The following is a 56,723-nucleotide window of genomic DNA, read 5'->3' on the forward strand; positions in this document are numbered from 1 at the left end:
TATGAATACAGAAAAGAAGCGGCTTGATGTGATTTGTATTGGGCGCATCGCCGTTGACCTTTATGGTCAGCAAATTGGTGCGCGGCTGGAGGATATGAGCACGTTTGCTAAATATCTCGGCGGCTCCTCCGGCAACGTCGCCTATGGCACCGCGATTCAGGGGCTGAAATCAGCGATGCTGGCGCGCGTCGGCGATGAGCATAACGGCCGCTTTCTGCGCGAAGAGCTGAATCGCGTAGGGTGTAATACCGACGGACTGATTACCGATAAGCAGCGTCTGACCGGACTGGTGATTCTGGGCATCAAAGATGAAGAGACCTTTCCGCTGATTTTCTACCGCGATAACTGCGCCGATATGGCACTGGTGCCGGACGATATTGATGAAGATTTTATCACCTCGTCGCGCGCAGTCGCCGTAACCGGCACCCATCTTTCGCATCCGCAGACGCGCGCCGCGGTGCTGAAAGCGCTGGATATCGCAAAGCGCAACGGCCTGCGCACCGCGCTGGATATCGACTATCGTCCGGTATTGTGGGGTCTGACCTCACTCGGCGACGGCGAAACGCGTTTCATCGAGTCTGAACAGGTGACGCGACAGCTGCAGGAAGTGATTCACTATTTCGATCTGATTGTCGGTACGGAAGAGGAATTTCATATCGCCGGTGGCAGCACCGATACGCTTACGGCACTGAAAAATGTGCGTCAGGCGACTCAGGCGACGCTGGTTTGTAAGCGCGGTCCGCTGGGCTGCGTGGTATTTGAGGGCGATATTCCCGATTCCTGGGAACAGACGAAGCTGCAAAGCGGCGTGCGGGTTGATGTATTAAACGTGCTGGGCGCCGGCGATGCCTTTATGTCCGGCCTGCTGCGCGGCTGGCTCAACGACGAAGGCTGGGAACAGGCGTGTCGTTACGCCAATGCCTGCGGCGCGCTGGTGGTGTCGCGTCACGGCTGCGCCCCGGCGATGCCGACCAAAGAGGAGCTGGATGATTTCCTCAGCCGCGATAAAGAGGTGAAGCGTCCCGATCTCGACGCGCGCTTAAATCACCTGCATCGCGTAACCACGCGCAAACAGCAGTGGCCGGAGCTGAACGTATTTGCCTTTGACCATCGCAAACAGCTGGCCGATATGGCGCGCGAAGCGGGCGTCGACGAGAGCAAGATCCCGGCGCTGAAAGTGCTGCTGCTGAAGGCGGCTGAAGAGGCGGCGCGCGAGGCCGGACTGGAGAACAAGAGCGGTATTCTTGCCGATACCACTTATGGGCAGAAAGCGCTGAACGCCATTACCGGCAAAGGCTGGTGGATTGGCCGTCCTATCGAAATGCCCAGCTCGCGGCCGCTGCGCCTGGAGCATGGCAATATCGGCTCGCAGCTGATCGACTGGCCGGCGGAGCATGTCGTGAAATGCCTGGTGTTCTACCATCCGCACGACAGCGCCGAAATGCGCAAAGAGCAGGACGATCTGGTGCTTGACGTCTGGAACGGCTGCAACAAGAGCGGGCACGAGCTGCTGCTGGAAGTCATTCTGCCGGAGAGCAATCCCGATCATAACGAGGCCTACTATCTTGAGATCCTCAGCCACTTTTATCAGATGGGCATCCAGCCCGACTGGTGGAAGCTGCCGCCGCTGTCGGCGGAGAGCTGGCAGGCGATTAGCGGCCTGATCGAGCAGCAGGATCCTCATTGCCGCGGCATTTTGCTGCTGGGTCTCGACGCGCCGGAAGAGAAGCTGAAGGCTGGCTTCGCCGCTGCGGCGAAAGCGCCCTGGGTGAAAGGCTTTGCGGTCGGTCGTACTATCTTCGGCCAGCCGTCGCGCCAGTGGCTGCAGGGCGAGCTGGATGATGGGGCGCTGATAGAGAAGGTGAAGGGCAACTATCTGCGGCTGATCGACTACTGGCGCGCCGCGCGCGGTTAACAGCTAAAAAAAACGGCGGGAAAATTCCCGCCGTTTTTATCTGTCAGTTCTTATCTCAGGCGTTCAGCCATCCTTAAAAACATTCTTATTTCAGCGTGATGCTCTGGATAATGCTGTCCGCGTCGCTCTGCGCCTGCTGCTGATTGTCGCCTGGCAGAGTAATCTGCAGCGTCAGCAGTTTACCGTCGACTTTCGCGAGGATCACTGAGGACCAGGAGGTCTGATTATTGGCCGACACTACGCTGTCCAGACGCTGCGCAGGCTGATCTTTCAGGGTAATCGCTTTGTCAGACACCACCTGCAGCTGTGGGTCGCGGTTGCGCTGCTGCTGTTCCAGACGCTGCGCCAGCACGTCCAGCCCTTCGCTGGTGGCGTCGCCTGCGATCACAATAATGGCGCGCGCGCCGGTTTCATCGGCGTATACGTGCATATTGGTGGTCTGGTTGCCCAGCTTGCCGCTCTTGTCCGACATGCCGGCCGGCAGCGAGAAGCTCAGCTTACCGTCCATCAGCGTTACGTTCTGCGACGACTGGCTGGCGCTGGTGCCATTGTTGCCAGCCGCGTCATCTTTCTTCTGATCGCAGGCCGCCAGGCCCAGCACCAGTAAGCCAATACCCGCATATTTCACTAAGTTTCGCATCTGAATCCCTTTATTTGATTCCAGTAAGGCGTTCATACAACTCGAATCAGGCGGCAAAAGCAACCGCCCGATTGTCAGCAGATCTTAGCGGGTCGCAGCGAAACGCTCTATGTCCGTTTAGCCGAAATTAATCTGCGGGCGCTGCGAACGTTCTGTCAGACGTTTCAGCATTGCATTGAGCAGCACGCCATAAGCGGGCAGGAAGAAGACAAGGCAGATCAGCACTTTAAAGCTGTAGTCCACCAGCGCGATCTCTACCCAGTGCGCGGCCATAAAGGGATCGGTGCTTTTATAAAAGGCGATAAAGAAAAAGGCGAGCGTATCGCTGATATTGCCGAGGAACATCGCGCAGCCGGGCGCGATCCACCACTGCGGCAGCTGGCGCAGGCGGTTAAAGACATGGACGTCGAGGATCTGTCCCAGCGCATAGGCCATAAAGCTGGCGCAGGCGATGCGCGCAACGAACAGGTTAACGTGATGCAGCGCGGCGAAGCCCTGCCACTGGCCCTGATAAAACAGACTTGAGACCAGACAGGAGATAAACAGCGCCGGGATCATTACTGCCAGGATAATGCGGCGCGCCAGCGGGGCGCCGAAAATACGCACCGTCAGGTCAGTCGCCAGAAAGATAAACGGGAAGCTGAATGCGCCCCAGGTGGTGTTGAAGCCAAAAACGGAAACCGGCAGCTGCACCAGATAGTTACTGGAGATAATCACCAGCAGATGAAACAGGGATAGCCAGACCAGCGCATGCTGACGCTGACGCGAAGAAAATGCGATCATAATGGACCTTTTTCATATTGGGGTGAGGGAACCCATTGCCGCGCAAAGCGGAGCCTGCGCGACGGTACCGAATGTAAAAACCGCGGCATCTTACCGCGTTGTGCTATTTACGCAATGGTTAATTTTAACGCAATCGTTCTCGTCTTGCGTCTGCGGGCGGGCGCGTTAAAATGAGCGCCCCTGTTTAGAACCGAGTGATTTATGAGCGACAACTTCTCCCATGCCGACCATCAGCTGGATGCCCTGGGCCTGCGTTGCCCGGAGCCGGTAATGATGGTGCGTAAAACGGTCCGCACTATGCAGGACGGGGAAACGCTGTTGATTATCGCCGACGATCCGGCCACTACGCGCGATATTCCCGGCTTCTGCCGCTTTATGGAACACCGCCTGCTGGCGCAGCAAACCGAAACCCTGCCTTATCACTATCTGATCCAGAAGGGTCTCGGCGCCTGATCGTCCTGTCGCGCGTTATTCCCGACGCGTGCGCAGCAGGCGCAGCGCATTAGCGGTCACCAGCGCCGTCGCGCCAGAGTCAGCGACCACCGCCAGCCATAAGCCAGTCAGGCCCAGCAGCGTTGTCACCAGAAACAGCGCCTTCAGCCCCAGCGCAATGGCGATATTCTGCCGTAGCGTGGCGCGCGTGCGCCGCGCCAGCGCCACCAGCGACGGCAATATCGGCAAGGCGTCGCGCGTCAGCGCGGCGTCGGCGGTCTCCAGCGCAATATCGCTGCCGCTGCCCATGGCGATACCGATGGTGGCCGCTTTCATCGCGGGCGCATCGTTGATGCCGTCGCCCACCATCGCCAGCGGCTGCTGCTGGCCCAGCGCGCGAACTGCATCGACCTTATCGGCGGGCAGCAGAGCGGCGCGAAAATCGATGTTGAGTTCGCGAGCGATCGCTGCCGCGGCGCGCGGGTTGTCGCCGGTGAGCATCATGCTTTCAATGCCCATTTTCTTTAATGCCGCCAGCGCGGCCTGCGCATCGTTGCGCAGGTTATCGCGCAGCGCCAGCGCGCCCAAAGGTTCGCCGTCGCGCAGGATCGCCACCAGCGTTTGTCCCTGTTCTTCCTGCTCGACAATCTGCGCGCGCTGCGCGGCGGTCAGGACGTCAACGCGGCCAGGCGACAGCAGTTCCACCTGCGCGCCCTCGACCCGCGCGGCGATGCCGCTGCCCGCCAGCGTCACCTGCTGGCTTGCGGAGGGCAGCGTCAGCTGCCGCTCCCTGGCGGCCGCGACGATCGCCGCCGCCAGCGGATGGGTTGAACCCTGTTCCACCGCCGCCGCCAGCGCCAGCAGCTTATCCTGCGAGAGCGTGGCGAAGCAGAGTACGGCAGCGACCTGCGGCTTGCCCTGCGTCAGGGTGCCGGTTTTGTCGAAGGCGATGGCGCGTATCTGGCTGAGACGCTCCAGTGCCGCGCCGCCTTTAATCAACGCGCCCTGACGCGCGGCGGCGGCGAGGCCGGAGGTAATGGCGGCTGGCGTGGCGATCACCAGCGCGCAGGGGCAGCCGATCAGCAGCAGCGTCAGCCCTTTATAAACCCACGGCAGCCAGGCGCCGAAACCGAGCAGCGGCGGCACCACCATCACCAGCGCGGCCAGCAGCATAATCAGCGGCGTATAGATGCGGCTAAAGCGATCGATAAAGCGTTCCACCGGCGCGCGATGGCTGTCGGCCTCTTCTATCAGCGTCAGAATGCGGTCGATGGCGCTTTCGCCTGGTTTCGAGGTTACCTCAAGCTGAATCAGGCGATCCACGCTGGTGGCACCCGCCAGCAGCGCATCGCCCTTTTCACGCGTCACCGGCAGCGACTCGCCGGTTAGCGCGCTTTCGTCCAGGCTCGCTTCGTCGCTCAGCAGGCGGCCATCGACCGGCAGGCGTCCGCCAGCCGCGACCTCGATCATGTCTCCGGGCCGCAGCGCCGTCAGCGCCACGGTTTCCCGCACCTCGCCTTTTATCCGTACGGCGTTTTCCGGACGCAGCGCCATCAGTTGCGTAACGCCGCTGCGCGCACGCGCGGCGGCAAAGGCTTCCAGTCGTTCGCCCAGCAGAAACAGCAGCAGCACCATCGCCGCTTCGGCATGGGCGCCAATCAGCAGCGCGCCAGCGGCGGCGACGCTCATCAGCATTTCGATAGTAAAGGGCGAGCCGCTGCGCGCGCGTCGCCACGCGTCACGCGCCACCGGCCATAATCCAGTCAGCGTGGTGGCGATAAACAGCGCATCGCCCCAGCGCGGCATGAAGCGGCTCAGCGTAAAGCTGGCGAGCATCATAACGGCGAGTATCAACAGGGTTTGGTTCTCGCGCCAGCGGGAAGCGGGACGGGGCGGCGTCGTCTCGCTGACTAGCGAGAAACCGGCGCGCGCGACGGCCTGTTCAACGGCGGCGGCGATATCATCGCTGGCGTCCACCAGCAGCTTTTCGCTGGCGAAGATGACGCGCGTGTGAACCACCTGGGGCAACTGGCTAACGGCGGTTTCGACGGTGCGGGCGCAGCTGGGACAATCCATGCCGCTGACGCGCCAGCTAAAGTGCCAGGAGCCGCGCCTGTCGCCCTCTTCGTCCCCATCGCCGCCGGGGCTGCTATCAGCCTCGCAGCAGCCACCGCTGCATTCAGGCTGTACGGGCGTGGCGGCCTTGATATTAAGACGAACGGACGAGGCGCCAGGCAGGGCGCACAGGGGTTTGGTTGCGGAATGAGTGGTGCCTGGACGGCCGCAGCCGCAGGCGTGACGATGTTGGTGCATAGAACCTCCAGTAACGGGCGGGCGACGCCGCCCGCTACTGCATCCTACACTCTGGAGTCGACTCCAGAGTCAAGGCCGGTTTTGCACTAGTAGAGCCAGAGCGAGCGAACAATCATAAAGTGCCCGGCGAAGTAACAGGCGGCGACGATGGCGCTGTCGGCGCTGAAGCGGCGGCGATAGTGGCTGACAAACCAGACGATATTCGCCAGCAGCAGCAGGCTTGCGCCAACCACCAGCGTGAAGCTGTCATCCGTAGGGCGAAAAACGTACTGCTCAGCGGCCAGCCATGTCATCACCAGCGTCATGCCGATCAGCGTGCAAACCGGCCAGCGCAGCGTCTCCAGACGGCTCCAGATCACCGCGATGGTGACTACGCCGATAATCAACAGGGTCAATGGAATCGGCCAGTAGAAGGTCATCGTCATGCTGGCGGCGAAGCAGATGGTATAGAGCAGATGAGAGAGGAAGAACGCGCCCAGCGCATAGAGCATCTGCTGACGCGGCAGCAGCAGCAGCGCATCGCCGACCAGCGTCGCGATAAGCCCGGCGATAATCAGGTAATCGGTAGGTTTCAGCACCGGCGCCTGCCAGGCCCAGCCGATCATTAACAGCAGAGTGATAGGTTTGAATAGCCAGCGCTGCCACTGCGGGCCGCGATAGGAGGCATCAACATAGAGCCAACCGGAAAAAAGTACCGCAAGAAATGACCAAAGCATTGCTGCTCCCTTAAGGACAACCTGTCCATCAGATGGTGAAAATTCCCAATAAGTCGATCCCAGTTTAGGTTACGGCTTCGCAATGTGACAATGAGGCAACTCTGGTTGTATGCTTCCCCCGCATTGCTTTTCAGAGCTTAACGAGACGAGAAAAAACCATGAGCAAACCACCGCTACTCTTTTTTATCGTACTGGCCGTTATCGCCGTACTGGCGACTCGTCAGTTTATCAGGCAGCGGCGCGAAGCGGCGGTCAACGACGCCTCACCGGTGCGCACGCTGACGGTGAAGGTGAAAACCAAGCGGGAATATCCGTCGCCTAACCGGCGTTCACGCCAGCGGGAAACGATCGCAGGTGAAGATATGCGTTATGAAGCCTGGTTCCATCCTCTGAACGGTGCCAGCGACATTAAAGCGATTGTGGGCGAGCGTGATTACAACCAGATGGATACCGGCGCGAAAGGAGAGCTGAAAATGCAGGGATCGCGCTTCGTCAGCTTTACGCCGGTACAGTAGGTGCTGACGGGATGCCGCGGCAGCGCGGGCGAGGCGGAACGCTTTGCTTGTCGTTCCGCTCATCCGGCCGCGAGCGTTGTCAGCCGTTTTATCGCCGCGCTTACTTCTTCTTAGGGAAATTGGCCTTCTGCCACGCCAGCAGCTCAAAGACGCCAAAGAGAAAGATTTTCGTCTGCGTCCAGCGATCGATCGGCGGCGCGTCTTTCGGCTGGGTTGCGCGCAGCAGCGTCAGCTGCAGACCGTGCATCAGCACCATAAAGAACAGCGCGACGTGGATAAAATAGCGCAGCGGTTTAGGGTAGGGGTCTACCAGGTTGAACAGTAAAAAAGCCCAGACGCACAGCATCAACAGGCGACCTAAATTAAGCAACATCGGATGTCTCCTGTTGTCGGTGATATAAACGATACGCCACTTGCCCGGCGATCTTTTCGCGATGCAGCGCCCAGCTGGTGGGCACCGGCGGCGCGCCGTGTTCCACTTCGCTCTCTACATAGATCATCGCCTCGTCCGCCAGCCAGCCATTCTGCTCCAGCAGCTGCAGCGTTTGCTCCAGCAGACCTTTGCGGAACGGCGGGTCAACGAATACCACATCATAAGGCTCGCCGGAAGCGGCCAGCCAGTTAAGGGTATTGGCGTTGATCACCTGCGCGTCGCTGGCGCGCAGGGTTTGTACATTCTTCTCCAGCTGTTGCGCCACTGAACGTTCCAGTTCCAGCAGCGTCACCGACGCGGCAAAGCGCGACAGCGCCTCCAGACCGAGCGCGCCGCTGCCGGCGAAGCAGTCGAGACAGCGCGCCTGCTGCAGAACGGGCGCCAGCCAGTTAAACAGGGTTTCGCGAACGCGATCGGTAGTAGGGCGCAGCCCGGCGCTGTCGGGCACCGGCAGTTTGCGTCCGCGCCACTGACCGCCGATGATGCGGATTTGTCCGGCACCGCCTGTGCCACGAGGGGTTTTACTCATCTTGCTCACAACTCGTCATAATTTGTTGCGTAGTTTAACGGGCGAATCGGTGAGAAGAAACGGTAAAAAAGGGTGCTGTGGTGCGCTGGCTGGAAAGTGTTAGACTAGTGAGTTGCTGAAGTCATACATAATTCTGCCGTTTTTCGCCCTTTTGGCGGTGAAAACCAGAGCTAATTTTTATCCCCTGGGAACAGCGAGCGACCGGGATTAAGCCATCGAGGAGTGTGGTCACACAATGGCAAAAGAGAAAAAACGTGGCTTTTTTTCCTGGCTGGGATTTGGCAAAGAAGAAGAGACACAACAGCCTGCTGAAACGCCTGAACAGCAGCCAGAGGATCCTGCGCTAGCGCAGGCGGAAACCGACGCGGCGCATACCGTCGAACTGACCGAGCAGCTCGCCGAGGCGCAGCGCGAAGCGCCAGCGCACGTCGTTGACGAGCACATTGCCGCTGAGCCGGAAGCTGAACCGATCGTCCAGAAAGCGCAGGATGCGGAAATTATCGCGCCGCTGGAGGAGATCATTCCGGAAGAAGAGCCGGAGCTGGCGCCGCAGCCGATAGAAGAAGAGATTGTGCCGGAAGCGCTGCCCGAAGAGGAGCAGCCGCTGGATGACGAAGAGCTAGCGGCGCTGGCACTGGCAGAAGCGCCGCAGGATGAAGCGGCGGAAGAGATCGCCGCCGAAGATGAGATTCAGGATACCGTCAGCGATCTGCCGCTCGCCGCCGCGCCGATCGTTTCTCAGGAGCAGGAGCGCCCCACCAAAGAGGGTTTCTTCGCCCGCCTGAAACGTAGCCTGGTAAAAACCCGCCAGAATCTTGGCTCCGGCTTTATCAGCCTGTTCCGCGGCAAAAAAATCGACGACGATCTGTTTGAAGAGCTGGAAGAGCAGCTGCTGATCGCCGATGTTGGCGTAGAGACGACGCGCCGCATCATTACTAACCTGACGCAGCAGGCGAACCGCAAACAGCTGCGCGATGCGGAAGCGCTCTACGGCCTGCTGAAAGCAGAGATGTCGGGCATTCTGGCGAAGGTCGACGCGCCGCTCGACGTCAGCGGCAAAGCGCCGTTCGTTATCCTGATGGTCGGCGTAAACGGCGTCGGTAAAACCACCACCATCGGCAAGCTGGCGCGTCAGTATCAGGCGCAGGGCAAATCGGTGATGCTGGCGGCGGGTGACACCTTCCGCGCGGCGGCCGTTGAGCAGCTGCAGGTGTGGGGCGAGCGCAACCATATTCCGGTCGTGGCGCAGCATACCGGCGCAGATTCCGCCTCGGTGATTTTCGATGCCATCCAGGCGGCGAAAGCACGCGGCGTTGACGTGCTGATCGCCGATACGGCGGGTCGACTGCAGAATAAATCGCACCTGATGGAAGAGCTGAAGAAAATCACCCGCGTAATGAAAAAGCTGGACGAGGAGGCGCCGCACGAAGTGATGCTCACTCTTGATGCCAGCACCGGTCAGAACGCCATCAGCCAGGCGAAACTCTTCCATGAGGCGGTCGGCCTGACCGGTATTACCCTGACCAAGCTGGACGGAACGGCGAAAGGCGGCGTGATCTTCTCCGTGGCCGATCAGTTCGGCATCCCGATTCGCTATATCGGCGTCGGTGAAGGCATTGAAGATTTACGGCCCTTCAAGGCCGAGGATTTTATTGAGGCACTGTTTGCCCGAGAGGATTGATTGGGATGATTCGCTTTGAAGAGGTCAGTAAGGCATATCTCGGTGGACGTCAGGCGCTGCAGGGCGCGGATTTCCATTTGCGGCAGGGCGAAATGGCGTTCCTCACCGGCCATTCCGGCGCCGGTAAGAGTACCCTGCTGAAGCTGATTTGTGGCATTGAGCGGCCGAGCGCGGGCCATATCTGGTTCAGCGGTCACGATATTTCCCGGCTGCGCAACAGCGAGGTGCCGTTTCTGCGTCGCCAGATTGGCATGATCTTTCAGGATCACCATCTGCTGATGGATCGTTCTGTTTATGACAACGTGGCGATCCCGCTGATTATCGCCGGCGCCAGCGGCGAAGATATTCGCCGTCGCGTGTCGGCGGCGCTGGATAAGGTCGGCCTGCTCGATAAGGCGAAAAGCTTTCCAATCCAGCTCTCCGGCGGTGAACAGCAGCGCGTTGGCATTGCGCGCGCTGTCGTGAACAAGCCCGCTGTGCTGCTGGCGGACGAACCGACCGGCAACCTGGATGACGCGCTGTCAGAAGATATTCTGCGCCTGTTTGAAGAGTTTAACCGCGTGGGCGTCACGGTGCTGATGGCGACGCACGACAGCGGGCTGATCGCGCGTCGTCGCTATCGCGTTATGACGCTCAATCAGGGACGCCTGCATGGAGGCCACGATGGTCAATAAACGCAACAAGCGCCCCGCTGCGCCAAAAGCGAAAGCGCCGTCAAAAAGCAAAGCGCTGAAGGGCGGCTGGCAGGAACAGTGGCGCTACGCGTGGCGCGGCACGCTGTCCGATATGTATCGCCAGCCGCTGGCGACGCTGCTGACGGTGATGGTTATCGCCATCTCGCTGACGCTGCCCAGCGTCTGCTACATGGTATGGAAAAACGTCAGCCAGGCCGCGACGCAATGGTATCCCGCGCCGCAGCTGACGGTCTATCTGTCGAAAACGCTGGACGATACCGCCGCTGAAAATGTGGTGGCGCAGCTGAAGCAGGTCGATGGCGTAGATAGCGTTAATTACCTGACGCGGGAAGAGGCGCTGAACGAGTTCCGCAACTGGTCGGGCTTTGGCGGCGCGATGGATATGCTGGAGCAGAACCCGCTGCCGGCAGTGGCGATTATCACGCCGAAGCTCAACTTCCAGAACTCCAGCACCATGCAGAACCTGCGCGACAGGGTAGCGAAAGTGCAGGGCGTCGATGAAGTGCGCATGGACGACAGCTGGTTCGCCCGTCTGGCGGCGCTGACCGGGCTGGTAGGGCAGGTCGCTTCCATGATCGGCGTTCTGATGATTGTCGCGGTGTTCCTGGTGATCGGCAACAGCGTGCGGCTTAGCATCTTTGCGCGGCGCGATACCATCAACGTGCAGAAGCTGATCGGCGCCACCGATGGCTTTATCCTGCGCCCGTTCCTTTACGGCGGCGCGCTGCTCGGCTTTAGCGGCGCGGTGCTGTCGCTGATCCTTTCCGAGGTGCTGGTGCTGCGTCTGCAGTCGGTGGTGGCGCAGGTGGCGCAGGTGTTTGGCACGACCTTCGCGCTGGAAGGCTTCTCGTGGGATGAAGGTCTGCTGCTGCTGCTTATCGCCGCCATTATCGGCTGGATTGCGGCATGGCTGGCAACGGTACAACATTTACGTCGTTTTACGCCCCAGTAACCGCCTGCAACGTTTTTTTGATATAATGTTCCTCTGCTGCCGACGATTCGGGCGCAGAGGAACCCCTCTCTTCCCGCCTCGTCATCTGTGTGTAAAATATTCACTGCTATAATTGAACTTGTGGATAACTTAGCTACTCTAAGTAGCACAGATTGCTTTCGGATTTTCCCCGGCGTTGACTTAAGGTAACGTCTGCTCAAAGGGAAGACGCAGCAACTTAATAACCATTGTGAGGGTTTGAATGACCAAAGAAATGCAAACTTTAGCTATTGCTCCTCTTGGCAACCTGGAATCTTACGTTCGGGCCGCCAACGTCTGGCCGATGCTGTCGGCAGAAGAGGAAAAAGCGCTGGCTGAACGGCTGCATTACCAGGGCGATCTGGATGCGGCTAAGACGCTGATCCTGTCTCACCTGCGCTTTGTAGTTCATATCGCTCGTAATTATTCCGGTTACGGCCTGCCTCAGGCGGACCTGATTCAGGAAGGGAACATCGGCCTGATGAAGGCGGTGCGTCGCTTTAATCCTGAAGTTGGCGTGCGTCTGGTCTCTTTCGCCGTCCACTGGATTAAAGCCGAGATTCACGAATACGTGCTGCGTAACTGGCGTATCGTGAAGGTCGCTACCACTAAAGCGCAGCGTAAGCTGTTCTTTAACCTGCGTAAAACCAAGCAGCGTCTGGGCTGGTTCAACCAGGACGAAGTCGAGATGGTGGCGCGTGAACTGGGCGTAAGCAGCAAAGACGTGCGTGAAATGGAATCGCGTATGGCCGCGCAGGATATGACCTTCGATATGTCCGCCGACGATGAGAGCGGCGAAGGCAAAACAATGGCGCCGGTGCTCTATCTGCAGGATAAAACCTCAGACTTCGCCGACGGCATCGAAGAGGATAACTGGGAATCGCACGCTGCTGATAAGCTGAGCGACGCGATGCTGGGCCTCGACGAGCGCAGCCAGCACATCATCCGCGCCCGCTGGCTGGACGAAGATAACAAAACCACGCTGCAGGAACTGGCGGATCGCTACGGCGTGTCAGCCGAACGCGTGCGACAGCTTGAAAAGAACGCCATGAAGAAATTACGTATGGCGATAGAAGCATAAAAAAAACGGGCGACGCGAAGTCGCCCTTTTTTTTGACCGTTATTTGACCCAGCCGTCACTCTGCGCGCGAAAACCGCAGGCCTGCATAAAAGCGGCGCGCTCGCCCTGGTTTGCGCTGCCGTCATCCGCTACCCACCAGCTTGAGACAGAGCCGTTCTGCGCCATCGTCTCTTCCATCAGATATTGACCCACGCCGCGCCGCCGCGTCACCTCGCGCACCTCCAGCTGCGAAATTTTCCCCTGCGCTCCCACAATCTCCAGCTTTAGCGCGCCCAGCAGCCGCTCATTAAAGCGAGCGGCGTAAAGGCGCTGGTTTTCGCTCAGGCTTTTTTCCAGCGCCGCGATATCTTCGTTTGGCCAGATTTTCGCCAGATCGATTTGGTCCTGCGGACTGAAGGTGGTCAGGCGCAGAATAGTCAGCTTCATAACAAACACCTGTACTAGTCGAAAGGGCATAGTGTAGCGAATTTATACAGTCAGAGCGCCGTCACTTTTTTAAGTTGAAAACAGGTCAAAAGATGGCCGGGATGCCAGGATAGAGGAGATAAAGAACAATAAGCGGCGCATAAGCCAGCATAACGCGCTGGAGAAATGGAGAAAAAGCCTGCATAACAACCAGATGATTATGCTGTTTCGGCCCGCTATTTCCCAACGGGTCAGTTGATTTACAGAAGAAACTTCCTGTTTAATAACCTGAAAAATAAAGCCTTATTATCAAAAAATACCGGAAAAGCACGCTAAATCGTTCATAAACATCATTTTTCGGCTTTATCCGGTAGCAACAGCAAACCACAAATCACAGACACAACAAGATGGGGAAGTCCGCATGAAAATGAGTAAAGGCCGCGCATTACTGGCGGGTTGCGTTGCGCTGGCGATGAGCCACGCCGCCCTGGCTGCCGATATCAAAATCGCTATCGTGGGTGCCGTGACCGGCCCGGTAGCGCAGTATGGCGATATGCAGTTCACCGGCGCCGCTCAGGCGATTAAAGATATCAACGCCAAAGGCGGCGTGAACGGCAACAAACTGGTGGGCGTAGAGTATGACGACGCCTGCGACCCGAAACAGGCCGTGGCGGTGGCGAACAAAGTCGTCAACGACGGCATTAAATATGTTATCGGCCATCTTTGCTCCTCTTCTACCCAGCCTGCGTCTGACATTTATAACGACGAAGGCGTGCTGATGATTACCCCGGCGGCGACCGCGCCAGAGCTGACCGCACGCGGTTATGCCACCATTATGCGCACCACCGGGCTCGATTCCGATCAGGGCCCGACCGCTGCTAACTATATCCTCAGCGAGATCAAACCCAAGCGTATCGCCGTGGTGCATGACAAGCAGCAGTACGGCCAGGGGCTGGCGGAATCCGTACAGAAAACCCTGAAAGCCAAAGGCGGTAACGTGGTGCTGTTTGAAGGCATTACCGCAGGCGATAAAGACTTCTCTACGCTGATTGCGCGCCTGAAGAAAGAGAATGTGGACTTCGTCTACTACGGCGGTTACTACCCGGAAATGGGTCAGATCCTGCGCCAGGCGAAAGCGGCGGGTCTGAACGCTGGCTTTATGGGGCCTGAAGGCGTGGGCAACGCCTCGCTCTCCAATATCGCAGGCGACGCTTCTGAAGGCATCTACGTGACGCTGCCGAAGCGCTACGACCAGCTGCCGGAGAACAAAGCGATCGTTGACGCCATCAAAGCCAACAGCGCGCAGAACCGCAAAGATCCGACCGGTCCGTTCGTCTGGACCACCTACGCGGCGATCCAGTCGCTGGTGGCTGGCATCGAGCGCAGCAAAAGCGACGAGCCGGAAGAGATTGCGAAAAACCTGAAGGGCGGCGAGCCGGTACCGACAGTGATGGGTAACCTGAGCTGGGACCAGAAAGGCGATCTAAAAGGTTTCGAGTTCGGCGTATTTAAATGGCACAAAGACGGTTCTTCTACCGCGGTTAAGTAATCGTCCCATCGGCAGACAAATCCCTTGCCGCTACGGCAGGGGATTTTCCCGTTCTAATGCAGGTCTTCACTATGTCCGAGCAGTTTCTTTATTTCACTCAGCAGATGCTTAACGGGGTCACTCTCGGCAGCACCTACGCGCTGATCGCCATTGGTTACACCATGGTTTACGGCATTATCGGCATGATCAACTTCGCCCACGGCGAGGTCTATATGATCGGCAGCTATGTCTCTTTTATCGTTATCGCCGCCCTGATGATGATGGGCATCGACACCGGCTGGCTGATGATCGCCGCCGGCTTCGTGATGGCGATCCTGATCTCCAGCGCTTACGGCTGGAGCATTGAGCGCGTCGCCTATAAGCCGGTGCGATCGTCAAAGCGATTGATCGCGTTGATCTCCGCCATCGGCATGTCGATCTTCCTGCAAAACTACGTCAGCCTGACGCAGGGCTCGCGCGACCTCGCGCTGCCGAGCCTGATCACCGGCCAGTGGACGCTGGGTCAGAGCAACGGCTTTGCCGCCACCATCTCCACCATGCAGATCGTGATCTGGCTGGTGACCTTTGTGGCGATGCTGGCGCTGACGCTGTTTATTCGCTATTCGCGTATGGGCCGCGCCTGCCGCGCCTGCGCCGAAGACCTGAAGATGGCGAGTCTGCTCGGCATCAATACCGACCGCGTGATTTCGCTGACCTTTGTGATCGGTGCGGCGATGGCGGCGGTGGCGGGCGTGCTGCTCGGCCAGTTCTACGGCTCCATTAACCCCTTTATCGGTTTTATGGCGGGCATGAAGGCCTTTACCGCCGCGGTGCTTGGCGGTATCGGCAGCATTCCGGGCGCGATGATCGGCGGCCTGGTGCTCGGCATCGCCGAAGCGCTGACCTCCGCCTATCTCAGCACTGAATATAAAGACGTCGTCTCTTTTGCGCTGCTGATCGTGGTGCTGCTGGTTATGCCGACCGGTATCCTGGGTCGCCCGGAGGTAGAAAAAGTATGAAGTCCTCCTTTATCAATGCGCTGATCTCCGCCGTCATGCTGCTGGTGCTGGCCAGCTTCTTTATGGGGATGCGGCTCGGCCTGGACGGCACGCGACTGGTAGTGCAGAGCGCCGGGGACGTGCGCTGGAACTGGATTTTCGTCGGCTGCGCGGTGGTTTTTCTGTTTCAGCTGCTGCGCCCGTTCTGGCAGCGCGGCATGAAAAAGATCGCCGGCCCGACGCTGGTGTTGCCCGGCATCGACGGCTCTACGCCTAAGCAGAAGCTGTTTATGCTGGCGCTGATCGTCGTAGCGGTGGCCTGGCCCTTTTTCGTGTCGCGCGGCGCGGTGGATATCGCCACGCTGACGCTGATCTACGTGATGCTTGGCCTGGGCCTGAACGTGGTGGTTGGCCTCTCGGGTCTGCTGGTGCTCGGCTACGGCGGCTTCTATGCTATCGGCGCTTATACTTTTGCGCTGCTCAATCACTACTTCGGACTCGGCTTCTGGGAGTGTCTGCCGCTGGCGGGCATCGTGTCGGCGCTGTTCGGCCTGCTGCTCGGCTTTCCGGTTTTGCGTCTGCGCGGCGACTACCTGGCGATTGTCACCCTCGGCTTTGGCGAAATCGTACGTATCCTGCTGCTGAATAACACCGCCATTACCGGCGGCCCTAACGGCATTGCGCAGATCCCAAAACCTTCGCTGTTCGGCCTGGAGTTTGGCCGCAAAGTCTCTGAAGGCGGCTGGAGCACGTTCCACGAGTTCTTCGGCTTGAAATATGACCCCAGCGATCGCGTCATTTTCCTCTACCTGGTGGCGTTGCTGCTGGTGGCGCTGACGCTGTTCGTGATCAATCGCCTGCTGCGTATGCCGCTGGGCCGCGCGTGGGAAGCGCTGCGCGAAGATGAGATCGCCTGTCGCTCGCTCGGCCTGAGCCCGACGCGCATCAAGCTGACCGCCTTTACCATCAGCGCCGCCTTCGCGGGCTTTGCCGGTACGCTATTCGCCGCGCGCCAGGGCTTTGTCAGCCCGGAATCCTTTACCTTTGTCGAATCAGCCTTTGTGCTGGCGATTGTGGTGCTGGGCGGTATGGGCTCGCAGTTCGCCGTTATCCTTGCCGCTATCCTGCTGGTGGTTTCACGCGAGCTGATGCGCGACCTGAATGAATACAGCATGCTGGTGCTGGGCGGCCTGATGGTGCTGATGATGATCTGGCGCCCGCAGGGGCTGCTGCCGATGAAGCGTCCGCATCTGAAACTGAAGCAGAAACAAGGAGAGCAGGCATGATTCAGCCTTTATTAGCCGTTGAGGGTCTGATGATGCGCTTCGGCGGCCTGCTGGCGGTCAATAACGTGGCGCTGGAGCTGCGCCCGCAGGAGATCGTCTCGCTGATCGGCCCGAACGGCGCGGGCAAGACCACCGTTTTCAACTGCCTGACCGGCTTCTACAAGCCGACCGGCGGCACCATTAAGCTGCGCGAGCAGCATCTGGAAGGCCTGCCCGGCCAGAAGATCGCCCGCATGGGCGTGGTGCGCACCTTTCAGCACGTTCGCCTGTTCCGTGAGATGACGGTTATTGAGAACCTGCTGGTGGCGCAGCATCAGCATCTGAAAAGCGGCCTCTTTTCAGGCTTATTTAAAACGCCTGCGTTTCGTCGCGGCGAGAGCGAAGCGCTGGATCGCGCCGCCACCTGGCTGGAGCGCATCGGGCTGCTCGACCTCGCCAACCGTCAGGCGGGCAATCTGGCTTACGGCCAGCAGCGCCGTCTGGAGATTGCGCGCTGCATGGTGACGCGCCCGGAGATCCTGATGCTGGACGAACCGGCGGCCGGGCTTAACCCGAAAGAGACGCACGAGCTGGATGAGCTGATTGCTGAGCTGCGCGGTGAGCACAAGGTTTCTGTGCTGCTGATTGAACACGATATGAAGCTGGTGATGGGTATTTCCGACCGTATCTATGTGGTGAACCAGGGTACGCCGCTGGCTAACGGCACGCCGGAAGAGGTGCGCAACAATCCGGATGTGATCCGAGCCTATTTAGGAGAGGCGTAACATGGCAAACCCGATGTTATCCGTTAATAACGTCAGCGCGCACTACGGCAAGATCCAGGCGCTGCATAACGTCAGTCTGCATATCAGCCAGGGGGAAATTGTCACCCTGATCGGCGCCAACGGCGCGGGAAAAACCACGCTGCTCGGCACGCTGTGCGGCGAGCCGCGCGCCACGCAGGGCTCGATTACCTTTGATGGCAAAGTGATTACCGACTGGCAAACCGCGCGCATCATGCGCGAGGCGATCGCTATCGTGCCGGAAGGACGCCGGGTATTCTCGCGTATGACGGTGGAAGAGAACCTGGCGATGGGCGGCTTCTTTGCCAGCCGCCGGGAGTATCAGACGCGCATCGCGCGCGTCTATGAACTCTTCCCACGCCTGGCGGAGCGTAAAATCCAGCGCGCGGGCACCATGTCCGGCGGCGAGCAGCAGATGCTGGCGATTGGCCGCGCGCTAATGAGCCAGCCGCGTCTGCTGCTGCTGGATGAGCCTTCGCTGGGACTGGCGCCGATTATTATCCAGCAGATCTTCGACACCATCGAACAGCTGCGCAAAGAGGGGATGACCATCTTCCTGGTAGAGCAGAACGCCAATCAGGCGCTGAAGCTGGCGGATCGCGGCTATGTGCTGGAAAACGGTCATGTCGTGCTGGAAGATACCGGGGAAGCCCTGCTCTCCAACGAAGCGGTCCGCAGCGCCTATTTAGGCGCCTAGGGCTGGCTTGCCTGCCAGATTGCGGTTGGGCAGCGCTCGTCATCCTCACGTACTGCGTGTACGCTGCGGTGACGGCGCGCTGGCCGTCCGTAATCTGGCTGCGCCGCTGACGGCGCACGGCTGTAGTCTGTTAAAAAACGTCAGGTAAACCCTTTCATCCGGCCGTCATATGGCTGTCATTTATCTGTTATTAATCCGTCATTTCCCCGTGTCATGTTACACCGCGAACAAAAAATGCGTGATATCGCGCGTACCTACCTGCACAGGAAAATTCTATGTCCGTGTTTACTTTTCGTCGTAGCCTGATGAGTGCGGTTCTGGGCCTGGCTATCAGCGGCAATGCGCTGGCCGCCACTGAGATTCCTTTCTGGCATTCTATGGAGGGCGAGTTAGGCAAAGAAGTCGACTCTCTGGCGCAACGTTTTAACCAGGCGCATCCCGACTATAAAATTGTTCCAACCTACAAAGGTAACTACGAGCAGAGCCTCGCGGCAGGCATCGCAGCGGTACGTTCCGGTAAAGCGCCTGCCATTTTGCAGGTTTACGAAGTTGGCACCGCAACCATGATGGCCTCGAAGGCGATCGTGCCGGTGCATCAGGTTTTCCAGGACGCGGGCATCCCCTTTGACGAAAAACAGTTCGTGCCCACCGTGGCTGGCTACTACAGCGATGCCAGCGGCCACCTGATTTCTCAGCCGTTCAACAGCTCCACGCCGGTGCTCTACTACAACAAGGACGCCTTTAAAAAAGCGGGCCTGAACCCCGACCAGCCGCCGAAAACCTGGCAGGAGCTGGCAAAAGATGCCGACGCGCTGCGTAAAGCGGGCCTGACCTGCGGCTACGCCAGCGGCTGGCAGGGCTGGATCCAAATCGAAAACTTCAGCGCCTGGCACGCCTTGCCGGTCGCCAGCAAAAACAACGGCTTCGACGGCACCGATGCGGTGCTGGAATTCAACAAGCCGGTGCAGGTGCGCCATATCCAGATGCTGGAGGATATGAACAAGAAAGGCGACTTCACCTACTTTGGCCGTAAAGACGAGTCCACCGCCAAGTTCTATAACGGTGACTGCGGCATTACTACTGCCTCCTCTGGTTCGCTGGCGGATATCAAGCACTACGCCAAATTTAACTACGGTGTCGGCATGATGCCGTATGACGAAACTGTGCCGAACGCGCCGCAGAACGCCATTATCGGCGGGGCCAGCCTGTGGGTGATGAAGGGCAAAAACGCCGACACCTATAAGGGCGTCGCGGAGTTTATGCAGTTCCTCGCGCAGCCGGAAATCGCCGCCGAATGGCACCAGAAAACCGGCTACCTGCCGATCACCACCGCGGCTTACGAGCTGAGCAAGCAGCAGGGCTTCTATGACAAGAACCCTGGCGCGGATATCGCGACGCGTCAGATGCTGAACAAAGATCCGCTGCCGTTCACTAAAGGCATGCGTCTGGGCAATATGCCGCAGATCCGCACCGTGGTCGACGAGGAGCTGGAAGGCGTCTGGACTGGCAAACAGTCGCCGCAGGCTGCGCTGGATAACGCGGTGAAACGCGGCAATGAGCTGCTGCGCCGCTTTGAACAGCAAGTGAAGTAATTCCGTTCGGTAAAAGGGTCGGCGCGTGCCGACCCTGTTCTCTTTCTCAGACAGAGTACGCTATGTCTTCATCTCGCCCGGTGTTCCGCACCAGTCTGTTGCCCTATCTGCTGGTGCTGCCGCAGCTGCTGATTACCGCGATCTTTTTCCTCTGGCCCGCGGGCGAAGCCCTGTGGTATTCGCTGCAGAGCCTTGACCCGTTCGGCATCTCCAGCACCTTTGTCGGCTTCGAAAACTTCAGGCGTCTGTTTCAGGACAGCTACTACCTCGACGCCTTCTGGACCACTATTGTCTTCAGCACCCTGGTGACGGTATGCGGCATGGTGCTGTCGCTGCTGCTGGCGGCGCTGGTGGATTACGTCATTCGGCTGCGCAAGCTCTACCAGACGCTGCTGCTGCTGCCTTACGCGGTGGCGCCCGTGGTCGCGGCGGTGCTGTGGATGTTTCTGTTCAATCCCGGCCTCGGCCTGATTAGCCATCTCCTTAACCAGCTTGGCTACAGCTGGAACTATGCCCAGAATAGCGGCCAGGCGATGTTCCTGATCGTGGTGGCCTCGATCTGGCAGCAGATGAGCTACAACTTTTTATTCTTTTTCGCGGCGCTGCAGTCGATTCCGAAATCACTGGTGGAAGCCGCGGCGATCGACGGTGCCGGTCCGGTGCGGCGCTTCTTCAATCTGTCGCTGCCGCTGATTACGCCGGTCAGCTTTTTCCTGCTGGTGGTAAACCTGATCTACGCCTTCTTCGATACCTTCCCGGTTATCGACGCCGCGACCGGCGGCGGGCCGGTGCAGGCGACCACGACGCTTATCTACAAAATTTATCGTGAAGGTTTTACCGGGCTGGATCTCTCCTCTTCGGCGGCCCAGTCGGTAGTGCTGATGCTGCTGGTTATCGGCCTGACCGTTATTCAGTTCCGCTTCGTTGAGCGTAAGGTACAGTACCAATGATTGAAAACCGTCGCGGGCTGGATATCTTCAGCCACACGCTGCTGGTGCTCGGCGTGCTCACTATTCTGTTTCCGCTCTACGTCGCCTTTGTCGCCGCTACGCTGGATAACGAAGCGGTTTATCAGGTGCCGATGACGCTTATCCCGGGAACCCATCTGTGGGAGAACATCTCGCGCATCTGGACGCAGGGCGTTAACGGCAGCGGCCCGGCTTTTAGCCTGATGCTGCTTAACAGCCTGATCATGGCGTTCGGCATCACCGTCGGCAAGATCACGGTGTCGATGCTCTCCGCCTTTGCGCTGGTCTGGTTCCGCTTTCCGCTGCGCACGCTCTTTTTCTGGCTGATCTTTATCACGCTGATGCTGCCGGTCGAGGTGCGTATCTTTCCAACGGTACAGGTGATTTCCAACCTCAATATGCTCGACAGCTACAGCGGCCTGACGCTGCCGCTGATGGCGTCGGCCACGGCGACCTTTTTGTTCCGTCAGTTCTTTATGTCGCTGCCGGACGAGCTAATCGAGGCGGCGCGCATCGACGGCGCCAGCGCGATGCGCTTCTTCTGGGATATCGTGCTGCCGCTGTCGAAAACTAACCTCGCGGCGCTCTTTGTTATCACCTTTATTTACGGCTGGAACCAGTATCTCTGGCCGCTGCTGATCGTCAACGACGCCTCGCTCAGCACCGCGGTAGCGGGGATCAAAAGCATGATCTCCACCAGCGGATCGCCGACGCAGTGGAACGAAGTGATGGCGGCAATGTTATTAACCCTGATCCCACCGGTGGTGGTGGTGCTGGTCATGCAGCGCGCGTTCGTGCGTGGCCTGGTCGAGAGCGAGAAATAAGCATGGCAGGCGTAACCCTTCAGGCGGTAACCAAGTCTTACGACGGCAAGAATCAAATCATTCAGCCGCTTAACGTCACCGTCAACGACGGCGAATTTATGGTGATGGTCGGCCCTTCCGGCTGCGGCAAATCGACGCTGCTGCGCATGGTGGCGGGGCTGGAGCGCGTCACCTCCGGCGATATCTATATCGACGACAAGCGCGTCACCCAGCTGGAGCCGAAAGATCGCGGCATCGCCATGGTGTTCCAGAACTACGCGCTCTATCCGCATATGACGGTAGAAGAGAACATGGCCTACGGGCTGAAGATTCGCGGGATGAGCAAAGAGCATATCCGCCTGCGCGTGCTGGAGGCGGCGCGCAGCCTGGAGCTGGATCAGCTGCTGAGCCGCCGTCCGCGCGAGCTTTCCGGCGGACAGCGCCAGCGCGTGGCGATGGGACGCGCTATCGTGCGCGAGCCGTCGGTGTTTCTGTTCGACGAGCCGCTCTCCAACCTGGACGCGCGCCTGCGCGTGCAGATGCGGCTTGAGCTTCAGCAGCTGCATCGCCGCCTGCAAACCACCAGCCTCTATGTGACGCACGATCAGGTCGAGGCGATGACGCTGGCGCAGCGCGTGATGGTACTGAACAAAGGTTTTGTCGAGCAGATCGGCACGCCGGTAGACATTTATGAGCGTCCCGCCAGCCAGTTCGTCGCCTCGTTTATCGGCGCGCCGGCGATGAATCTGCTGGTTGGCCAGATTGGCAGCGACGGTACGCGTTTCAATATTGATAACTCGCACTCCCTGCCGCTCGGCGACAGCAAAGCGAAGTGGGCTAATCGCGCCGTCACGCTCGGCATTCGTCCGGAGCATGTGCGGGTCAGCCCGCACGAGCGCGATGGCATTCCGCTGCGCGTAGAGACGCTGGAGCTGCTCGGCGCGGATAATCTGGCACACGGGCGTATCGGCGAGACGCCGCTGGTGGTGCGTCTGCCGCACAGCGAGCGGCCGCAGGCGGGCAGCACGCTGTGGCTGCATCTGCCAGCGGATGCGTTACACTATTTCGATTCAACTACCGGAAAGCGTCTGGAATGAACACACACAGCTGGCCCTATCCTCATATCGTCGCCCATCGCGGCGGCGGAAAACTGGCCCCGGAAAATACCCTGGCGGCGATCGACGTTGGCGCGGAGCTGGGTCATACCATGATCGAGTTCGACGCTAAGCTGTCGCAGGATAAGCAGATTTTCCTGCTGCACGACGATACGCTCGATCGCACCAGCAACGGCTGGGGCGTAGCGGGCGATCTGCCGTGGGAAAAACTGGCGCAGCTCGACGCGGGCGGCTGGTTCGGCAAGGCGTTCGACGGCGAACCGCTGGCGCTGCTTCCCGACGTCGCGGCGCGCTGTCAACAGCATGGCCTGATGGCGAATATTGAAATCAAACCCACTACCGGCAGCGAAGCGGAAACCGGCCGCGCCATCGCCCATGCGGCGAAGCGTTTATGGCAGGGAATGACCGCGCCGCTGCTGTCGTCGTTCTCTTATGAGGCGCTGGAGGCGGCAATGCAGGCGGAACCTGACTTGCCGCGTGGCCTGCTGCTGGATGAGTGGGATGAGGAGTGGCAAACAAAAACCGCGGCGCTCGCCTGCGTCTCGATTCACCTTAACCATAAGCTGCTCGACGCAGAGCGCGTCTCGGCGCTGAAGGCCGCCGGTCTGCATATTCTGGTCTACACGGTGAACGATCCCGAGCGGGCGCGTACGCTGCTGAAATGGGGCGTTGACGCCATCTGCACCGATCGCATCGACATCATCGGCCCCGACTTCCGTTAATTACGGTTCTGCTGCTGTCCCGGCTGCGCATTAATTACGCGCTGCTGGGCGCTGCTCCGCTGCTCCTGTAGTTTCCGCTGTATCTGCTGCGTCTGCTGCTGCTGATCCTGCTGCAGTTTGCCCTGCTGTTGCTGCTGCTGGATTTGCATCTGCGTCTGCATACGCTGCTGGCTCGGGTTGTAGCCCGGCTGATTAGGTTGGTTGGTATTGTTCAGCATATTAGCCATACCGCTAAGCGGCAGCAGCGCGGCAAAAACGATTAACCATTTTTTCATGTAACTTCCTCCGTCAGGCGGCCTTAACGGCATCTGATCTGCCATGGCCGCAGCTATAAGTTTAGCAACCTCACAAACTTCTCTCCCAGGAACGCACCGAATTTGACTTAGATGTTATTTTTTAGTTGTTCTTGTAAAGACTTGCCTGCGTGATAACAAATGTAAATAACTGAAAAGGGTAGAGGGATGATGATGATGCGAGGAAATATACGCCAGCTTGGCTGGGCTGTGATGATGAGTTTAACGGTAGTCAGCGTCGCCGATGCCGCGCCTGCCAGCGCGCCGCCCGTCTCCTATGGCGTCGAGGATGATACCTTTCATCCGGTCAGAGCGCAGCACGGTATGGTCGCCTCGGTCGATGCGCTGGCAACGCAGGTGGGCGTGGATATCCTGCGGCAGGGCGGCAATGCGGTGGACGCCGCCGTCGCCGTTGGCTTCGCGCTGGCGGTCACCCATCCGCAGGCAGGCAATCTCGGCGGCGGCGGCTTTATGCTGCTGCGCACCGCTTCCGGCCGCGCTACCTCTATTGATTTCCGTGAAATGGCGCCGGCCCGCGCCTCACGCGATATGTTCCTCGACAAGCAGGGCAACGCCGACAGCAAGCTGTCGCTGACGTCGCACCTCGCTTCCGGCACGCCGGGCAGCGTGGCGGGCTTTGCGCTGGCGGCGCAAAAATATGGCACGCTGCCGCTCAGCACGCTGCTGGCTCCGGCGATTAAGCTGGCGCGCGACGGCTATATCGTCAACGACGCGCTGGCGGACGATCTGAAAACCTACGGCAAAGAGGTGCTGCTCGCTCATCCCAACAGTAAAGCGATCTTCTTCAAACCTGACGGCACCCCGTGGCAGACAGGCGATCGTCTGGTGCAAAAAAACCTCGCCCACAGTCTGCAGCTGATTGCGCAGCAGGGGCCGGACGCCTTTTATAAGGGCGAAATCGCTGACGAGATCGCCGGTGAGATGGCGCAGCATGGCGGATTGATCGGCAAAGCGGATCTGGCGGCCTACCGCGCCGTCGAGCGTAAGCCCGTCAGCGGTACCTACCGTGGCTATGAGGTCTTCTCAATGCCGCCTCCCTCATCGGGCGGGATCCATATCGTGCAGATCCTTAATATCCTGGAAAACTTCGATCTGGCGAAAATGGGCTTTGGCAGCGCCGACGCGATGCAGGTTATCGCCGAAGCAGAGAAGTACGCCTATGCTGACCGCTCGGAGTACCTCGGCGATCCCGATTTTGTAAAAGTGCCCTGGCAGGCGCTGACCAGCAAAGCCTACGCGAAGTCGATCGCGCAGCAGATTGACGTGGCGAAAGCGCGTCCGTCGAGCGAGATCAAGCCCGGCAAGCTGGAACCTTATGAGAGCAACCAGACCACGCACTTCTCGGTGGTAGACAAGCAGGGCACAGCGGTAGCGGTAACTTACACCCTTAACACCAATTTCGGCAGCGGCATCGTGGCGGGCAACAGCGGCATTCTGCTGAATAATGAGATGGATGACTTCTCCGCGAAGCCGGGTACGCCGAACGTTTACGGCTTAGTCGGCGGCGAAGCGAACGCGGTGCAGCCCGCCAAGCGCCCGCTCTCTTCTATGTCGCCGACCATTGTGGCGAAAGGGGGCAAAACCTGGCTGGTCACCGGCAGTCCTGGGGGCAGCCGCATTATTACCACGGTGCTGCAAATGGTGGTAAACAGCGTCGATTTCGGGATGAACGTCGCGGAAGCGACCAGTGCGCCGCGCTTCCATCATCAGTGGCTGCCGGATCAGTTGCGCGTCGAGAAAGGGTTTAGCCCCGATACGCTGCGTTTGCTGGAGAGCAAGGGCCAGCATGTGAAGGTGCTGCCCGCGATGGGCAGTACGCAGAGCATTATGATTGGGCCGGACGGTACGCTGTACGGCGCATCGGACCCGCGTACCCCAGGGGACCTGAGCGCCGGATATTAAGCCAGAGAAACAGACGGGGCCAGCGGTCTGGCCCCGTTTTCTATTTCAGCCGCGCCATATAGTGCGTATCGATCATTTCGCCCTGCCGCATAGCATATCCCTTCGCTGTCCCCTCGATTTCAAAACCGAAATGGCGATACAAAGCGATGGCGGCAGGGTTGTCGGCAAACACCGTCAGCTCCATGCGCGTGACCTGTAGCCAGTTATCACAGAGATCCACCGCCGCGCCGAGCAGCGCTTTGCCGACGCCGCGGTTGCGATAATCCTGATCGACCCCCATGCCCAGGGTGGCGCAGTGGCGGCGACGCGCGGTGGCAATGACCTCCAGCGTCAGCTGTCCGACAACTTTTCCTTCAATGCAGGCCACCAGCGAATGTCCCGTCGGAGAAAGATTGTTTAGCCGCTCCTGCCACTTTTGCAGCGAAGGTAGCGGGAGATGTAGCGTATTCGCCATGGTGTCCGGCTGACTGTAGATATGCAGCAGGGCGGCGGCATCATCAGGCGCTACGTGTCGAACAATAATCTCGCTCATTTTCTTTCTCCTTGTGTGGGCGGAAAAACCCTTCAAACATCAAGGAAATCTTATTAATAATCAACAGAAAAGATCATAAAAGGCTTTACAGACGCGAATGATAATGATTATTATTGCGATGCGTTCTCGGGGAGTCGCCAGACAAACCGGAAAGCACGACATTGCTCACATTGCTTCCAGTATTTTTTAGCCAGCCGGGTGCTGGCTTTTTTTTATCCCGCTTTCCCCGTTAGCTCATTCAGCAGCGCTCACCATCCTCTCTATACTTGTTCACTATTTTTGAACAGAGGCGTGAACTTTTTCAGCTATCAATAGGTTCGGCTCAGGTTCAGACTGTTTTAAAACATTGAGGAGAACTGAACATGATCTACTTACGCAAAGCAGAAGAACGCGGTCACGCTAACCACGGCTGGCTTGATAGCTGGCACACTTTCTCTTTCGCCAGCTATCACGATGCGAATTTTATGGGCTTCTCGGCGCTGCGCGTCATTAACGAAGACGTGGTTGCTGCCGGGCAGGGCTTCGGCACTCACCCGCATAAAGATATGGAGATCCTGACCTACGTGCTTTCCGGCACCGTAGAGCATCAGGACAGCATGGGGAATAAAGAGCAGATCCCGGCAGGGGAGTTTCAGATCATGAGCGCGGGCACCGGCGTGCGTCACTCTGAGTACAACGCCAGCAGCAGTGACCCGCTGCATCTTTATCAGATCTGGATTATTCCTGAGCGTACCGGCATTGAGCCGCGTTACGATCAGCGCCGTTTCCCCGACGTAAAAGGCCGCCAGTTTGTGCTGACGCCCGACGCGCGCGAAGGCTCGCTGAAGGTCTATCAGGATATGACACTGTCGCGCTGGGTATTCAGCGCGGGCGAAAAAGATGCCGTCGAGATTGAAACGGGACGCCGCGTCTGGATTCAGGTCGTCAAAGGCGATATCCGCGTTAACGGCGAAACCGCCGGGGTTAGTGACGCTTTTGCTATCTGGGATGAAGCCAGCCTGACGATTGAGGCTAGCAGCGACGCGGAAGTACTGCTGTTTGATCTGCCGCCGGTCTAAGCGGTGACGGGGCGCGCACTGTCGCGCCCTGCTTACAAATCTGCGCCCGAATAGTGATAGACTCGTCGTAATTGTGACCCTGGGCGCTTACGATGAAGAAAAAAAGACCGGTATTACAGGACGTTGCCGATCGTGTCGGCGTAACGAAAATGACCGTCAGCCGCTACCTGCGCAATCCGGAGCAGGTTTCCGCACCGCTGCGCGACAAGATCGCCGTCGCGCTTGATGAGCTGGGCTACATACCCAACCGCGCGCCGGATATGCTCTCTAACGCCACCAGCCGCGCCATTGGCGTACTGCTGCCTTCGTTGACCAATCAGGTTTTCTCCGACGTTCTGCGCGGCATCGAAACGGTGACGGATGAAGCGGGCTACCAGACGCTGGTTGCCCATTTCGGCTACAGTCCGCAAAAAGAGGAGCTGCAGCTGCGTTCGCTGCTGGGCTGGAACATCGACGGCGTGATCCTGACCGAGCGCACCCATACGCCTGCTACGCTGCGCATGCTGGAAGTGGCGGGCATCCCGGTGATTGAGATGATGGACAGCGTATCGCCCTGCCTGGATATGGCAGTGGGATTCAATAACGTCGAAGCGGCGCGCCAGATGACCCACGCCATACTGAGCAAAGGACATCGCCATACGGTCTACCTGGGGGCGCGTCTCGATGAGCGCACCCTGCAGAAACAACAGGGCTATGAGAAAGCGATGCGCGAAGCGGGGCTGGAGCCGCGTAGCGTGATGATGGAAGAGGCCTCCTCTTTCAGCGCGGGCGGCATGCTGCTGCGCGAGGCGCAGCGTCGCTATCCGCAAACCGACAGCCTGTTCTGCACCAACGACGACCTGGCCGTCGGCGCCATGTTCGAATGCCAGCGTCAGGGATTAAAAGTGCCGTCGCAAATGGCGATCGCCGGATTTCACGGCCATGATATTAGTCAGGTGGTGACGCCGAAGCTCGCCACCGTCCTGACGCCGCGCGAACGCATGGGACGTGAAGCGGCCGCCATGCTGCTGGCGCGCATCAGCGGTGATTTTAGCGTCTCCGCGCCGCTGGATATCGGTTTTGCGATTAGCGAAGGCGGCAGCATCTGAATCTGGCGTTTTTATGAGTCAGCTCACACTTTCATGCTTTTCCGGCTAAACAGGGTTGCCAGTCCGTAATGTGCTTAACACAATGGCAACCACTATTGTTATCGGTAACATTGGCGAATTTACCTGCCGGAGCAGAAAAATGACCACTCAATCCTCGTCGCATCACGTCTTTATTTTGATGGGCGTTTCAGGCAGCGGTAAATCCGTTGTCGCTAATCAGGTTTCTCACCAGCTCAATACCGCTTTTCTCGACGGCGACTTTCTCCATCCGCGCACCAATATCTTAAAAATGGCCGAAGGCCATCCGCTGGACGACAACGATCGACAGCCGTGGCTACAGGCGCTCAATGACGCTGCGTTCGCCATGCAGCGTACGCAGGCAATCTCCATCATCGTCTGCTCCGCGCTGAAAAAGCGTTACCGCGACATCCTGCGTCAGGGCAATGACAATCTGCGCTTTATCTACCTCAAGGGCGATTTCGACACTATCGAGTCACGCCTGAAGGCGCGTAAGGGCCACTTCTTTAAACCCCAAATGCTGGTGACGCAGTTCGCCACGCTGGAAGAGCCGGGCGCTGATGAACCGGACGTACTGACGGTGGATATCAATCACTCCGTTGACGAAGTTGTTGCGGCTACGGTTGCGGCTATCGAGAAAGCCATCAACAAGGGTTAGTCATGAGTACCGCAACGCTGGTGTTAACCGCAGCAGGCTCTGTCCTGCTGCTGCTTTTTTTAGTGATGAAAGCGCGTATGCACGCCTTTGTCGCCCTGATGCTGGTTTCGATTGGTGCGGGTCTCTGCTCCGGCATGCCGCTGGACAAGATCGCGGACACCATGCAGAAGGGCATGGGTGGCACGCTGGGCTTTCTGGCTATCGTTGTCGCGCTGGGCGCGATGTTCGGCAAAATCCTGCATGAGACGGGCGCGGTCGATCAAATCGCTATCCGCATGCTGAAAACCTTCGGCGAAAGCCGCGCGCACTATGCGATGGGCATCGCGGGTCTTATCTGCGCGCTGCCGCTCTTTTTTGAAGTGGCGGTGGTGCTGTTGATCAGCATCGCCTTCGCGGTGGCGCGCCGCACCCATGACAACCTGGTGAAGCTGGTGATCCCGCTGTTCGCCGGCGTGGCGGCGTCGGCGGCCTTTCTGCTGCCGGGCCCCGCGCCGATGCTGCTGGCTTCGCAGATGCACGCCGATTTCGGCTGGATGATTTTGCTGGGGCTCTGCGCCGCGATCCCCGGCATGCTGATCGCCGGTCCGCTGTTTGGCTCGCTGATTGCGCGCCGCGTAACCTTTAGCGCGCCGCCGGAAGATCATCAGCCGGACGTGGACGCGGCGAAGCTGCCGTCGTTCGGCTTCAGCCTGGCATTGATCCTGTTCCCGCTCATGCTGGTAGGGCTAAAGACCATCGGCGCGCGCTTCACCGAGCAAGGTTCTACGCTGTATGAATGGCTGGAGTTTATTGGCCATCCTTTTACGGCGATTCTGCTCGCCTGCCTGGTGGCGATTTACGGTCTGGCTTACCGTCAGGGTATGGATAAAGAGAAAGTGAGGCAGGTGTGCGGCAGCGCGCTGCAACCCGCGGGCATTATTTTGCTGGTCATCGGCGCAGGCGGCGTGTTCAAGCAGGTGCTGGTGGATTCCGGCGTCGGCCCGGTGCTGGGCCACGCGCTGACCGGCGCGGGACTGCCCGTTGCGCTGGCCTGCTTTATCCTGTCCGGCGCGGTGCGCGTGATTCAGGGCTCAGCGACGGTTGCCTGCCTCACGACGGTCGGGCTGGTGATGCCGGTTATCGAACCGCTGCACTACAGCGGCGCGCAGCTGGCAGCGCTCTCAATCTGCATTGGCGGCGGCTCCATTATTATCAGCCACGTTAACGACGCGGGTTTCTGGCTGTTCGGCCGCTTTACCGGCGCGACTGAAGGGGAAACGCTGAAGACCTGGACGCTGATGGAGACCATTCTCGGCACCGTCGGCGCGATTGTCGGCATGATTGCCTTTCAACTGCTGTCGTAAACCCGGAGCCGCCGCGCCAGCGTGCGGCGGCTCCTCTGCTACGCCTCGAAAAACTCAACCTTGCCGCCGGAGAGATGGTACATGCCGCCGACGATTTTGATTTTTTTCTGCTCTTCCAGCGCCTTCAGCACCGCGCTGTTTTTACGGATGTTCTCTATAGTCAGCTCAACATTTTTACGCGCTACCGCATCGACGAAATCGTAATTGCTGCCGATACGCTCGCCGCTGTAAAGGGTTTGTGCGATAGCTGGCTTAATTTCATCCAGCAGGCCGGTCAGGTTGCCCAGCTCCGCATTATCAATAGCGCCACGCACCGCGCCACAGCGCGTATGCCCCATTACCAGCACCAGTTTTGCGCCAGCGACGGCGCAGGCGAATTCCATGCTGCCCAGCATGTCGCGATTGCTGATATTGCCCGCGACGCGCGCGTTAAAGGTCTCGCCGATTCCGGCGTCCAGCACAATTTCCGCCGGCGCGCGCGAATCAATACAGCTCAGGATAACGGCCGCCGGATACTGCCCGGCAAGGCTGCTGCGCTTTTGCGCCAGATAGTCGTGCTTCAGCGGGCGATTTTCCCGAAAGCGCAAATTGCCTTGTTTAAAATGTTCAATCACCGCATCCGGTGTCATGGCGTCGCGTTCCGCTTTACTGAGCGAAGCGGCAAAGGAGAGAGTCGGCAAACTCAGCACGCCGACGCCTGTTACGGAGAGAGCAGAAAGGGTCAGCGTTTTTTTCAAAAGCGATCGGCGGCCTGGCTGAGCGGGTTGAGCGGTTTTCATTTATGGGGTCCTGGGGTGAGATTAAGATGTAAACGGCGCAATAGTACGCAGCGAAACCTTAATCAATCCAAAACCACACAATGTTAGAGGTTATGGCCCTGTTGCAGTGCGCAACATCGCTATAGCTTCAGATAGACCCGAATACCGTCGAGGAACATCTGCGTCGCCAGCATAATCAAAATCAACCCCATCAGGCGCTCCAGCGCATTGACGCCTTTATCGCCCAGCAGCCGTAAAAACAGGCCCGACAGCAGCAGAATCGTTACCGTCACGCCCCAGGCGATCAGCAGCGCGCCGACAAGGTGCCCCATCTGATTAGGGTACTGATGCGACAGCAGCATCAGCGTGGCGAGCAGCGAGGGGCCGGCAACCAGCGGGATCGCCAGCGGCACCAGGAACGGCTCCTCGCCGGCGGGCAGGCCGCTGGTGCTGCTTTCGCCCGACGGGAAAATCATACGAATAGCGATAAGAAACAGGATCACGCCGCCAGAAATCGAGACCGTTTCGGTGCGCAGATTAAGAAAGGTCAGAATGCGTTCGCCCGCGAACAGAAACAGCAGCATCAGCACCAGCGCAATCAGCAGCTCGCGGATCAATACCGCACGCCGCCGCTTCGGCTCCAGGTGCTTTAATACCGACATAAAAATCGGCAGGTTGCCCAGCGGATCCATAATAAGCAGCAGTAAAATGGTCGCAGAAATCATTTCAGTCATTTGTTTTACGTTATCCCTTACATCCCGGCGCGAGGTTATTAGCCGCGCTGCTGAAAAAGTTGGCTTAATCGAATTAATTCACTTGCCAGAAAAGCTGCATTTTGTAGAGTTGTTGTTCACAGGTAAATCCATTTATGACGCAGAGCGGAGTGAAAACACCATTCCGTTCTTCCCTTCGGTAAGCAGGTCGGCTGTTATCGCTGACTGAGACGGACAGAAAATGAAGAATGTAGGTTTTGTTGGTTGGCGCGGTATGGTCGGCTCCGTGCTGATGTCGCGCATGAGCGAAGAGCGTGATTTTGACGTTATTAATCCGGTCTTCTTCTCCACTTCGCAGCTGGGACAGTCTGCGCCGACGTTTGGCGGCAAGTCCACAGGTGCGCTGCAGGATGCGTTTGATATTGAGGCGCTCAAGGCGCTGGATATCATTATCACCTGTCAGGGCGGCGATTATACCAGTGAAGTCTATCCAAAGCTGCGTGAAAGCGGCTGGCAGGGCTACTGGATTGACGCGGCTTCAACGCTGCGCATGAAAGATGACGCCATCATTATTCTCGATCCGGTAAACCATCAGGTGATTCGCCAGGGCCTCGACAAAGGCATTAAGACCTTCGTCGGCGGCAACTGCACCGTCAGCCTGATGCTGATGTCGCTGGGCGGTCTGTTTGCCCAGAATCTGGTGGAGTGGGCTTCGGTTGCCACTTACCAGGCCGCTTCCGGCGGTGGCGCGCGCCATATGCGTGAGCTGCTGACGCAGATGGGCATGCTGCATAACCACGTCGCCACCTCGCTGCAGGATCCCGCTTCGGCCATTCTGGATATCGAGCGTAGCGTCACCGAGCTGACCCGCTCCGGCACCTTGCCTACCGATAACTTCGGCGTGCCGCTGGCCGGCAGCCTGATTCCGTGGATCGATAAGCAGCTCGACAACGGCCAGAGCCGCGAAGAGTGGAAAGGCCAGGCGGAAACCAACAAAATCCTCGGCACGCAGCAGACGATTCCAGTCGACGGCCTGTGCGTGCGCGTTGGCGCGCTGCGCTGCCACAGCCAGGCATTTACCCTGAAGCTGAAAAAAGATGTGCCGCTGACGGAGATCGAACAGCTGCTGGCGTCGCATAACGAGTGGGTGAAAGTCGTGCCTAACGACCGCGAGCTGACCATGCGCGAACTGACGCCTGCGGCGGTGACCGGCACGCTGACTACGCCGGTCGGCCGTCTGCGCAAGCTCAATATGGGGCCGGAGTATCTTTCCGCCTTTACCGTCGGCGACCAGCTGCTGTGGGGCGCAGCTGAGCCGCTGCGCCGCATGTTGCGTCTGCTGGTGGATTAAAATAAAAAACTAAGCGAGGCCGGGATTTTCCCGGCCTCTTACCTGATTATTCTGAAATAAGTCAAACCGCTTACCGTCTGTAAGTGATCGGCTTCCCTTTTTTACGTCCCCGCCAATAATTTTTTGCTTTCCGGGCTGGCAACTTGCAAGCCCAAGCTATGATTTAACAATGATGTGCCGGTTGTTGACTGTTTTGCATTTCGCACTGAATAGTTGTTGTACACGGCAAAGTTATTTTCCCACGGAGCGGTTTCCTTTCTCTGCCGTTGTACGCATGGCTCAATGAAGAGCAGCGCACCTGATGCGTGGCAAAAGCCGCGCTCATTTCGCCTGCCACATAATCACAGGAAGAAAGTCATGTCAGAGCTTCCCGATCGCCTGGCGATCAATGCCCTGTTTGCGGGTAATTATTCCGATCCCTTCGCCTTACTGGGGATGCACCAGACAGCCAACGGGCTGGAAGTCAGGGCGCTGCTGCCCGACGCTTCGGAAGTATGGGTTATCGAAACCAACACGGGGCGTAAAGTCGCCCAGCTGAAATGCCTCGATCCGCGCGGCTTTTTCAGCGCGGTGGTGCCGCGCCGCAAGAATATGTTTCGCTACCAGCTGGCGGTGGACTGGCACGGTCAGCAAAACCTGATCGACGACGCCTATCGCTTCGGCCCGCTGTTGCAGGAGATGGATGCCTGGCTGCTGGCGGAAGGGACTCATCTGCGTCCTTACGAAACCCTGGGCGCGCACGCTGCGGTGATTGACGACGTACACGGCACGCGCTTTAGCGTCTGGGCGCCCAACGCGCAGCGCGTTTCAGTGGTAGGCGATTTCAACTTCTGGGATGGCCGTCGCCATCCAATGCGCTTCCGCCGTGAAATGGGCATCTGGGAGCTGTTCGTGCCTGGCGCGTTCAACGGGCAGCTCTACAAGTTCGAAATCGTCGATCATACAGGTCATCTGCGCATTAAAGCGGATCCCTACGCGTTTGAGGCGCAAATGCGTCCGCAAACGGCGTCGATGATTTGCGGCCTGCCGCCGAAGGTCGAGATGCCTGAGGAGCGTAAGGCGCGCAACAACTTTGACGCGCCGATTTCTGTCTATGAGGTGCATCTCGGCTCGTGGCGGCGTCATACCGAGAATAATTTCTGGCTCAGCTACAAAGAGCTGGCGGAGCAGCTGGTGCCCTACGTCAAAGAGATGGGCTTTACCCATATCGAACTGCTGCCGGTCAATGAGCATCCTTTCGACGGTAGCTGGGGTTATCAGCCGCTCGGCATGTATGCGCCGACGCGGCGCTTCGGCACGCGCGACGAATTCCTTTACTTTATCAACGCCGCGCACGAGGCGGGCCTTAACGTGCTGCTGGACTGGGTGCCGGGACATTTCCCGAGCGACGATTTTGGCCTGGCGAAGTTTGACGGCACTGAGCTTTATGAGCACAGCGATCCGCGCGAAGGCTATCACCAGGACTGGAACACCCTGATCTACAACTTTGGCCGCCGCGAAGTGAGCAACTATCTGGCGGGCAACGCGCTTTACTGGATAGAGCGCTGCGGCATCGACGGACTGCGTGTCGATGCGGTGGCCTCGATGATTTACCGCGACTACAGCCGCGCCGAAGGCGAATGGGTGCCGAACCATTATGGCGGCCGTGAAAACCTCGAAGCCATCGCCTTTCTGCGCTACACCAACCGCACGCTGGGGCGCACAGCGCCAGGCAGCGTCACCATCGCCGAAGAGTCTACCGACTTCGACGGCGTGTCGCGTCCGCCGGAAGCGGGCGGCCTCGGCTTCTGGTACAAGTGGAACCTGGGCTGGATGCACGACACGCTCGACTACATGAAGCTCGACCCGGTGTACCGCAGCCATCATCACGATCTGATGAGCTTCGGCATGATGTACAACTACACCGAAAACTTTATGTTGCCGCTCTCTCATGACGAAGTGGTACACGGCAAGAAATCGCTGCTTGACCGTATGCCGGGTGACGCCTGGCAGAAGTTCGCCAACCTGCGCGCCTACTACGGCTGGATGTGGGCCTTCCCCGGCAAAAAACTGCTGTTTATGGGCGGCGAATTCGCTCAGGGCAAAGAGTGGAACCACGACGTCAGCCTTGACTGGCATCTGCTGGAGGGGGCCGATAACTGGCACCACGGCGTACAGCGGCTGGTGCGCGACCTGAACCATACCTATCGCCACTATACGCCGCTCCATCAGCTCGATTTCGATCCCTCTGGCTTCGAGTGGCTGGTTGTCGACGATCGTGAAAATTCGGTGTTCGTCTTTGTGCGTCGCGATCGCGAAGGCAACGAGATTATCGTCGCCAGCAACTTTACGCCGGTGCCGCGCCATAACTATCGCTTCGGCGTTAATCAGGCAGGCAACTGGCGCGAAGTGCTCAACACCGACCAGCACAGCTATCACGGCAGCGATACGCGCAACCCGGTAGTGCATACCGATGAGATCTACAGCCATAACCGACCGCTGTCGCTGTCGCTGACGCTGCCGCCGCTCGCTACCATCTGGCTGGTGAAGGAGGCGGAATGACGCTGCTTCCGGGACGTGCTGAGCCGCCTGGCGCCAGTTACGACGGCAAGGGCGTAAACTTTACGCTCTTTTCCCGGCATGCCGAGCGCGTCGAACTCTGCCTGTTTAACGAGGGGCAGGAGCGGCGTTTCGAACTTACGGCGCGTACCGGCGATATCTGGCACGGCTATATATCCGCGCTGAAACCGGGCCAGCGCTACGGCTTCCGCGTCTACGGCCCCTGGGCGCCGGAGCGTGGGCACCGCTTTAATCCGGCAAAGCTGCTGGTCGATCCCTGCGCCCGCGCGGTAGAGGGCGAAGTGACGGACGACGCGCGCATGTATGGCGGCATCGATCGGCCTGATGAGCAGGACAACGCCGCGGTAGCGCCTAAATCGCTGGTGGTAGCGGAGGATTTCGACTGGGAAGGGGATATCGCTCCGCGCACGCCCTGGGGCAACACGGTGATTTACGAGGCGCACGTGCGCGGATTAACGCAGCGACATCCGGAAATTCCGGAATCGCTGCGCGGGACTTACGCCGCGCTCGGCCATCCTGTTATGGTGGACTACCTGCGCCATCTTGGCATTACCACGCTGGAGCTGCTGCCGGTGGCCCATTTCGCCAGCGAGCCGCGCCTGCAGCGCCTTGGGCTAAGCAACTACTGGGGCTATAACCCTTTCGCCCTCTGGGCCGTCGATCCGCGCTACGCCTCGCAGGAAAGCGTAACGCCTCTGCAGGAGTTTCAGCAGGCGGTGAAAAATCTGCACGCGGCGGGCATTGAAGTGGTGCTGGACGTGGTGTTCAACCACACCGCCGAGCTGGAGGAGATCGGCCCGACGCTGTCGCTGCGCGGCGTCGATAACGCCAGCTATTACTGGCTTAACCCGCAGGGCGAATATGAAAACTGGACCGGATGCGGCAATACCCTGAACCTCAGCGATCCCCAGGTGATGAACTGGGCGCTGGAGGCGCTGCGCTACTGGGTGCGCGTCTGCCATGTCGACGGCTTTCGCTTCGACCTGGCGTCGGTGCTGGGACGCACGCCCGATTTTTCAGCGCATGCGCCGCTGTTTGAGGCGATCAAAGCCTGCCCGCTGCTCTCAACGGTCAAGCTGATCGCTGAACCCTGGGATATCGGCCCTGGCGGCTATCAGGTCGGCAATTTTCCGCCCCTGTTCGCCGAGTGGAACGACCATTTCCGCGACGATATGCGGCGCTTCTGGCTGCATCGCGACGTCAGCAACGGCGCGTTCGCCCGGCGCTTCGCCGCTTCCAGCGACCTGTTTCAGCGTGACGGCCGACTGCCGCACGCCGCCGTTAACCTGATTACTGCGCATGACGGCTTTACGCTGCGTGACCTGGTAAGCTTTAACCATAAGCACAATCAGGCCAACGGCGAGGACAACCGCGACGGCAGCAACGGTAATTTCAGTCACAACCACGGCGTGGAGGGGCTGCGCGCCAACTTTGACGTAATTGAGCGTCGCCGCCTTAGCGCACATGCGCTGCTGACCTCGCTGCTGCTGGCGCAGGGCACTCCGATGCTGCTCGCGGGCGACGAGCGCGGCCACAGCCAGCGCGGCAACAATAACGCCTACTGTCAGGACAACCTCCTGACCTGGCTCGACTGGCAGGAAGAAGAGAGCAGTCTGGTAGATTTTACCGCCGCCCTGATCCGTTTGCGTCAGCAGATCCCGGCGTTAACCGCCGATCGCTGGTGGCAAGAGGGCGACGGCAATGTGCAGTGGCTAAATTCCAGCGGCAGGCCACTGCAGCGAGAGGAGTGGGAACAGAAGGCGCACAGAATGCAGATTCTGCTCTCCGGCCGCTGGTTAATAACAATAAACGCCACGGATTCGGTGAGTGACATCGCCTTACCAGACGGAGAATGGCGTGCCGTTCCTCCTTTCGCCGGGGATGACAATCCCATTTTGTCGACTGTCTGGCATGGTCCCGCACACGGTGTGTGCGTGTTCCAAAAGCAATCATAAGGAGTCAGACATGGTTAAATTAGACAGAACTGATCACCTGATGCTGGCCCGCCAGCTCCCTACACAGACTGTTGCGCTAATCCTCGCCGGGGGAAGAGGCACGCGCCTGAAAGACCTGACCGCCAAACGCGCCAAGCCGGCCGTACACTTCGGCGGTAAGTTTCGCATTATCGATTTTGCGCTCTCAAACTGCATTAACTCGGGGATCCGCCGTATCGGCGTCATTACCCAGTACCAGTCGCACACGCTAACGCAGCACGTTCAGCGCGGCTGGTCTATCTTCAACGAAGAGATGAATGAGTTTGTGGATCTGCTGCCGGCGCAGCAGCGTACCTTAACGGAACACTGGTATCGCGGCACCGCAGACGCCGTAACGCAGAATCTCGATATTATTCGCCGCTATCAGGCGCAGTACATCGTGATTCTGGCTGGCGATCATATTTATAAAATGGACTATTCGCGCATGCTGCTCGACCACGTCGACGCCAACGCGAAGTGCACCATCGCCTGCCTGCCCGTGCCGCTTCACGAAGCGACCGCCTTTGGCGTGATGGCCGTGGATGAAAACAATAAAGTGATCGACTTTGTAGAGAAGCCGCCGCAGCCGCCCGCTATGCCAGGCGACGATACTCAGGCGCTCGCCAGTATGGGGATCTACGTTTTTAACGCCGATTATCTCTATCAGTTGCTGGAGGAAGATCTGCAGGAGCCTGAATCTAATCACGACTTCGGCAAAGATATTCTGCCGAAGGTGGTGGCGAGCGGCGAAGGGTATGCCCATTCGTTTACGCTCTCCTGCGTACAGCAGGATGAAAACTCGCCGCCCTACTGGCGCGACGTGGGGACGCTGGAGGCTTACTGGCGCGCGAATCTCGATCTCGCATCGGTGACGCCGGAACTGGATATGTATGACCATACCTGGCCGATCCGGACGCATATGGAGCCGTTGCCGCCCGCCAAGTTTGTGCAGGACCGCTCGGGCAGCCATGGAATGACGATGAATTCGCTGATCTCCGGCGGCACCATCATCTCTGGCTCCGTCGTGGTGAATTCCGTTCTGTTCCCACGCGTGCGTATTAACTCTTTTTGCAATATCGATTCCGCCGTACTGCTGCCTGACGTGGTGGTAGGACGATCCTGCCGCCTGCGTCGTTGCGTCATCGACCGCGCCTGCGTGCTGCCGGAAGGCATGGTGATAGGAGAGAATCCTGACGAGGACAGTCGTCGGTTTTACCGTTCAGAAGAGGGTATCGTTCTGGTCACACGCGCCATGCTTGCCAGGCTGGCCAGCGCGTAGCCGCCAACGATAAAAAGCACCATATAATCGACGCGAGGATCGCGCCCGATCACTAATTAAGAGGCCGAGGATGCAGGTTTTACATGTCTGTTCAGAACTTTTTCCGCTGCTAAAAACCGGCGGGTTGGCTGATGTTGTTGGGGCATTGCCACAGGCGCAAATTGCGGACGGAACGGATACGCGGGTGCTGTTGCCCGCTTTTCCCGACCTGCGCAAGGGGATTCCTGAAACGGAGGTCGTGGCCGAATTGCAAACCTTCGCCGGTCCGGCACGGCTGCTGTTTGGCCATTTCAACGGCGTGGGCATCTATCTGATCGACGTGCCGGAGCTTTACGATCGACCCGGCAGCCCGTATCACGATACGTCGCAGTTCGCCTACGTGGATAACTATCTGCGCTTTGCTCTGCTTGGCTGGATGGGCTGTGAAATCGCTTGCGGGCTGGATACGTACTGGCAGCCCGATATCGTGCATGCGCACGACTGGCATGCGGGTCTCACCTGCGCCTATCTGGAAGCGCGCGGACGACCGGCAAAATCCGTGTTTACCGTACACAACCTGGCGTACCAGGGACTCTTCAACGCCCGTCATCTGGATGAAATCGAGCTGCCTGTAGAATTCTTCGATATGCACGGGCTGGAGTTCTACGGCCAGATCTCCTACCTGAAGGCGGGCCTGTTCTACGCCGATCACGTCACGGCCGTCAGCCCGACTTATGCGCATGAAATCACGCGTCCAGAGTTTGGCTACGGCATGGAGGCGCTGCTGGAGCAGCGGCTGCGTGAAGGGCGTCTGAGCGGCATCCTGAACGGTGTCGATCCCGGTATCTGGGATCCGGCGCACGATTTGCTGCTCAGCGCGCGCTACAACCGCGACACGCTGGAAGCGAAGGCTGAGAATAAACGTCAGCTACAGATCGCGATGGGGCTGAAGGTCGATGACAGCGTGCCGGTGTTTGCGGTGATCAGTCGCCTGACGCGGCAGAAAGGGCTGGATCTGGTGCTGGAAGCGCTGCCTGGCCTGCTGGCGCAGGGCGGCCAGCTGGTACTGCTGGGGCAGGGGGACGCTGAGCTGCAACAGGGCTTCCTGGCCGCGGCGGCAGAGCATCCCGGCAGCGTCGGCGTGCAGATTGGCTACCATGAGGCTTTCTCGCACCGCATTGTCGGTGGCGCGGACGTCATTATGGTGCCGAGCCGCTTCGAACCCTGCGGTCTGACGCAGCTCTACGGCCTGAAATATGGCACCCTGCCGCTGGTGCGGCGTACGGGCGGCCTTGCCGATACGGTTAACGACAGTTCGCTGGAAAACCTTGCCGACGGCATCGCCAGCGGGTTCAGCTTTGAAGACAGCAACGCCTGGTCGCTGTTACGGGCGATTCGACGTGCTTTTGTATTGTGGTCCCGCCCTTCTCTGTGGCGTTACGTTCAGCGACAGGCGATGGGGATGGATTTTAGTTGGCAAGTGGCCGCGCAGGCTTACCGCGATCTTTACCAACGTTTGCTGTAACGAGAGACTGGGATAACTGATATGAATGCTCCTTTCAACTATACGTCGCCGACACTGACGGTCGAAGCGTTGAAACACTCGATTGCCTATAAGCTGATGTTCACCATCGGTAAAGATCCTTCTGTGGCGAACCAGCATGACTGGCTCAACGCCTCGCTGCTGGCGGTGCGCGACCGTATGGTGGAGCGCTGGTTGCGCTCCAGCCGCGCGCAGCTTTCGCAGGATGTACGTCAGGTTTACTACCTGTCGATGGAGTTTCTGCTGGGCCGGACGTTAGGCAACGCGTTGATGGCAATGGGCATTTATGACGATCTCAATCAGGCGCTGGATGAGATGGGCCTGAACCTTGCCGATCTGATGGAAGAAGAGAACGATCCCGGCCTCGGCAACGGCGGCCTCGGACGGTTAGCCGCCTGTTTTCTCGACTCGCTCGCCACGCTGGGCCTGCCGGGACGCGGCTACGGCATTCGTTACGATTACGGTATGTTCAGACAGAACATTATCGACGGCGAGCAAAAAGAGTCGCCCGATTACTGGCTGGAATATGGCAACCCGTGGGAATTCCAGCGCTATAACACGCGCTACAAAGTGCGTTTCGGTGGCCGCATCCAGCATGAAGGAGCGAAAGTCCGCTGGCTGGAGACCGAGGAGATTGTCGCCATGGCGTACGATCAAATCATCCCCGGCTTCGATACCGACGCCACCAATACGCTGCGCCTGTGGGGCGCGCAGGCGAGCAACGAAATCAATCTCGGCAAGTTTAACGAGGGCGATTACTTTGCGGCGGTTGAAGATAAAAACCACTCGGAAAACGTCTCGCGCGTGCTCTATCCCGACGATTCCACCTATTCAGGCCGGGAGCTGCGTCTGCGTCAGGAGTATTTCCTGGTTTCCGCCACGGTGCAGGATATTCTTAACCGCCACTGGCAGATGCATAAAACCTGGGACAACCTGGCGGATAAAATCGCCATCCACCTTAACGATACCCACCCGGTGCTGGCGATCCCGGAACTGATGCGTCTGTTGATCGACGACCATAAGTTTACCTGGGACGATGCGTTTGAAGTGACCTGCCAGGTCTTCTCTTACACCAACCACACGCTGATGAGCGAGGCGCTGGAAACCTGGCCGGTAGAGATGATTGGCAAGATCCTGCCGCGCCATCTCGGCATTATTTTCGAGATTAACGACTACTTCCTGAAGACGATTCAGGAGTACTACCCGGATGACTGGGATCTGCTGTCGCGCATCTCGATCATTGATGAAAACAATGGACGTCGTATTCGTATGGCGTGGCTGGCGGTGGTGGTGAGCCATAAGGTCAACGGCGTTTCCGAACTGCACTCTAACCTGATGGTGCAGTCGCTGTTCGCTGACTTTGCTCGTCTGTTCCCGGGCCGCTTCTGCAACAAAACCAACGGCGTTACGCCGCGCCGCTGGCTGGCGCTGGCTAACCCCGCACTGTCAGAACTGCTGGACGAAGAGATTGGCCGCACCTGGCGTACCGATCTCAGCCAGCTCGCCGAGCTGAACCAGAAAATCGACTATCCGGCGTTTATCGAAAAAGTGGCCGACGCCAAGTTCGATAACAAGCGTCGTCTGGCGGACTGGGTGGCAAAAAACATGGACGTGGTGCTCGATCCTAACGCGCTGTTCGACGTGCAGATCAAGCGTATCCACGAATATAAACGTCAGCTGTTGAACGTGCTGCACGTTATTACCCGCTATAACCGCATCAAGGCCGATCCCACCGCCGACTGGGTGCCGCGCGTTAATATCTTTGCAGGCAAGGCGGCTTCGGCCTACTACACGGCCAAACATATCATTCATCTGATCAATGATGTGGCGAGCGTGATCAACAACGATCCGCAGGTGAAGAACAAGCTGAAGGTGGTGTTTATTCCCAACTACAGCGTTAGCCTGGCGCAGATCATTATTCCGGCGGCGGATCTCTCTGAGCAGATTTCGACGGCAGGCACCGAGGCATCGGGCACCAGCAATATGAAATTCGCGCTTAACGGCGCGCTGACCATAGGGACGCTGGACGGCGCGAATGTCGAGATGCTTGAGCACATCGGCGAGGAGAATATCTTTATTTTCGGCAACACCACGCCGCAGGTCGAAGCATTGCGCACTGGCGGCTATAACCCGCGTAAATATTATGAAGAGGATGCCGAGCTGCATCAGGTATTGACGCAGATCGCTTCCGGCGTATTCAGCCCGCAGGAGCCAGGCCGCTACCGCAACCTGTTTGATTCGCTGGTGAACTTCGGCGATCACTATCAGCTACTGGCGGATTACCGCAGCTATGTGGATACGCAGGATAAGGTGGATGAGCTTTATCGCAAACCGGAAGAGTGGCAGCGCCGCGCCGCGCTGAATATCGCCAATATGGGGTATTTCTCCTCTGACCGCACCATTCAGGAGTATGCGGATGAGATCTGGCATATCAAGCCGGTGAGGCTGTAGTTATCGAGCGGGCGAAGCCCGCTCGCTTATCTTCTGTCGCGCTGGTCTTCTTTCAGTTTTTCATCGTGCTCGACAGCGTTGATTGCTCAATTGCGCCTTACCGACAATACCGGATGAAGTAGATGTTTTTCGGCGACGCTGTGGAAGCAATACCACTCTGCATTCCATATTTTACTTTGCCGTAGCCCCGATGAAGTGTTGCCGAAGGAACGGTCCGGTCACTGATTCCGGGGCGTCGAGCATGGTTGCAGGTAAGCCCTGGAAAATGATCCTTCCTCCTTGTTTGCCCGCCCCGGGTCCCATTTCTATCAACCAGTCTGCATAGGCTATGACGTCTAGATTGTGTTCAACCACGATGACGGTACAACCTCGCTGAGTAAGGTCATCAAAAATTGCAAGCAGCCGCTCTACATCAGACATATGCAGACCAGAAGTCGGCTCGTCAAAGACATAAAGGCTACCTTCTGCGGCCAGGCTGGAGGCCAGTTTTAAACGCTGGCGCTCGCCGCCAGAAAGCGTATTCAAGCGTTGTCCCAGTGATAAGTAACCTAATCCAACTTTGGCGAGTCGAAGCAATGGTTCAATAACGAGCTGGCAGGAATGAAAATATTTCAGTGCTTGTTCCACGGATAAGGCCAAAACATGAGCAATATTACAGCCCATCCATGTGATGGCGCGTGCCGTATGGTTGAACCCCGTAGCGCCGCAGGCATCACAAGGTGTTTCCACGCTGTCCATAAAAGCCAGATCGGTCAGAATTGATCCCAGGCCCTTGCAGATCGGACATGCACCTTGAGCATTACTACTGAACAGGCTTGCGGGCTGACCACTGGACTTCGCGAAACACGCGCGAATCTCGTCAAGTACGCCAATGTAGGTTGCAACCGACGAGCGCCGCGTTCCCCCTAAACTTTTCTGGTCAATCAGGACGGCATGGGGGTAATAACGGGGCAAAAGGCGGTTGACGAGCGTGCTTTTGCCAGAACCGGCGACGCCGGTCACCACGGTCAGTACGCCTGTAGGTATAGAAACGTTAACATCGTGCAGATTATGCAATGAAAGACCATGCAGTGCGATCTGTCCCGTCGCAGCGCGCGGTTTATGTTTCATAAGTGCGGCGCCCTGCCGCATGTAACGTCCTGTCAATGTGTTGGCCTGCCGTAAACCTGTGACATTGCCCTGGTACACAATATGGCCGCCCTCTTTCCCGGCGCCAGGCCCCATGTCTATTACATGATCGGCAATAGCTATGATGTCTGGGTCGTGTTCCACCACCAGGACAGTATTGCCCTTGTCACGCAGGCTGCGTAGCAAAACGCTGAGTTGATGGACGTCGCGCGGATGCAGCCCTGCGCTGGGCTCATCAAAGATGTAAGCTATGTCAGTGAGACTGCTACCAAGATGGCGAACCATCTTCACCCGCTGGGATTCCCCACCTGACAAGCTGGCAGTTTCCCGGCTCAGGTCCAGGTAGTCCAGGCCAATGGCACACATCTGTTCCAGCCTTTCGATGATGGCGGACACTACCGGGGCGACAGGTTTGTCATTGATTGTGCGAATAAAAGCTAACAGGTCGGAAATTTGCAGGCTGGCGCAATCCGCGATGGAATTACCGTTGATTTTGCAGGACAGAATGGTCGGATTAAGCCGCGCACCACTACACGCCGGGCACTGCTGCCGTGTGATGACGCGGGCGAGTCCTTCTCGCTCGGCCTGAGTCAGCCGGCTGGGTTCATGTTCCAGATAGGCGCGCCGAAAGCGCGGAACTATGCCCTGATATCGCGCTGACGACGGCCATCCAGGCAACGGATTGCTCACGACAAGATCGTCAGCGTACAGGAGTGTTTGTTGTTCCGCTGGGGTGTAATCGGCCAGCGGCTTATCACAGTCGAACATGCCGGAGCAGGCATATCGCTTCCAGCGGAACGTGCCGGGGGCAAACGTGGGGAACTTGATTGCTCCTTGATTCAAAGACTTGCTGCGATCGAGCAGGAGGTCAAGGTCAAGCTCGTTCACCGTACCCAGTCCTTGGCAGGTAGGGCACATTCCTTGCGGATGATTGGACGAGAATACATTTGCATAGCCCACGAATGGCTGGCCAAGGCGTGAGAACAGCAGCCTCAGCAATGGCTGAATGTCGGTAGCTGTGCCTATTGTTGAACGCGCATTGCCGCCCAGCGGCTTTTGATCGACTACGATGGATGCTGGTAGATTGTGTATGGCATCGGCCAGTGGCTGACCATAATGCGGCAGTCGGTGACGGACGAAAGCGCTGTGGCTCTCGTTGAGCTGGCGTTGGGATTCAGCTGCGATCGTGTCGAACACTAGCGAAGATTTGCCTGAACCGGACACGCCGGTGAATACTGTGATGCAGTGTTTAGGAATGTATAGGGTAACGCTGCACAGATTGTTATTGCGTGCGCCAATGATCTCGATATCTCGGTACGGAGCAGTCACGGAATTTATCGGCCTCCTTGTTCCTCATTACCATCATGAGTCAATACAGCGCTGACTTTCTCGCATAGCTCTGAAAACAAAGCCTGTTCACCAGGCGTCAATATGGCCATGACACATTGTGCCGCGTCGCGTCTACCTGTTGCGGCACGCATGAGAAAATCACGACCTGACCTTGTCAGCGCAGTGATCTGCTCGCGGCGATCCTCTTCTCCCTGCATTTGCTCCACCAGCCCGAGCTCTTTGAGCACACGAAGAGACTTAGACATGCCAGTACGTGTGGCACTCAGTTTTTCGCCTAGCTGTGAAGGCGTCGCAGGTCCTTGCAACCGCAAAAACTCCAGGATGTCGTATTGGGGCCAGCTCACACTTTCGGGCGTATAGCGGGCGCGCCGCGCAATGAGCGTGCATTGCAGGTGCGAGAGCGCATTTTCCAGAGCGCTGGGTTCGTCGTCGGCTTGAATAATGGATGCGGGTTTCAAAAAAAGGTTTCCTTTATGCAACTTTAATTTGCATTTTATCAGGATAAATTATCAATATGGTTTCATTTTTTCAACTATATGATCAGCTGCGCTTTCAAAAAGTTTCCCGAAAGATTCTGCCTGCCGCGGTGCACCGTCCCGGTAACTTATCGCCATGGTTACTGATCAAACACTCTTTGCCATGGCAGCAGCCGGAACGGCATGATGAGGAGAACGAGCCGGCGGTCAACATAGACGGCCTTGTATTGCTTCAACGTGGGTTTGTGACGCTTACTGGTTTGGGTGCGGTGCTGGAGCATAAGCACATGGCAGCCAGTCGGGGGGTTGCATAGAAAGCCGAGCACTATGATATCGCTAAGCCCGACGGTCTGCGCCAGAGCTTTGCCACATCGACTGTTGGTCCGGTGAGTCTGATTTTTCTATAACGATATTCTGTACATCCAGGTTTCCGGAAGTTTTACGGGAGGCGCGCGAGTAAAGGCTGGGGTGGATTCTGGCAAGCATCAATATATGCTTAACCCGATTAATCTATTAATAGATTGATATTTACTGACTTATTTATAGTTTAGTGGAATGTCGAGTCGAAGATATTTTGAAATAAAAACGGGGCCGAAGCCCCGTTTTTTCTTTAACTTGCCAGCGACAGGCTGGGTTTCTGGCTATGCATCGCCAGCCATTCCGCCACGCGCGCCTGCTGGGCTTCAGTCAGCCACATTCCTTGCTTGGTACGACGCCAGATAGCGTCATCCAGTTCGCGCACCCATTCGTTCTGCACCAGATAGCGCAGCTCGGCTTCATAGAAATCATGGCCGAAGTTCTCGCCCAGATCCTCAAGACGCGTCGCGCCTTCGAGCAGCGTTTCGGTGTTGCTGCCGTAAGTACGGGCGTAGTGACGCGCCATGCCTTCGGTGATAAACGGATAACGACGACGCAGGCTGGCGGCGTAATCTTCGCGACTACCGGCGATATCGCCGCCCGGCAGCACGCAGTTTTTCGTCCATGCCGGGCCGGCGTTCGGGAAATACTTCGTCAGTTTTTCCAGCGCATGCTCCGCCAGCTTACGATAGGTGGTCAGCTTGCCGCCAAATACCGACAGCAGCGGCGCCTGGCCATTATCGTCGCGCACGTCCAGCGTATAGTCGCGGGTAATTGCCTGCGGCGAATCAGATTCGTCGTCGCACAGCGGACGCACGCCGGAGTAGGTCCAGACTACGTCGTTACGCGCCAGCTGTTTCTTAAAGTGGCTGTTGTAAATCTTGAGCAGGTAGTCGATCTCGCTCTCTTCGATTTTGACGTTTTTCGGATCGCCTTTGTACTCCACGTCGGTGGTGCCGATGATGGAGAAATCATCCATCCACGGGATCACAAACACGATACGGTTATCTTCGTTCTGCAGAATGTAAGACTGCTTCTCGTTGTGAACGCGCGGCACCACGATGTGGCTGCCTTTGATCAAACGGATGCCGTAAGGCGATTTCAGCTTCAGGCCGTCATCGAAGAACTGCTTAACCCACGGGCCAGCTGCATTGACCAGCGCTTTTGAACGCCAGCTATAGGTTTTGCCGCTGTCGACATCTTCAGCTTCCACCGTCCACAGGCCGTTTTCGCGCCAGGCGCGCGTAACGCGGGTGCGGGTACGTACTTCGCCGCCGCGCTTAACCACTTCCTGCGCGTTCAGCACTACCAGGCGCGCATCGTCTACCCAGCAGTCGGAATATTCGAAACCGCGCGTGATTTCAGGCTTGAGGGCCGAATCCGCGCCAAAACGCAGGCTCTTACTGCCTGGCAGGCTGGTGCGTTTGCCAAGGTGGTCGTATAAAAACAGGCCGGTGCGGATCATCCACGCCGGACGCAGATGCGGACGGTGCGGCAGACGGAAGCGCATCGGGAAGGCGATATGCGGCGCCATTTTCAACAGGACTTCGCGTTCAGCCAGCGCTTCGCTGACCAGACGGAATTCATAGTGCTCAAGGTAGCGCAGGCCGCCGTGAATCAGCTTGGAACTGGCGGAAGAGGTCGCGCAAGCCAGGTCCCGCGCCTCCAGCATCAGCACTGACAGGCCGCGTCCTGCAGCGTCCGCTGCAATACCGGCACCGTTGATGCCGCCGCCGATCACGATCAGGTCTTTGGTTTCCACGTCATCTCCTCCGATGTTCGGAATAGTTCATTAATGTTCGTTTTCGAGCATAATCATAATCGCAAACCAACATTGATGCCAGTGTTTAACGCGGTAAAAACATTTTAGCGTGATATAGCTAACATTCTTGCTGAGAAATAAATACATACCCGGACGCTTTGTCAGGTTATTGAGGCTGCTTATCAGGTTACACTAGGCGGTAATTGTGTCGTCCTAACGAGAGAATTATGGAAACCTTCGAATGTATTAACGTTCAGCAGGCCAGCGAGCATCTGGCGCAAGGCGCGCTGCTGGTCGATATTCGCGATCCGCAGAGCTTTGCGCTCGGCCATGCGGAAAACGCGCAGCACCTGAGCAACGGCAACCTAAATGAGTTCCTCTCCAGCGCCAGCCGCGAGCTGCCGGTACTGGTGATGTGCTACCACGGCAACAGCAGCAAAGGGGCCGCGCAGTATCTGCTGAGTCAGGGTTTCAGCGCAGCCTACAGCATTGATGGCGGTTTCGACGCCTGGCGCGCCGCGTTCCCGGATCAGGTTGTCGACGGCGGCCTGTGAGCCGCGCCCGAAGTACAAGGAGAGTGATTAATGGTGCGCATTACGCAGTTTAATAACCCGCGCATGGCGCAGGCGTTTGTCGACTATATGGCGACGCGCGGCGTCACGCTGCGAATCGAACATGACGGCCATTACGTCATCCTGCTTGATGATGAGAGCCAGCTTGAAATGGTCGAAAACGAACTTCAGCAGTTCGTTCGTCAGCCTGACCATCCGCGCTATCAGGCCGCAAGCTGGCATACCGGCAATACGAAAAGCGGCCTGCGCTATGAGCGCAGCAACTTATGGGCGAATATTCGCGATCGTGCCGGGCCGCTCACCATGACTATTCTTTTTGCCTGCGTCGCGGTGTTTATTCTGATGCAGATTTTTGGCGATCAGACGGTGCTGCTGTGGCTGAGCTGGCCAGACGGGCCGGGGCAATATATTCAGGTATGGCGCTGGTTCAGCCATGCGCTGCTGCATTTCTCGCTGCTGCATATCCTTTTCAACCTGATGTGGTGGTGGTATCTCGGCGGCGCGGTGGAGAAACGGCTCGGCAGCGGCAAGCTGTTTGTCATTATGCTGATCTCGGCGCTGCTGAGCGGCTTTGTGCAGGCGAAATTTAGCGGTATCTGGTTCGGCGGTTTGTCGGGCGTGGTTTACGCGCTGATGGGCTACTGCTGGCTGCGCGGCGAGCGCGACCCCGAAAGCGGCGTCTATCTGGAACGCGGACTGATTGGTTTCGCTATTGTATGGCTGGTGATCGGCTGGTATGGCGCGTTCGGGCTCGCCATTGCCAACGGCGCCCATGTCGCCGGTCTGCTGGTCGGGCTGGCGATGGCGTTTGTCGATACCCGGGCAGTACGGCGTCGTTAGCGCCGGATAAAAGAAGAAAACAGGAGAGTAATGTGAAGCAGACGCAACGTCATGACGCCATTATCGATCTGGTCCGGCGTCAGGGATATGTCAGTACCGAAGAGCTGGTAGAACATTTTGAAGTAAGCCCGCAGACCATCCGTCGCGACCTTAACGACCTCGCCGATCAAAATAAAATTCAGCGCCACCACGGCGGCGCGGCACTGCCTTCCAGCTCTGAAAATACCGCCTGGCAGGAGCGTAAGATGATGTGGTCGGCGGAGAAAGCGCGTATCGCCGAGCGCGTCGCCAGCGAAATTCCCGACGGCGCGACGCTGTTTATTGATATCGGCACCACGCCGGAAGCGGTGGCCTATGCGCTGCTTAACCATAAAAACCTGCGCGTGGTAACCAACAATATCAACGTGGCGACGCTGCTGATGTGTAAGCCCGATTTTCGGCTGATTATCGCAGGTGGCGAAGTGCGTACGCGCGACGGCGGCATTATGGGCGAGGCGACGCTCGACTTTATCTCTCAGTTCCGCCTCGATTACGGCATCCTCGGCATTAGCGGCATCGATATGGATGGCTCGCTGCTGGAGTTTGACTACCACGAGGTGCGCACCAAACGCGCCATTATCGAGAATTCCCGCTGTGTGATGCTGGTGGTCGACCATTCGAAATTTGGCCGCAACGCCATGGTAAACCTGGGCAATATGGGGCTAATCGATCAGCTTTACACTGATAAGCAGCCGCCTGCCAGCATCATGAAGGTGATTGAGCAGCACGAGGTGCAGCTCGAACTCTGCTAATTCCGCGGTCGCGAGCGGCAGCGCCCTTGCAAAGCGCAAAAGCGCGCGCTGCCGCATAAAAGACGCACCTCATCCCTGAGGTGTGTCCGTTGCTTTTTTACTCCTCCGCCGCTCAGGCTGGCGTTTTTCTTTGTTTCCTGTCGATTTTTTCCCCAGCGCCGTCTTTACTTAATGCTCTGTTTGCCTGCGCGCCGAAAAGGTATGCCGCAGATATTCATTACATCGCAACTCAATGGCTTTGGATCGAAACGCTAAGGGGAGAGCATGAAAGAGAGCGCACTGGATCGCGCGGCAGTAGCCGCCGGAATTTCTCTGACCTATACCAACGCCAAAGGCGAGCCGGAAGCCATCAGCGACGAAACCAAAACGGCGCTGCTGGCGGTGATGGGCGATGCCAGAAAAGAGAAGGGCGCGCCGCTGCCGCCGGTGCAGGTGTTTAGCGGCGGGGCCGCGCGGCAGCTTAACCCGGAAGGGCGCGGCCTCTATCAGTGGCGGCTGCGCAGCGAGAAGGGCCGCGAGTTTAGCGGCGAACTTCAGGCGGGCGCGCCTTTTATGCTGCCGTCACCGCTCGGTCACGGCTACCACCAGCTGACGCTGAGCAAAGGCAAGCAGCAGTGGCAGACGCGCATTATCCTGACGCCACGCCGCTGCTGGCTGCCGGAACCGCTGCGCAACGGCGAGAAACGCTGGGGCGCGCTGGTGCAACTTTATACCGTACGCTCTGCCGATAACTGGGGCATCGGCGATTTTGGCGATTTGCAGCAGCTTCTGGAGCAGGTTGCGCGTCAGGGCGGCGATTTCGTCGGGCTCAATCCGCTGCACGCGCTCTATCCCGCCACGCCAGATTTCGCCAGCCCCTACAGCCCCTCTTCCCGACGCTGGCTCAATATTATCTATATCAGCGTGGCGCAGCTGGAGGACTTCCAGCAGAGCGCGGCGGCGCAGAAGTGGTGGAAGACGGCAAAAACCCAGCGCGCGCTGGCGAAAGCGCGCGATAGCGAGTTCGTCGACTACGCGGCGGTGATGGCGCTGAAGCTCGCCGCGCTGCGTCACGCCTGGGCGCAGTTCAGCCTGCGCGCCGATGATGACGCGCAGCGGCAGGCGTTTGCAGATTTCGTGCGCGACGGCGGCGACAGCCTGCGTTATCAGGCGGCCTACGACGGCCTGCAGGCGGAACGGCGCAGCGAAGATGCGCAGGCCTGGGGCTGGCCCGCCTGGCCGGAAAGCTGGCGCAACAGCCAGTCGCCCGACGTGCAGCGCTGGTGCGAGGCGCATGAAGATGAGATCGCTTTCTGGCAGTGGCTGCAGTGGCTGGCGCAAACCCAGTTTGCTCAGTGCTGGGCGCGCAGCCAGGCGCTGAAGATGACGGTGGGGCTGTATCGCGACCTGGCGGTGGGCGTGGCGGAAGGCAGCGCGGAAACCTGGCACGATCCCGAGCTCTACCGGCTGGAGGCCTCGGTCGGCGCGCCGCCGGATCGCCTCGGGCCGCTGGGGCAAAACTGGGGATTGCCGCCGATGGATCCGCACGTAATGCGTGCGCGCGGCTATCAGCCCTTTATCGACATGCTGCGCGCCAATATGCGCGACTGCGGCGCGCTGCGCATCGATCACGTTATGGCGCTGTTGCGGCTGTGGTGGGTACCTAAAGGGGAAAACGCCGATAAAGGCGCCTACGTCAGCTATCCGGTGCAGGATCTGCTGGGCATTCTGGCGCTGGAGAGTCAGCGCCACCGCTGCATGGTGATTGGCGAGGATCTCGGTACGGTTCCGCCGGAAATCGTCGGCCTGCTGCGCGCCAGCGGCGTTTTTTCCTGGAAGGTGATGTGGTTTGAACAGCAGCGCGACGGCAGCTATCGTCTGCCCGGCGACTATCCACGTCAGTCAATCGCCAGCGCCAGCACCCACGATCTGCCGACCCTGAGCGGCTTCTGGAGCGCAGGCGATTTCGCGCTGGGGGAAAAGCTGAAGCTTTATCCCGGCAAAGAGGTGTTGCAGTCGCTGCACGAGCAACGGGCGAAGCAGAAGCAGGCGCTGCTGGATGCGCTGCATAAAGCGGGCGCGATGCCGGCACGCAGCGCGCGTCAGGCCGATAAGCTGGAGATGACGCCTGCGCTTAACCTGGCGATGCATAAATTTCTGGCGGCAACCGGCAGCGCGCTGCTGGGCCTGCAGCCAGAGGACTGGATAGGCATGACTACGCCGGTCAACGTGCCAGGCACCGTTGATCAATACCCCAACTGGCGACGTAAGCTGGCGCAGCCGCTGGAGACAATCTTTACGGATAAAGGGGTAACAAAGCTGTTGAAGGCGGTAAGTCAGACGCGAAAAGGCGAGTAGCGGAGAGCGCGCGACAGTCAACGACCGTCGCGCGCAGATATTAATAGTAGGAGTGTTCGCCGCGCTGGTGCTCGGTGAGATCGCGGACGCCTTTCAGCTCCGGGAAAGCGGCCAGCAGCTCTTTTTCGATGCCATCTTTCAGGGTGACGTCGATCATGGAGCAGCCGTTACAGCCGCCGCCGAACTGCAGAATGGCGAAGCCATCTTCGGTGATCTCCATCAGCGACACGCGGCCGCCGTGACCAGCCAGCTGCGGGTTGATCTGCGCCTGCAGCAGATACTCAACGCGCTCCGTCAGCGGCGCGTCATCAGAGACCTTGCGCATTTTGGCGTTTGGCGCTTTCAGCGTCAGCTGTGAACCGAGGTTATCAGTAACGAAGTCGATTTCGGCGTCTTCCAGATAAGGCGCGCTCAGCTCGTCAACGTAGGCTGAGAGCTTCTCGAACTTCAGTTCCGTATCGGTCGCTTCTACCGCATCAGGCGGGCAGTAAGAGACGCCACACTCGGCGGTTGGCGTACCCGGGTTAATGACGAATACGCGAATCTGGGTGCCATCTTCCTGTTTTGACAGCAGTTTAGCGAAGTGCTCTTGGGCAGAGTCTGTAATTCGGATCATGGCAATTGCTCAATAGTTGACTAATTTAGTTGGTTATAATACGCCCATCACCGACGCTCTACAAGGTACGGCACAGGCACCAGATTTGTACGCTGGCCGCGCCCTGCGCCAGCAAAATGCGGCTGATCTCTCCTACGGTATTACCCGTTGTCACCACATCGTCTATCAGAGCGATATGGCGTCCGCGGACGGCGATTTCAAGCTGGAAAGCGCCGCGTACGTTGCGACGGCGCTGCGATGCGCTGAGCCGGTGCTGCAGCGCGCCGCGCCGCCTGCGACGCACGCCTTCCTGAAACTCGCAGCCGAGCCAGCGCGCCAGCGGTTGCGCCAGCAGCGCCGCCTGATTGTAGCCGCGTCGCCAGGCGCGCATCTTATGCAGCGGCACGCACAGCAGCAAATCCGGTCGCCTTAGCCCGCGCGTGCGGTGAGCCTCTAGCCAGCTTAGCAAAAGCAGACGCGCCAGCATCACCCTGAGTGCGGTTATGCGGTAAAACTTCAGCTGACGCACCCAGCGACTTAGCGGCGGCTGATAGCCGCTGACGCAGACCAGTGCCTGCCAGGGTGGCGGCGAGCGCAGGCAGCGCCCACAGACAATGCGGGAGGAACCGGCGGGCAACCCGCAGCGCGGGCAGAGAAGCGGCAATGGCGGCAAAGTGCTCAGGCAGACGCTGCAAAGTCCGTGGGCGGCGACGCGCAGCGGCAGTCGGCATAGCCAACAGAGGGCTGGCATTGGTAGCATAGCGGCCTCCTTAATGTTTTACGGGATAGTAACTGATGACTTCGCTTTACTGGCACACCTGCGGAGAAGGGAATAGCGATCTTGTGCTGCTTCACGGATGGGGACTGAACGCAGAGGTGTGGCAGAGCATCGTGCCGCGGCTCAGCCCGCATTTTCGTCTGCACCTGGTCGATCTGCCGGGCTATGGCCGCAGCGCATCCGACGTCGCGCTTTCGCTGACGGAGATGGCGCAACAGCTGCTGCCGCACTTGCCGCCGCGCGCGCTGCTGCTGGGCTGGTCGCTGGGCGGGCTGGTGGCGACCGAGCTGGCGCTGCGCGCGCCGCAGCAGGTAGCGGGATTGATCAGCGTCGCCTCCTCGCCCTGTTTTACCGCAGGTGAGGAGTGGCCGGGCATTAAGCCGGAAACGTTAGCGACCTTCCGTTCGCAGCTTAACAGCGACTTTCAGCGCACCGTCGAGCGCTTCCTGGCGTTACAAACTCTGGGTACTGACAGCGCCCGGCAGGACGCAAGGCGGTTAAAAGAGGTGGTGCTGGCGCAGCCGATGCCGTCGGTGGCGGTGCTGGATGGCGGGCTGGCGATCCTGCGCGATGTCGATTTACGCGACCAGCTGCCGCGCATCGGGATGCCGTTTTTACGCCTGTATGGCGCGCTGGATGGACTGGTGCCGCGTCGTATCGCAGCGCTGCTCGACGCCGCGCTGCCTGCTTCGCCTTCCGTGGTGATGGAGAAAGCCGCGCACGCGCCCTTTATTTCGCACCCTGAGGCCTTCTGCCAGCATATTCTTGATTTCAGTCAGAAGTTTGGCGGTTAAAACAGAGCCAGAGCTGGAAATTTCCTCACCAGCTGTAATACTTTGTAAGTAGGCATGGTCGCTTTTATGATGTGAATTGTCCAGGGAGAGGATAATGCCGTTCCATCTCGCCTGACGCATCCGGCGTCTGCTTACATCTCGCATAACGGAAATGAATGAGGGGTATTGTAATGAAGGTGATGAAATGGGTTGTGGCTTCAGTGGTAATGGGCGCAGTGTCGTTTTCGGCGCTTGCGGCTAAGGAAGTAACCAAAGAAGAAGTGAAAAAAATGAAGCTGGAGAAAATCGGTACGGTGAATACCACGGCGGAAACCACTTCGCCAATGGACGCCAAACGCGAACTCTCCAAAATGGCTGATGAAAAAGGCGGCAAATACTACCGGGTGATCGCGGGCCGTGAACACGGCAAATTCAGCGCCACCGCGGATGTTTACAAATAATTAGCTACGTAACCAGACAAACTGCCAGGCATCCAGCGTAATTTGCTGGGTGCCATCAACTCTCTCCTCTGTTATCACGTCCTGAAAAAGCCGCGCCTCCGGCAGCGTTGCCTTAACCGTTTTCCCGCTCAGATTGAACACGCACAGCAGGCCGTTATCCGTCTGCTGCGGCCCATGACGGCGCAGCACCAGTAGCGCATTGTCGCTGTCGTAGAGCGTCATCGGGTTATCGGGATGAAAGGCGGCCTGGCGCGTGCGCAGCTGAATCAGCTGACTGAGGCGGGTATAAATGGCGTGACGCAGCCCGTCTCCGTCCGCCAGCGCCGCCTCGATCGTTTTTAAGTCAAATTTTTGCCGGTTAATGGCGCGGTTGTGGCCTGCGGCTTTGACGCCTTCATAGTCGTTGCGCGAACCCAGAATACTCTGGACATAGATGGCGGGCACGCCGGGGAATGACAGCAGAATAGCGTGCGCCAGCAGAAAGCGTCGCAGGCGCGTATCGTCGTCGTCGTCCTGATGATTGAGCGCGTCGAGATAGGTAACGTTAATCTCATAAGGGCTGGTGGTGCCGTCCGGGTTGTTTTTATAGGAGACCAGCGCCCCTTCCAGCGCCAGATCGCGCACCAGCGCCACAATTTCCGCCTCAGAGAGAATGCCGCGCGCCGGGTTAAGCCCGATGCCGTCGTGCGAGGCGAGAAAATTAAAGAAAGTCGTGCCGCCCTTGCCTGGCTCAAGCGCGCCGGCCCACTGACGCAGCGCGCGCCCTGAACCCGAATGGATAGCGTGCAGCACCAGCGGCGGCAGGGAAAACTGGTAAACCATCTGCGCTTCGTCATGGCCGTCGCCGAAGTAGCTGACGTTATCTTTATGCGGCACGTTGGTTTCGGTGATGATCACCGTACCGGGCGCGACCGTATCGGCAATAGCGCGGAACAGCTTAACCAGCAGATGGGTTTTTTCCAGATGGATGCAGCGCGTGCCGGGGGTTTTCCACATATAGCCGACGGCGTCGAGACGCACATAGTCCGCGCCTTTTTGCAGGTAGTCGAGCAGCACCCCCACCATGCGGATCAGCACCTCTGGATTGCCGAAATTAAGATCGATCTGATCGGCGCTGAAAGTCGTCCAGATAAAGCGCATCTCGCCGTTCGCCATCTCGAAGGGCGTCAGCAGCGGCGAGGTGCGCGGCCGCGTTACGCCGCTGAGATCGGTGGCGGGTGGCATGCTGATAAAGAAATCGTCCCAGCCGGGGTCGAGCGCCAGGTAGTGTTTGAACCAGGCGCTGTGCGCGGACATATGGTTGCAGACAAAATCGAACATCAGGCGCGTTTCCTGATGCAGCCGGGCGACATCGGGCCAGTCGCCGCACAAGGGGTTGACCTGAT

General features: G+C 58.5%; 53 protein-coding genes (1 of these 53 only partly in view). 36 read left to right on the plus strand and 17 right to left on the minus strand.

Features of this window, described 5'->3' with window-relative positions; genetic code table 11:
• Position 1: 1 nt before the first annotated feature.
• The gene (gene iolC, locus MHZ89_RS17370; protein WP_311784048.1) at positions 2–1,915 is read left to right on the plus strand and encodes a bifunctional 5-dehydro-2-deoxygluconokinase/5-dehydro-2-deoxyphosphogluconate aldolase; all 1,914 of its coding nucleotides are present in this window, start codon (positions 2–4) and stop codon (positions 1,913–1,915) included.
• A gap of 85 nt (positions 1,916–2,000) precedes the next feature.
• On the opposite strand, the gene MHZ89_RS17375 is transcribed toward iolC, so the two are convergent.
• Both MHZ89_RS17375 and MHZ89_RS17380 read right to left on the minus strand, forming a co-directional pair.
• Positions 2,001–2,555 (minus strand): DcrB family lipoprotein, encoded by a 555-nt coding sequence (locus MHZ89_RS17375; RefSeq protein ID WP_311784049.1) that lies wholly within the window; start codon positions 2,553–2,555, stop codon positions 2,001–2,003.
• 117 nt (positions 2,556–2,672) lie between these two features.
• Positions 2,673–3,338, minus strand: coding sequence for a 7-cyano-7-deazaguanine/7-aminomethyl-7-deazaguanine transporter (locus MHZ89_RS17380; RefSeq protein ID WP_311784050.1), 666 nt, complete (start codon positions 3,336–3,338; stop codon positions 2,673–2,675).
• A 201-nt stretch (positions 3,339–3,539) separates the two neighbouring features.
• Between MHZ89_RS17380 and tusA the strand changes: the two genes are divergently transcribed.
• Positions 3,540–3,791: a sulfurtransferase TusA gene (gene tusA, locus MHZ89_RS17385; protein WP_103796303.1), complete on the plus strand. Its 252-nt coding sequence runs from the start codon at positions 3,540–3,542 to the stop codon at positions 3,789–3,791.
• Positions 3,792–3,806: 15 nt separating this feature from the next.
• Here tusA and MHZ89_RS17390 read toward each other — a convergent pair whose 3' ends face one another.
• Entirely contained in the window at positions 3,807–6,083 is a 2,277-nt protein-coding gene (locus MHZ89_RS17390) for a zinc/cadmium/mercury/lead-transporting ATPase (protein WP_311784051.1), read from the minus strand.
• An 86-nt stretch (positions 6,084–6,169) separates the two neighbouring features.
• On the minus strand, positions 6,170–6,799 hold the full coding sequence (locus MHZ89_RS17395; RefSeq protein WP_311784052.1) for a lysoplasmalogenase: 630 nt from the start codon (positions 6,797–6,799) through the stop codon (positions 6,170–6,172).
• A gap of 158 nt (positions 6,800–6,957) precedes the next feature.
• On the opposite strand from MHZ89_RS17395, the gene MHZ89_RS17400 reads away from it, so the two are divergent.
• Positions 6,958–7,314, plus strand: a complete 357-nt coding sequence (locus tag MHZ89_RS17400; protein WP_120457184.1) for a DUF2500 domain-containing protein — start codon at positions 6,958–6,960, stop codon at positions 7,312–7,314.
• A gap of 100 nt (positions 7,315–7,414) precedes the next feature.
• Here the strand turns inward: MHZ89_RS17400 and MHZ89_RS17405 are convergent, their stop codons facing one another.
• Positions 7,415–7,687 (minus strand): DUF1145 family protein, encoded by a 273-nt coding sequence (locus MHZ89_RS17405; protein ID WP_311784053.1) that lies wholly within the window; start codon positions 7,685–7,687, stop codon positions 7,415–7,417.
• Complete coding sequence (gene rsmD, locus MHZ89_RS17410) at positions 7,677–8,276, minus strand: 16S rRNA (guanine(966)-N(2))-methyltransferase (RefSeq protein ID WP_126689822.1); 600 nt, start codon at positions 8,274–8,276, stop codon at positions 7,677–7,679. The genes MHZ89_RS17405 and rsmD overlap by 11 nt, the downstream gene beginning before the upstream one ends.
• Positions 8,277–8,511: 235 nt before the next feature.
• Between rsmD and ftsY the strand changes: the two genes are divergently transcribed.
• From ftsY to rpoH, 4 genes are all read left to right on the plus strand, one after another.
• Positions 8,512–9,957: a signal recognition particle-docking protein FtsY gene (gene ftsY, locus MHZ89_RS17415; protein ID WP_311784054.1), complete on the plus strand. Its 1,446-nt coding sequence runs from the start codon at positions 8,512–8,514 to the stop codon at positions 9,955–9,957.
• A 5-nt stretch (positions 9,958–9,962) separates the two neighbouring features.
• Complete coding sequence (ftsE, locus tag MHZ89_RS17420) at positions 9,963–10,631, plus strand: cell division ATP-binding protein FtsE (RefSeq protein ID WP_120457191.1); 669 nt, start codon at positions 9,963–9,965, stop codon at positions 10,629–10,631.
• Positions 10,621–11,604, plus strand: a complete 984-nt coding sequence (gene ftsX, locus MHZ89_RS17425) for a permease-like cell division protein FtsX (protein ID WP_120457193.1) — start codon at positions 10,621–10,623, stop codon at positions 11,602–11,604. Before ftsE ends, ftsX begins: the two co-directional genes overlap by 11 nt.
• A gap of 241 nt (positions 11,605–11,845) precedes the next feature.
• Complete coding sequence (gene rpoH, locus MHZ89_RS17430; protein WP_120457195.1) at positions 11,846–12,703, plus strand: RNA polymerase sigma factor RpoH; 858 nt, start codon at positions 11,846–11,848, stop codon at positions 12,701–12,703.
• 39 nt (positions 12,704–12,742) lie between these two features.
• Here rpoH and panM read toward each other — a convergent pair whose 3' ends face one another.
• On the minus strand, positions 12,743–13,129 hold the full coding sequence (gene panM, locus MHZ89_RS17435; RefSeq protein ID WP_311784055.1) for an aspartate 1-decarboxylase autocleavage activator PanM: 387 nt from the start codon (positions 13,127–13,129) through the stop codon (positions 12,743–12,745).
• A 400-nt stretch (positions 13,130–13,529) separates the two neighbouring features.
• Between panM and MHZ89_RS17440 the strand changes: the two genes are divergently transcribed.
• From MHZ89_RS17440 to ugpQ, 10 genes are all read left to right on the plus strand, one after another.
• A complete protein-coding gene (locus MHZ89_RS17440; RefSeq protein WP_120457199.1) occupies positions 13,530–14,657 on the plus strand; it encodes a branched-chain amino acid ABC transporter substrate-binding protein in 1,128 nt (375 codons plus the stop codon).
• A 71-nt stretch (positions 14,658–14,728) separates the two neighbouring features.
• Positions 14,729–15,655 (plus strand): high-affinity branched-chain amino acid ABC transporter permease LivH, encoded by a 927-nt coding sequence (gene livH / locus MHZ89_RS17445; RefSeq protein WP_311784056.1) that lies wholly within the window; start codon positions 14,729–14,731, stop codon positions 15,653–15,655.
• Positions 15,652–16,920, plus strand: coding sequence for a high-affinity branched-chain amino acid ABC transporter permease LivM (locus tag MHZ89_RS17450; protein ID WP_311784057.1), 1,269 nt, complete (start codon positions 15,652–15,654; stop codon positions 16,918–16,920). The genes livH and MHZ89_RS17450 overlap by 4 nt, the downstream gene beginning before the upstream one ends.
• Positions 16,917–17,684 carry a high-affinity branched-chain amino acid ABC transporter ATP-binding protein LivG gene (gene livG / locus MHZ89_RS17455; protein WP_311784058.1) on the plus strand — a complete coding sequence of 256 codons (768 nt, stop codon included), beginning with the start codon at positions 16,917–16,919 and terminating at the stop codon, positions 17,682–17,684. Before MHZ89_RS17450 ends, livG begins: the two co-directional genes overlap by 4 nt.
• A gap of 1 nt (position 17,685) precedes the next feature.
• Positions 17,686–18,399 (plus strand): high-affinity branched-chain amino acid ABC transporter ATP-binding protein LivF, encoded by a 714-nt coding sequence (gene livF / locus MHZ89_RS17460; protein ID WP_311784059.1) that lies wholly within the window; start codon positions 17,686–17,688, stop codon positions 18,397–18,399.
• Positions 18,400–18,674: 275 nt separating this feature from the next.
• Positions 18,675–19,991 carry a sn-glycerol-3-phosphate ABC transporter substrate-binding protein UgpB gene (ugpB, locus tag MHZ89_RS17465; RefSeq protein WP_120457207.1) on the plus strand — a complete coding sequence of 439 codons (1,317 nt, stop codon included), beginning with the start codon at positions 18,675–18,677 and terminating at the stop codon, positions 19,989–19,991.
• A 62-nt stretch (positions 19,992–20,053) separates the two neighbouring features.
• The gene (gene ugpA / locus MHZ89_RS17470; protein ID WP_311784060.1) at positions 20,054–20,941 is read left to right on the plus strand and encodes a sn-glycerol-3-phosphate ABC transporter permease UgpA; all 888 of its coding nucleotides are present in this window, start codon (positions 20,054–20,056) and stop codon (positions 20,939–20,941) included.
• Positions 20,938–21,783, plus strand: a complete 846-nt coding sequence (gene ugpE / locus MHZ89_RS17475; protein WP_271152568.1) for a sn-glycerol-3-phosphate ABC transporter permease UgpE — start codon at positions 20,938–20,940, stop codon at positions 21,781–21,783. Before ugpA ends, ugpE begins: the two co-directional genes overlap by 4 nt.
• Positions 21,784–21,785: 2 nt before the next feature.
• A complete protein-coding gene (locus MHZ89_RS17480; protein WP_311784061.1) occupies positions 21,786–22,859 on the plus strand; it encodes a sn-glycerol-3-phosphate import ATP-binding protein UgpC in 1,074 nt (357 codons plus the stop codon).
• Complete coding sequence (gene ugpQ / locus MHZ89_RS17485; protein ID WP_311784062.1) at positions 22,856–23,599, plus strand: glycerophosphodiester phosphodiesterase; 744 nt, start codon at positions 22,856–22,858, stop codon at positions 23,597–23,599. Before MHZ89_RS17480 ends, ugpQ begins: the two co-directional genes overlap by 4 nt.
• Here the strand turns inward: ugpQ and MHZ89_RS17490 are convergent.
• Positions 23,596–23,874, minus strand: coding sequence for a DUF2756 domain-containing protein (locus MHZ89_RS17490; protein WP_120457216.1), 279 nt, complete (start codon positions 23,872–23,874; stop codon positions 23,596–23,598). The two genes, ugpQ and MHZ89_RS17490, sit on opposite strands and share 4 nt — an antisense overlap.
• Before the next feature lie 189 nt (positions 23,875–24,063).
• Here MHZ89_RS17490 and ggt point away from each other — a divergent pair, with 189 nt between their 5' ends.
• Positions 24,064–25,815, plus strand: coding sequence for a gamma-glutamyltransferase (gene ggt / locus MHZ89_RS17495; RefSeq protein WP_311784140.1), 1,752 nt, complete (start codon positions 24,064–24,066; stop codon positions 25,813–25,815).
• A 40-nt stretch (positions 25,816–25,855) separates the two neighbouring features.
• On the opposite strand, the gene MHZ89_RS17500 is transcribed toward ggt, so the two are convergent.
• Positions 25,856–26,347 (minus strand): GNAT family N-acetyltransferase, encoded by a 492-nt coding sequence (locus MHZ89_RS17500; RefSeq protein ID WP_311784063.1) that lies wholly within the window; start codon positions 26,345–26,347, stop codon positions 25,856–25,858.
• 362 nt (positions 26,348–26,709) lie between these two features.
• Here MHZ89_RS17500 and MHZ89_RS17505 point away from each other — a divergent pair, with 362 nt between their 5' ends.
• From MHZ89_RS17505 to gntU, 4 genes are all read left to right on the plus strand, one after another.
• Positions 26,710–27,405 carry a pirin family protein gene (locus MHZ89_RS17505; RefSeq protein ID WP_311784064.1) on the plus strand — a complete coding sequence of 232 codons (696 nt, stop codon included), beginning with the start codon at positions 26,710–26,712 and terminating at the stop codon, positions 27,403–27,405.
• Positions 27,406–27,497: 92 nt separating this feature from the next.
• Positions 27,498–28,493, plus strand: coding sequence for a gluconate operon transcriptional repressor GntR (gene gntR / locus MHZ89_RS17510; RefSeq protein WP_311784065.1), 996 nt, complete (start codon positions 27,498–27,500; stop codon positions 28,491–28,493).
• Positions 28,494–28,632: 139 nt separating this feature from the next.
• Positions 28,633–29,169: a gluconokinase gene (gene gntK / locus MHZ89_RS17515; RefSeq protein WP_311784066.1), complete on the plus strand. Its 537-nt coding sequence runs from the start codon at positions 28,633–28,635 to the stop codon at positions 29,167–29,169.
• 2 nt (positions 29,170–29,171) lie between these two features.
• Positions 29,172–30,512 (plus strand): gluconate transporter, encoded by a 1,341-nt coding sequence (gene gntU / locus MHZ89_RS17520; RefSeq protein ID WP_311784067.1) that lies wholly within the window; start codon positions 29,172–29,174, stop codon positions 30,510–30,512.
• A gap of 38 nt (positions 30,513–30,550) precedes the next feature.
• On the opposite strand, the gene MHZ89_RS17525 is transcribed toward gntU, so the two are convergent.
• Positions 30,551–31,291 carry a carbonic anhydrase family protein gene (locus tag MHZ89_RS17525; protein ID WP_311784068.1) on the minus strand — a complete coding sequence of 247 codons (741 nt, stop codon included), beginning with the start codon at positions 31,289–31,291 and terminating at the stop codon, positions 30,551–30,553.
• Between the two features lie 119 nt (positions 31,292–31,410).
• Entirely contained in the window at positions 31,411–32,004 is a 594-nt protein-coding gene (locus MHZ89_RS17530) for a YhgN family NAAT transporter (RefSeq protein ID WP_033792630.1), read from the minus strand.
• Here MHZ89_RS17530 and MHZ89_RS17535 point away from each other — a divergent pair.
• The 7 genes from MHZ89_RS17535 (at position 31,979) to glgP (ending at position 43,118) form a co-directional block, all read left to right on the plus strand.
• The gene (locus MHZ89_RS17535) at positions 31,979–32,212 is read left to right on the plus strand and encodes a hypothetical protein (RefSeq protein ID WP_311784069.1); all 234 of its coding nucleotides are present in this window, start codon (positions 31,979–31,981) and stop codon (positions 32,210–32,212) included. The genes MHZ89_RS17530 and MHZ89_RS17535 overlap by 26 nt on opposite strands.
• 12 nt (positions 32,213–32,224) lie before the next feature.
• A complete protein-coding gene (gene asd / locus MHZ89_RS17540) occupies positions 32,225–33,334 on the plus strand; it encodes an aspartate-semialdehyde dehydrogenase (protein WP_311784070.1) in 1,110 nt (369 codons plus the stop codon).
• A gap of 357 nt (positions 33,335–33,691) precedes the next feature.
• Positions 33,692–35,875, plus strand: coding sequence for a 1,4-alpha-glucan branching enzyme (glgB, locus tag MHZ89_RS17545; RefSeq protein WP_311784071.1), 2,184 nt, complete (start codon positions 33,692–33,694; stop codon positions 35,873–35,875).
• Positions 35,872–37,848, plus strand: a complete 1,977-nt coding sequence (gene glgX / locus MHZ89_RS17550; RefSeq protein WP_311784072.1) for a glycogen debranching protein GlgX — start codon at positions 35,872–35,874, stop codon at positions 37,846–37,848. Before glgB ends, glgX begins: the two co-directional genes overlap by 4 nt.
• A 10-nt stretch (positions 37,849–37,858) precedes the next feature.
• Positions 37,859–39,145 (plus strand): glucose-1-phosphate adenylyltransferase, encoded by a 1,287-nt coding sequence (gene glgC / locus MHZ89_RS17555; RefSeq protein ID WP_120457236.1) that lies wholly within the window; start codon positions 37,859–37,861, stop codon positions 39,143–39,145.
• A gap of 70 nt (positions 39,146–39,215) precedes the next feature.
• The gene (glgA, locus tag MHZ89_RS17560) at positions 39,216–40,649 is read left to right on the plus strand and encodes a glycogen synthase GlgA (protein WP_311784073.1); all 1,434 of its coding nucleotides are present in this window, start codon (positions 39,216–39,218) and stop codon (positions 40,647–40,649) included.
• Positions 40,650–40,670: 21 nt separating this feature from the next.
• Positions 40,671–43,118, plus strand: coding sequence for a glycogen phosphorylase (glgP, locus tag MHZ89_RS17565; protein WP_311784074.1), 2,448 nt, complete (start codon positions 40,671–40,673; stop codon positions 43,116–43,118).
• A 171-nt stretch (positions 43,119–43,289) separates the two neighbouring features.
• Here glgP and MHZ89_RS17570 read toward each other — a convergent pair whose 3' ends face one another.
• Both MHZ89_RS17570 and MHZ89_RS17575 read right to left on the minus strand, forming a co-directional pair.
• Entirely contained in the window at positions 43,290–45,575 is a 2,286-nt protein-coding gene (locus MHZ89_RS17570; protein WP_311784075.1) for an excinuclease ABC subunit UvrA, read from the minus strand.
• A 5-nt stretch (positions 45,576–45,580) separates the two neighbouring features.
• Positions 45,581–46,054 carry a MarR family transcriptional regulator gene (locus tag MHZ89_RS17575; protein WP_311784076.1) on the minus strand — a complete coding sequence of 158 codons (474 nt, stop codon included), beginning with the start codon at positions 46,052–46,054 and terminating at the stop codon, positions 45,581–45,583.
• A 56-nt stretch (positions 46,055–46,110) separates the two neighbouring features.
• Here MHZ89_RS17575 and MHZ89_RS17580 point away from each other — a divergent pair, with 56 nt between their 5' ends.
• Positions 46,111–46,386 (plus strand): hypothetical protein, encoded by a 276-nt coding sequence (locus MHZ89_RS17580; protein ID WP_311784077.1) that lies wholly within the window; start codon positions 46,111–46,113, stop codon positions 46,384–46,386.
• A gap of 296 nt (positions 46,387–46,682) precedes the next feature.
• On the opposite strand, the gene glpD is transcribed toward MHZ89_RS17580, so the two are convergent.
• On the minus strand, positions 46,683–48,191 hold the full coding sequence (gene glpD, locus MHZ89_RS17585; protein WP_311784078.1) for a glycerol-3-phosphate dehydrogenase: 1,509 nt from the start codon (positions 48,189–48,191) through the stop codon (positions 46,683–46,685).
• Between the two features lie 227 nt (positions 48,192–48,418).
• On the opposite strand from glpD, the gene glpE reads away from it, so the two are divergent.
• The 4 genes from glpE to malQ all read left to right on the plus strand — a co-directional run bounded on the left by glpE (position 48,419) and on the right by malQ (position 52,731).
• A complete protein-coding gene (glpE, locus tag MHZ89_RS17590; RefSeq protein WP_311784079.1) occupies positions 48,419–48,745 on the plus strand; it encodes a thiosulfate sulfurtransferase GlpE in 327 nt (108 codons plus the stop codon).
• 33 nt (positions 48,746–48,778) lie between these two features.
• On the plus strand, positions 48,779–49,603 hold the full coding sequence (gene glpG, locus MHZ89_RS17595) for a rhomboid family intramembrane serine protease GlpG (protein WP_311784141.1): 825 nt from the start codon (positions 48,779–48,781) through the stop codon (positions 49,601–49,603).
• A 32-nt stretch (positions 49,604–49,635) separates the two neighbouring features.
• Positions 49,636–50,394, plus strand: coding sequence for a DeoR/GlpR family transcriptional regulator (locus MHZ89_RS17600; RefSeq protein WP_033753150.1), 759 nt, complete (start codon positions 49,636–49,638; stop codon positions 50,392–50,394).
• A gap of 264 nt (positions 50,395–50,658) precedes the next feature.
• Positions 50,659–52,731, plus strand: coding sequence for a 4-alpha-glucanotransferase (gene malQ / locus MHZ89_RS17605; RefSeq protein ID WP_311784080.1), 2,073 nt, complete (start codon positions 50,659–50,661; stop codon positions 52,729–52,731).
• A gap of 40 nt (positions 52,732–52,771) precedes the next feature.
• On the opposite strand, the gene nfuA is transcribed toward malQ, so the two are convergent.
• Together nfuA and gntX are read right to left on the minus strand one after the other, a co-directional pair.
• Positions 52,772–53,347, minus strand: a complete 576-nt coding sequence (gene nfuA, locus MHZ89_RS17610) for a Fe-S biogenesis protein NfuA (protein WP_120457249.1) — start codon at positions 53,345–53,347, stop codon at positions 52,772–52,774.
• A gap of 58 nt (positions 53,348–53,405) precedes the next feature.
• Positions 53,406–54,086 carry a DNA utilization protein GntX gene (gntX, locus tag MHZ89_RS17615; RefSeq protein ID WP_311784081.1) on the minus strand — a complete coding sequence of 227 codons (681 nt, stop codon included), beginning with the start codon at positions 54,084–54,086 and terminating at the stop codon, positions 53,406–53,408.
• A gap of 35 nt (positions 54,087–54,121) precedes the next feature.
• Between gntX and bioH the strand changes: the two genes are divergently transcribed.
• Together bioH and MHZ89_RS17625 are read left to right on the plus strand one after the other, a co-directional pair.
• The gene (gene bioH, locus MHZ89_RS17620) at positions 54,122–54,898 is read left to right on the plus strand and encodes a pimeloyl-ACP methyl ester esterase BioH (protein ID WP_311784082.1); all 777 of its coding nucleotides are present in this window, start codon (positions 54,122–54,124) and stop codon (positions 54,896–54,898) included.
• 170 nt (positions 54,899–55,068) lie between these two features.
• Positions 55,069–55,338 carry a YdgH/BhsA/McbA-like domain containing protein gene (locus tag MHZ89_RS17625; RefSeq protein WP_311784083.1) on the plus strand — a complete coding sequence of 90 codons (270 nt, stop codon included), beginning with the start codon at positions 55,069–55,071 and terminating at the stop codon, positions 55,336–55,338.
• On the opposite strand, the gene MHZ89_RS17630 is transcribed toward MHZ89_RS17625, so the two are convergent.
• On the minus strand, positions 55,339–56,723 hold the 3' portion of the coding sequence (locus tag MHZ89_RS17630) for an alpha-amylase family glycosyl hydrolase (protein ID WP_311784084.1). It continues 307 nt past the right edge of the window; the window shows 1,385 of its 1,692 coding nt (coding positions 308–1,692); its start codon lies off the right edge, out of view; the stop codon is at positions 55,339–55,341. It abuts the gene before it with no gap.

This window comes from Pantoea sp. ACRSB (genome assembly GCF_022346905.1).
GTDB classification, from domain to species: domain Bacteria; phylum Pseudomonadota; class Gammaproteobacteria; order Enterobacterales; family Enterobacteriaceae; genus Pantoea; species Pantoea piersonii.

Coding starts and splice junctions, on each gene's coding strand:
- iolC (WP_311784048.1), top strand. CDS start 2: ATGAATACAGAAAAGAAGCGGCTTGATGTGATTTGTATTGGGCGCATC.
- MHZ89_RS17375 (WP_311784049.1), bottom strand. CDS start 2,555: ATGCGAAACTTAGTGAAATATGCGGGTATTGGCTTACTGGTGCTGGGC.
- MHZ89_RS17380 (WP_311784050.1), bottom strand. CDS start 3,338: ATGATCGCATTTTCTTCGCGTCAGCGTCAGCATGCGCTGGTCTGGCTA.
- tusA (WP_103796303.1), top strand. CDS start 3,540: ATGAGCGACAACTTCTCCCATGCCGACCATCAGCTGGATGCCCTGGGC.
- MHZ89_RS17390 (WP_311784051.1), bottom strand. CDS start 6,083: ATGCACCAACATCGTCACGCCTGCGGCTGCGGCCGTCCAGGCACCACT.
- MHZ89_RS17395 (WP_311784052.1), bottom strand. CDS start 6,799: ATGCTTTGGTCATTTCTTGCGGTACTTTTTTCCGGTTGGCTCTATGTT.
- MHZ89_RS17400 (WP_120457184.1), top strand. CDS start 6,958: ATGAGCAAACCACCGCTACTCTTTTTTATCGTACTGGCCGTTATCGCC.
- MHZ89_RS17405 (WP_311784053.1), bottom strand. CDS start 7,687: ATGTTGCTTAATTTAGGTCGCCTGTTGATGCTGTGCGTCTGGGCTTTT.
- rsmD (WP_126689822.1), bottom strand. CDS start 8,276: ATGAGTAAAACCCCTCGTGGCACAGGCGGTGCCGGACAAATCCGCATC.
- ftsY (WP_311784054.1), top strand. CDS start 8,512: ATGGCAAAAGAGAAAAAACGTGGCTTTTTTTCCTGGCTGGGATTTGGC.
- ftsE (WP_120457191.1), top strand. CDS start 9,963: ATGATTCGCTTTGAAGAGGTCAGTAAGGCATATCTCGGTGGACGTCAG.
- ftsX (WP_120457193.1), top strand. CDS start 10,621: ATGGTCAATAAACGCAACAAGCGCCCCGCTGCGCCAAAAGCGAAAGCG.
- rpoH (WP_120457195.1), top strand. CDS start 11,846: ATGACCAAAGAAATGCAAACTTTAGCTATTGCTCCTCTTGGCAACCTG.
- panM (WP_311784055.1), bottom strand. CDS start 13,129: ATGAAGCTGACTATTCTGCGCCTGACCACCTTCAGTCCGCAGGACCAA.
- MHZ89_RS17440 (WP_120457199.1), top strand. CDS start 13,530: ATGAAAATGAGTAAAGGCCGCGCATTACTGGCGGGTTGCGTTGCGCTG.
- livH (WP_311784056.1), top strand. CDS start 14,729: ATGTCCGAGCAGTTTCTTTATTTCACTCAGCAGATGCTTAACGGGGTC.
- MHZ89_RS17450 (WP_311784057.1), top strand. CDS start 15,652: ATGAAGTCCTCCTTTATCAATGCGCTGATCTCCGCCGTCATGCTGCTG.
- livG (WP_311784058.1), top strand. CDS start 16,917: ATGATTCAGCCTTTATTAGCCGTTGAGGGTCTGATGATGCGCTTCGGC.
- livF (WP_311784059.1), top strand. CDS start 17,686: ATGGCAAACCCGATGTTATCCGTTAATAACGTCAGCGCGCACTACGGC.
- ugpB (WP_120457207.1), top strand. CDS start 18,675: ATGTCCGTGTTTACTTTTCGTCGTAGCCTGATGAGTGCGGTTCTGGGC.
- ugpA (WP_311784060.1), top strand. CDS start 20,054: ATGTCTTCATCTCGCCCGGTGTTCCGCACCAGTCTGTTGCCCTATCTG.
- ugpE (WP_271152568.1), top strand. CDS start 20,938: ATGATTGAAAACCGTCGCGGGCTGGATATCTTCAGCCACACGCTGCTG.
- MHZ89_RS17480 (WP_311784061.1), top strand. CDS start 21,786: ATGGCAGGCGTAACCCTTCAGGCGGTAACCAAGTCTTACGACGGCAAG.
- ugpQ (WP_311784062.1), top strand. CDS start 22,856: ATGAACACACACAGCTGGCCCTATCCTCATATCGTCGCCCATCGCGGC.
- MHZ89_RS17490 (WP_120457216.1), bottom strand. CDS start 23,874: ATGAAAAAATGGTTAATCGTTTTTGCCGCGCTGCTGCCGCTTAGCGGT.
- ggt (WP_311784140.1), top strand. CDS start 24,064: ATGATGATGCGAGGAAATATACGCCAGCTTGGCTGGGCTGTGATGATG.
- MHZ89_RS17500 (WP_311784063.1), bottom strand. CDS start 26,347: ATGAGCGAGATTATTGTTCGACACGTAGCGCCTGATGATGCCGCCGCC.
- MHZ89_RS17505 (WP_311784064.1), top strand. CDS start 26,710: ATGATCTACTTACGCAAAGCAGAAGAACGCGGTCACGCTAACCACGGC.
- gntR (WP_311784065.1), top strand. CDS start 27,498: ATGAAGAAAAAAAGACCGGTATTACAGGACGTTGCCGATCGTGTCGGC.
- gntK (WP_311784066.1), top strand. CDS start 28,633: ATGACCACTCAATCCTCGTCGCATCACGTCTTTATTTTGATGGGCGTT.
- gntU (WP_311784067.1), top strand. CDS start 29,172: ATGAGTACCGCAACGCTGGTGTTAACCGCAGCAGGCTCTGTCCTGCTG.
- MHZ89_RS17525 (WP_311784068.1), bottom strand. CDS start 31,291: ATGAAAACCGCTCAACCCGCTCAGCCAGGCCGCCGATCGCTTTTGAAA.
- MHZ89_RS17535 (WP_311784069.1), top strand. CDS start 31,979: ATGGTCGCAGAAATCATTTCAGTCATTTGTTTTACGTTATCCCTTACA.
- MHZ89_RS17530 (WP_033792630.1), bottom strand. CDS start 32,004: ATGACTGAAATGATTTCTGCGACCATTTTACTGCTGCTTATTATGGAT.
- asd (WP_311784070.1), top strand. CDS start 32,225: ATGAAGAATGTAGGTTTTGTTGGTTGGCGCGGTATGGTCGGCTCCGTG.
- glgB (WP_311784071.1), top strand. CDS start 33,692: ATGTCAGAGCTTCCCGATCGCCTGGCGATCAATGCCCTGTTTGCGGGT.
- glgX (WP_311784072.1), top strand. CDS start 35,872: ATGACGCTGCTTCCGGGACGTGCTGAGCCGCCTGGCGCCAGTTACGAC.
- glgC (WP_120457236.1), top strand. CDS start 37,859: ATGGTTAAATTAGACAGAACTGATCACCTGATGCTGGCCCGCCAGCTC.
- glgA (WP_311784073.1), top strand. CDS start 39,216: ATGCAGGTTTTACATGTCTGTTCAGAACTTTTTCCGCTGCTAAAAACC.
- glgP (WP_311784074.1), top strand. CDS start 40,671: ATGAATGCTCCTTTCAACTATACGTCGCCGACACTGACGGTCGAAGCG.
- MHZ89_RS17580 (WP_311784077.1), top strand. CDS start 46,111: ATGGTTTCATTTTTTCAACTATATGATCAGCTGCGCTTTCAAAAAGTT.
- glpE (WP_311784079.1), top strand. CDS start 48,419: ATGGAAACCTTCGAATGTATTAACGTTCAGCAGGCCAGCGAGCATCTG.
- malQ (WP_311784080.1), top strand. CDS start 50,659: ATGAAAGAGAGCGCACTGGATCGCGCGGCAGTAGCCGCCGGAATTTCT.
- nfuA (WP_120457249.1), bottom strand. CDS start 53,347: ATGATCCGAATTACAGACTCTGCCCAAGAGCACTTCGCTAAACTGCTG.
- gntX (WP_311784081.1), bottom strand. CDS start 54,086: ATGCTACCAATGCCAGCCCTCTGTTGGCTATGCCGACTGCCGCTGCGC.
- bioH (WP_311784082.1), top strand. CDS start 54,122: ATGACTTCGCTTTACTGGCACACCTGCGGAGAAGGGAATAGCGATCTT.
- MHZ89_RS17625 (WP_311784083.1), top strand. CDS start 55,069: ATGAAGGTGATGAAATGGGTTGTGGCTTCAGTGGTAATGGGCGCAGTG.